This window comes from Streptomyces pinistramenti (assembly GCF_020564935.1).
GTDB classification, from domain to species: domain Bacteria; phylum Actinomycetota; class Actinomycetes; order Streptomycetales; family Streptomycetaceae; genus Streptomyces; species Streptomyces pinistramenti.
The window spans coordinates 1-55,780 of the sequence record NZ_JAJCXB010000049.1; the positions used below are offsets into that span (position 1 = coordinate 1).

Below are 55,780 nucleotides of genomic sequence, written 5' to 3' on the forward strand. Positions count from 1 at the left end.
CGATTCGTGCGGGACTTTCCTTTGACCGTTCCCGCGGTGTGGACACCACTTTTCCCGGGGCCGCTGACGTCCCGGCAACGCCTCACTCACGTCCCGCAAACACACCACACACGAACGGACAAGACCGAGCCGCGGACCGCCACCACCACGGCTCGGACCCCGACTGCGCTCAGATCCTGCAACGTCGGCGCCTTCGCCCCCACCCCATACCGGGCCCGCCCCGACATCCGCGCCGTCGGCACCACCGATGCCCGCATGCCCGCGGTGCGGGCGTCGGCCGCGAGGGCGTTCGGGCCGCGGGCGGGCAGCCGAACCGGGCCAGGTCCGCCGCGCGGTTCTCGACCGGCATGGGCGGCTTCACGCCCATCGCCTGCGCATGCAGCGGCTGCAGCCAGGCGGTGAGCCGGTCTGCTCTCCGGTCGTGACGACGAGTTCGTCGGCGTGGCCCTCAAGGGATATGCCGGCATGCGCTGGGGCGAGATCGTCGGCCTGGAAACCGAGTTCGCCCGACCCGGTTCTGTCCGTGTCGAGTGGCAGCTGTACGAGCTGGACACCGGCGAGCTGGTGCACGTTTCACCCAAGGGCGACAGCTACCGCCCCATCGACTCGATGGACTGGCTGCCCGCCCTGGTCGCCAACTACGTCGCCCGCACGAAGCCGACTCCCTGCCCCTGTCACGGCACGACCTACGTCTTCCGCGGGCAGGGTGCGGCTCGGACGGCGGGCACCAGGCCGCGAAGCTTGTCGACGTCGCGCGCCGTGCCGGAGTCTCCACGGGGACGGTGTCCAACGTCCTCAACCACTCCGACCGTGTCGCCGAGGCCACGCAGGTGCGGGTGGAGCAGGCCATCGCGGACGTGGGGTTCGTGCGGGGTGGCACGGTGTCGGGGCACGCGGCGCACTGGTGCCGAAACGGCTTCGCCACCTGGTTTTTCACCCCTGCGGTCTCTGGCTGGTCCCCGAAGAAGGCTCCGCAGGAGGCGTGGCCGGTCCCAATCCTGGGCGAGCTGTGGACCGGAGTCCCCATGCGGGGCCGTGGCGCAAGCGAGCGAGCCGACGTCTGGCTCCCGATCGCGAAGGGTCTCCCCCGCGGCCTCCGGCACACCCATCGGACGATGGTGGACGGCCTGGGTGCCGAGAAAGTTCTCATGGATGAACGCAAGGGTCATCTCGACGGCTCGGTTTCCACACGCTATGCCCACGTCACCAAAGGCATGCGCAAGCGCCTCATGCTCGGCCTCACCGAGCAGTGGGAGGCGGCCCTCGATGCACTACTTGTCAGGTGTAGGCCGGATCGGGGCCCCGGATGAGAGGGCTCTCGACTGTCGATGAAGCGGGGAGCGCTGGATGGAACCATGAGGAGCGCTCCCTCCGGTGACGTGCTATCCGTTGGAGCGGGGCATCTGGCGCTCGGCGACTCGTGCCCAGTAGCCGATCTGCGAGTGGGCGCCCATCAGGTGATTCAGGAGTTCATTTGGCTTCGCCCATCCTTCCCTATCGAGGAGCGGCCCGCCTAGCGCTTCCTCCACGTTGGCTAGCTCGTCGACATCCAGATTGAGCCGCTCGATGTACTGGGCGATCTGGCTCTTCAGCCGCGTCGCCTTCATCCGAGGAGTCTCGTTGGGCGGTGTGACGGGCCGCGGCAGCGTAGTACCCGTGGCGTAGACCTCGTACCGCAACCATTCGTCCTCGATCGGCATAGGCTTGCCCGAAGGATCTTCGTGCCAGCTCCCGTACTCGTCCCGGATGCCGCGCTGGAAGTCTCCGCTCTTCGTGACGCGACGAGGGTGTGTTCCAGCCCGTCCATCGATGATCGCTTGGGCGAGTAGCCGCAAGCCCTGCTCATTGCGGAGCATTGCGTCCAGGATTTGTTGCGGGCCGCGCTTGTCCGCGCCGGTGTTGCCCATGACTTCACGTCGCAGCCCACCCCAGGCCGTGAGGTGATACTGGGCTACGGCCGCCAACTCCAGGCGGTTAACCCAGTGACTCGGGTCGGGATGTGAGCCGGCAGGGTCACCCCGGAGTTCCTCCAGCGCTGCCTCAAGGAGATCCTCGGGGGACCGGCCGGTGACCTTCCACTCCACGGTCGCGTACCGGGTCAGCCGGGCACAGCGCAAATATGCGGCCCGCATCCGCTCTGCCCGCTGGCGCTCGGCGTCTTTCGCCTCCAGGGTGGTGGCGATGCTCCGGGTGGGCCGGAGAGCCAACTCTGCGATCACGTCCGTTCTCCGACTAGCGCTGACACTCTTCTTGGCGGTTACGTCTCGAACTCCTCGTTCGACGAGGTCGCGATGATGCTCCCGAAGCAGGGCAGCGAGGACGAAGGCGGACTGCTCGTCTCGCTCGACGGGGAGTCCCTCGTCCTCGGCTTGCTCTGGGGTGAGAAGACCTGCGAGGTAGTCGTGGACGGGGTCGTCGAGTACGTCTGCCCCGCGGAGCACGTCCAAGACCGCTTCGGCCATGGCTTCCAGCTTGCCCGTTTGGCTCCACGGCCGCGGAGGATCAACGTGGAGCATGCCGACGAAGGCGTTGACGGCGCGCGCGTAATCGTAGCCCTCCCTGGTCGGGGTGAAGCGCAGAAAGACGCGGGCCGGTGTGATCAACGCGTTGCGCTGTCTAATGAGTCGCCGACGAGCGGCGGGACGCAACGCCTCGGGGTCGGCCTCGCTGATGGAGCCGATGAAGCGTCGGTAGTCGTCGCGGTTCGTGGGGAAGTGGTAGTGCGTCTGTGGGTCGGTGAGCCCCAGGACTTGATGGGCGTTGGTGATGCGACTGGAACCGTCAGCGGTCCCCAGGAGGGGCATGGACGGTTCACTGTCGCGGTGCCGCAGCTGGAAGAAGACGACATTTACCGGCATGGCGATGCCACGCGCTGCGATGGACTCGCGCAGGTTGTTGTTCGCCAGGATGAACTCGCGGGCCCGCTCTGTCTCGTCCTGCACGTGGCTGACGTCCTCGCCCTCGATCCAGAGCGTGGTGGTCTTGCCGGACGCGGAGCGGGGGCCGGTCAATGGTCCGGCATACCCTTCTGCGCCAGCCGCCGGGTACACCCTCCTTTCCATCGTGCGGTTGTTGGTGGGCAGCGGTACTAGGCCGGGCACGTAGAGGTCAAGGTCGATCGCCTCGATCACGCCTCCAGCGATGTTGACCTGTGTCGGACGACGCAGTAGCGACCTGAGTTCGCTGGGGTCGACAGAGGCGTGGGCCAATGCGGTGGCGAAGTCGGGAGGCAGTCCAGCTTCCGTGCCCGCCGTGGCAGCGCGGCTCACGGCCGCCATCTTCGGCAACGTCGGCAGGTCACTGTCGCCGAACCGTGACCAGATCGCCGCGCTGTCCTGTTCCGTCTCCTCCTCTGTCTCGAGTTCGTCGTCCACGGCGTCGGCCTCCCCCACGTCCTCGGTCGTCCCGTCGTACTCGATGTCGTCCTGATCTGGCACGTTGTCCTCCGTGAGTGCGGTGATCGGTCTGAGGGGGTGCACGGGTGGGCCGACAAAGGGCCCCGGGCGGGGCCGCCGACGGTGTGGTTGATCCGCCGGCGGTCGGTCATCTCAGGCGGTGGGGGGCAGGTGCGAGCGGCCCTTCCCGAGCTTGCGCAGGTCGCTGCGGATCGAGCTCTCGCCGCACTGGAGCAGCTGCGCGATGGTGGCTGTCGGCACGTGCAGGGCGTGGAGCTCGGCTACCCGGCGACGCCGCTTGGCGATCTCGCCAGTCTTCCTCCACTTCTTGCGTCGCTCGTCGACGGTCGCCCCGGCCAGGAACGCATGCTCGTCCCGGCTGTCCTGGGCGTAGCGGCGACAGCTCTCCAGCAGGGGACACGTACGGCACATCGCTCGGGCCTGCGGGATGCCCCGCTCCGGCACGGTCGGCTCCCCGTCGAACGCCGCCTGCTGCTCCTGCGGGGTGGGGAATCGCCTGGAATCCCAGGAACTGCACGCGGCCTCACCCAAGGGTGGGCCGAGGGGCTCCATTGCCCAGAGCAGGGCGTCCGGCTGGAGCACGTTTTCGATCTCGTCGTGGGGTTCCACGGCGCTCCTCCTCAGACCACGGCTCGCGTGGTGTATGAGGACGAGGGGGTCACGCCCACGTTCCCTTGATCGTCGGTTGGCTTCATTCGAGTCTCTGGACGTGCGAGACGATCAGTACTGGGCGATTCCCAGTCCTGTCGCGTGCCTGCGCCGTTCGGCGCTCGCACGGCTTGCGGAGTGACCCCCGAAGTGAAGCCATTGCCAGTGTGGCACCCGACTCCGTCGATTCGGGAGAAACGGAGGAGGCGTTCGAGGAGTGCCTGGCGAACTCGCCTTTGCTGGGGCCACGTTCCGTTCGGTATGACGGGCGAGTGGGCCCTCTAGTTCGGGCTTGTGTGACGCCTGCCTGGCCGGACTTTGCCTTTCCAGGCTGTGATGGTCGGCCGGATCAGTCTCCACGCGCCCCGTCCGTCAAGGAGTGGTGGCACCTGTGTCAGCGTTTTGGGAGCCGTGTCCCGAGTCCGGCTCCCCCAATGGCCCCCGGTCGGGGTGACGGGATTTGAACCCTCGACCTCTCGTCCCGAATGAGCTGCGCGGGCGACTGCCGCTCCGTGCGTATGATCCGGCGGCGGGGGGCGTCGCTTTTGGGTAGGTCCGAGCATCGTTGCGGGCCGGGAGATCGGCTTGAGGCCCTGGTCCGGCGCGTACTGGGCGACGAGGCGGCCGAGGCTGTCGACGGGAGCCGGTCCCGCATGATCGGCATGGCCTCCGGCTTCACCCGGAGAAGATCGAGCTGCGACCTGGGTTCACCCGCGACCTGCGCGGGGTGGGCCGTCACGGTGGCAGCAACCTTGAGGTCCGCATCCGCACCGCTGACAACCTCCGAGCCACAGACGGCCTGCTGCGCGTCAGCTTCACGGCCGCGTAGTTACCGTGTGCCGCTGGTCGAGGGACGGCGGTCGAGTTCGTCGCCCTGACTGCCAGATCGGTCGCCATGGAGCGGGGAATGGCTGCTCTTTCGCGGGGCCCTCTGTTGGGGGAGTGGTTTGGCGGCGGTGGAGGTTCCAGTGTGCAGTGGGGGCAGGATTCGGCCAGTCCGGCCGATGGGGGTCGAGGGTCGGACCGCATGCTGTCAGCGCTGCACACCGTGAGCGCACCCTGGCGCCTGATGGCCCTGTGCGGGTAGGCACACGCTTTGCGGCGGAGGGTGATCTCGCTGCAAAGGGCCCGACACACGCCAGTCCTCAACGCCGACGTCCGTTCGCACTGCGTACGGTCGGCGCCGTCAGAGGACGAGGCGAACCGATCGCCAGCGTCGGCCGGCTCGCCGGATCAACCCACACTCTTCCAATTTCCGGAGTTGGTGGGCGACCGGACCCGTGCTGGAGAGCCCTGCCAGCCGCCGGTCAGTGTGCACGCCGCCATTGCCGGCGGCCGGGAGTGCGCCGCTGATCCGCAAGGAGTCCGGCACGTCCCTGCGCGGGTATTCAAAGCCGGGCACGGTGGGCTGGAGGCAGTGGTCGAGCCCGGCGACCGTGATATTGCCGAGGGGATCCTCCGGCAAGACGGTGCTGATGCGTGCGAACACGTCGGCGGCGTACCGCCGCAGCGGCTCGGCGCGGGCAGCCGCCATGGCGTTCACTGCCTTGTTGCGGGCCCGGCCCGCCTCGTCGCTTCCGGGGCGCAGGCGCGAGCCCGAGCGGAGTGGCGTCGACGCTGAGCAGGGTCGGTGGCACCCCCCACGCTGGTGGCCACCGGACGTTCGGCGGTTGGGTGGGCCAGAGTCAGCGTGAGAGCGCCGCGGAGGAGGTTGTCACTCAGGTTCGCCGCGCGGCTGAATCCGATCCGCCACTGCGTGTCCGTAAGGTCACGCCGCCGCACGCCGGAGGGAACGGGCCGCCGGTGGGCCGGTCACCTGGCCCCTCGGACGGTCCCTAGAGGCGCTTGGCGCTGCGGAGCAGGTCGGCGTAGTAGCCGTTGCCGTCCAGGCGGGAGGCGCCGCCCTTGTCGCCGATGGTGGGGCCGTTGACCTCTTCCCGGCTGGAGAGGAAGATCCGGTGTCCGTCGGTGTCGTGGCCCAGGTAGATGCCGACGTGGTCGAGTCGTTCCTTGGTGCGGGTGTCGAGCCAGAAGAACACCAGGTCGCCGGGTTGCAGCACATCGATCGAGGCCGGCCGGTCGTAGCGTGGGGCGGCGCCCTTGAGCGGGATGACGTCGATGCCGGTCTTCGAGCGGGCCATGCCGTTGGCCGTGCGCGGCAGGCCGTTGCCCGCCTTGTCGGTGGCCATCAGCGGGAAGCGGGCGCGGTAGCCGAAGACCGTGCGGACGAATCCGGAGCAGTCCATGGAACGGGCGCGGGCGGCCTCCGGCAGGTGCGGGTGCCGTCGCGGAAGGTGTACGGGATGCCGAGGTAGTCGTAGAAGTCGGACTGCTCCAGGCGCAGGTCGGCACCGGAGCTGCCGTTGGGGTTGAGCGGCCCGAAGTTGGCGTCGCCCGCGTAGGCGATGCCGTTGCCGTCCTTCTTCACCGGCGCTCCGTGGACGTACTGGAACGCGATGGCGAAGATGTCCTCCGCGGTGCTGGAGCGGTTCTCGGCGAACCACTTGGTGAACCACGGCGCGGTCTCGGCCCCGGCCCGCCACTTCTCCGGCATCAGCCGTACCCAGTCCTCGGTGACGACCCGGGACTTGGTGTGCGCGGCCTCGGTGAAGGTGCGGCTGGGGCCGGTCAGGGTGGCCGTACGGGCGCCGTCGGTGAATGTGGCGAGCACCTTGCCGGCGCTGTCGCGCAGTACCCAGCGGGCGGGGTTGGCCAGCCGCTCCCAGCGCTGCTCCCCGGCGGCCGGCTGCTTGCTGTCCGGCTGGATGTCGGTGATCGCCTGTACGGCGGGGACTTTGGCCTGCTGCTCGTCGCGCAGGGCGACGGTCAGTACGGCGCTGCCGGTCAGCAGGGCGATCACCGTGGCGGCGTGCAGCACACGGTTCCTGCGGCGCTTGTTCGTGGTGGTCATGGCGGAGTCGGCTCCGTTCTTGGGATCAGGCGGACGGCAGCGCGCCGAGCAGGATGCCGGCGGTGATCACGACGTAGTTCACGAGGGTGACCGAGCCGGTGGCGAGGAGGGTGGCGCCCTTGGGCTGGCGGACGAGCTGGTAGGCGATCAGGCCGGGGACGATGAAGCCCAGGGTCTGGTTGGAGTACATCAGCGGGAACTCGCGCTGGAGGATGAAGAGCAGGGTCGCCTGGAGGGATACACCGAGCAGGACGACGGCGGCGAACAGCCGCTTGCCGTACAGGATCACGTGCCGCTGCACCAGGAGCGTGGCGAGATACGTCAGGACGGTGACGCCGACGACCATTGAGACCAGTTGGAGGTCCTCCACCAGGGTCAGCGCGAGCCAGCCCGGGGTGATCATGCCGCCCGGCGAGAGATTGGTCGTCAGGTAACAGACCAGCGAGAACAGCAGACCCAGGGCGATACCGATGGCGGCGATCTCGGGGGTGAGGACGGCGGGGATCAACGGGTCTCTCCTGGGCTGTGCCACGGCTCTGCGGGCGACTGCGGGTTGTACGGCGCCGGGGGGCGCTCAGGGTGCCCGTACGGGGCTGGGTGGCGCGGGTGGGCCGTGGGGGTCTCGTGCGGCATGTAGGGCGGCTGGTTCGCGTACGGGGTGTACGGGGTGTACGGGGTCGGCGAGGCGGGGGCGAGGCCCGGGGCGGGAACGGGAGCGGGGGCCGGGGCGTGACCGGGGGCGAGGGCGTCGCCACCATCGCGCCTCGGCTCGTCCAGGGGCGTCTCTCGTGCCTCGTCCGGGGCGAGATCGGCCAGTTGCTCCAGGAGCACCTCGCCCTGGCCGTGGATGTTGCCGATGGCGACCAGTGAGGAGCCGTCGCCGAGGTGTCCCAGCAGCTCGGTCATGAACGCTTCCGGGGCACGGCGTTCGCCGCCGAGGTCCACCGCACGCGGCCGCCACTCGGCGGGCATCGTGTCCAGGGCGCTCTTGGTGGGGTGGCCGATCAGCAGGACCCGCTCCGGCGCGAGGTGCGGGATGATCTGGCCCATCTGGCCGTTGCGCTCGACGCGGTCCGGACGGCAGTTGATGACCACGTTCAACGGCCGCTGGATGGCGCCCAGTTGCAGCAGCTGGTCGATGTTCATCCGGGTGGACTCGGGATCGTTGGCGGCGAAGACGTTGGCGAACCGCAGCCGCTTGCCCTCCGGGGTGCGGTACCGCTCGACGGAGAGCACCCCGGGGTCCGGCGGGGCGTCGTACATCCCGCGCAGCGCGGTCGCCCGGTCGACGCCGAGGAGTTCGGCGACAGTCAGCGCGATGGCGACGTTCTCCTTGAACGTGAACCAGCTGAAGCCGCGCAGTTCCTCGTCGGTGACGGTGTCGGGGTCGGCGTAGACCAGCCGGCAGTCGCGGGCGTCCGCCTCCTCCTGGAGGATCGCGAACCGTTCCCGCTCCGCCGTCACGCAGATGCCGCCCTCCGGCATCGCGCGGGAGAGCGAACGCGCCACATCGTCCAGCGTCGGGCCCATCTCCTCCAGATGGTCCTCGCGGACGTTGCACAGCACGCCGATGGTGGAGCGGATCAGCTTGCTCTGGTTGATCTCCTGGAGCGCCGGCATGACGGCCATGCACTCGATCACCAGGGCGTGGGGGTGGTAGGCGGCGGCGCGCCGCACGATGCCGATCTGCTCGACGACGTTGGCGATGCCGAACTTGCGGTAGACCGGCTCCTCGGTGGCGTCCGGGTGGATGAACCGGGCCGCGGTGCCGGTGGTCTTGGCGACGGTGGTCAGCCCACCGCCGCGCAGCGCGCCCGCGCACAGCCGGGTAATCGAGCTCTTGCCCCGGATGCCGTTGACCAGCACCCGGGTGGGGATACGGGCGAGGTTGTCGAAGTGCCTGCGCTGTTCGACGATGCCGGCGACCAGCAGGACGGCGCCGCACACCACGAGGACGAGGTAGAGGAAGAGCACGGCCGTTCAGTTCCTTGTCTGCGCGGGGGGCGCCGTCGTGCGTGGAGCGGACCGGCAGCTGCTGCCGGATCAGCTCCAGGCTGCGGGTGACGGCGCCGACCTCGTCGTGGTGGCGGGGGTAGAGCACCGTACGGCGGTCGCCGGCGGCGACCGCCCCGGCCTGGCCGGCCAGCGCGCGCAGCGGGCGCACCACGACGATGTGCAGCCAGCCGAGGCAGGCGGCGGCCGCGGCGACCTTCGCACCGTCACCGGCGCGGAAGAGGACGCTGCCGGCCCGCGCGGAGACACCGGCCTTCAGATTGACCGCTTCCACCAGCCGGTCGAGCCGCTCGGCGGGCAGGTCCTGAAAGGCCCGGTAGCCGTTGTTGCCGCCGATGACCCGGTGGTCGGCATCGACCACTCGGACCTGGCCCAGCCCCGGCCGCTTGAGCAGTGCGTTGAGGAACTCGATACGGAACTCGCCGACCACGGTGGCGCCTTCGCGGCCCGGTACGTCCGCAGTCCCGACGATCACCGGCTCCTTGCCGTGGTTGTTGACGACGGCGATCTGCACCTCGGGCCGCGCCTTCTTCCCGTCCTTTCCCTTGGCGTCGGCGCGCGGATCCTCGCCCGTCCGGGCCGGCACTCCGCCGTCGGCGTCCAGCACGTACAGGGACCGGTAGCGCGGGTGCTCGGTCATGGTCCGGTCCAGGAGGGCGCGCATCCGGCCGGACGTGGTGTCGTCGTCGATGAGCGAGGCTACCGAGGAGAGGTCGGCGTGGCCCTCGTTGAGCGCGCGGCGGACCCGGTCGGCGAGCGTATCGGTGCGCTCGCGCTGGTCGTTGACGATCTGCTGCGGGACGGTGGCCGTGCCGTCGGTGCGGTTGAGCAGGAAGCTCAGCGGCACGGACCAGGCCAGCAGGAGGCGGGCGCAGAAGGCCAGCAGGCCGCAGGTGCCGATGCGGCGCAGCAGACGGGCGCCGGGGACGCGGCGCGGGCGGGCCGCCTCGGGCGGTGCGGGCGTCGGGTCGGTGGCCGCACGGCGTGGCTCGTCCGGCCCCGGTCCCGGCCGTTCGCGGAGCAGTTGGCCGCGCAGGCTCTCCAGGGCCCGGCCGATCCGGGCCGCTTCGCCGTACCGGGGGACGCGCACCGGCCGTGCGAGGTCGCCCCGGGTGAGGCCGCGGCTCTCCAGGAAGAGCCGGAGCAGCGGCCGCTGGACGGTGCCCAGCAGCAGCGCGACGGTCAGTACACCGATGAGAATGAGCGCGGCCGCGGCGAGCAGGCCGAACAGCGAGTCGGTGGTGGCCCCGGCCTCCTTGGTCACCGGAACCATCGCGACCACCGTCAGGCCGAGGCCGGTGACGGTGGAGCGCTCCTTGGGGTCCGGGGCGGCGAGGGTGGCGTAGCCGGCGACGGCCTGCTCCCCCGCGTGGGCGTTGCCGGTCAGGCTTCCGCTGACACCGGGGAAGCCGCCCTCGCCGAGATCCTTGGCCGTGACCGGTGGCTGTGCCGCCTTGACCGCGGCAGTGCCGGCGAACGCCTTCAGCTGCCGCTCGGAGCGGTTGACGTTCTTGCGCTGGAGGGCGGTCAGCACCTGCTCGGGCTCCGGGACGCCGTCGCTGCTGAGGACCGTGCCCTTCGCGTCGACGACGGCGATGGCACGGAACGCGCCCAGGCTGATGCCGGGCACCTTCAAGCTGCTGGAGGTGACCAGGAGCTGCTGGGGTCTGCCCTTCCAGGAGAGCAGGGCGAGCGAGAGCAGCCGGGTCTCGCCGTTGCGCAGCCGTACCGTGCGCGGGGCGAGGCCGTCGTGTCCGGTGAGCTTCTTCCGGTCGATCGCCGCCAGCGGCAGCGATTCGCCGCGTGCGGCGCGCAGCTTGCCGGTGGCGATGTCGACGACGGCCATCCCGCGCCACTTGTCGTAGGCGTTGCCGAGCGTGTCCAGGACCTCGTCCGCCTCGGCCGGGGGCCCCGCGGAGGCGAGTGCGGCGGCGCGCTGGACATCGGTGATGCCCTCGTCCAGTGAGGCGCGCAGCGCGATGGCGCCGTCCTCGGCGAAGTGCTGCTGGGAGGTGAACACCGCCTTGGGGACGCTCTCCTGGCCGAAGCCGCCGAGGCCGACGGCGGTGAGGCCGGCCAGGGCGAGCAGCAGCGCCGACAGCACCGCGATGGGCGGGCGGATACCGCCCAGCAACGACATATCGGCCCTGCGGCGGGCCTTTCGCCGTCGCTTCGCACGCGAAGCGACCACCAGGTTTTCCTTTCCGGAAAGGACGACAGGAGGGGAGACAGGAAGAGACGGGGGCGCGGGGCGAGGGGTACGGGAGCCGGTGGCGGGCGCGGGTGAGCCGTCCCGCGGCGGTCCGGGGCCGGCAGCTCAGCCGGACAGGTCGGTGAGTGGCTCCAGGCCGTCCTTGGCGGCGCCCCTGTGAGCAGCGTCCCCTCGGTGCGTTCGAACGCGAGCCGGTAGCGGGAGCGTTGCCGGTCGGTCAGCCGCAGGTCGTCGCGCAGCGCGCCGGCCACGTCGACCAGCCGGTGGTCGCCGGTCTCCCCCGGCTCCCGCCCGGAGGCGTCCGACGGTTCCTCGTCGTCGGACGGGCTCTCTTCCGGCGGGATGTCGACCAGGGTCGGTACGAAGCGGGCCGCGACGTCCCACCCGCCGTCACGGCGGGTGAACTGGAACCAGCCGATGGCACCTTCCTCGGTGAGCCCGGACGGTACGTCGTGCCGGGCGAGCTGATTGCCCAGGCCGTACGCGATCCAGGTGCCGTTCACCTTCTCCATCGGCTGGACGACGTGCGCGTGGTGGCCAATGACCAGGTTGATGCCGGTCTCCTTGGCGATCCGCCGGGCCATCTCCACCTGCGTCGCGCTGGCTTCCGGGTGATGCTCACGGCCCCAGTGGATGCTGAGCACGACGACCTCGGCGCCGGCCTTGCGGGCGGCGCGTTCAGCGGCCGCGATCTTGCTGAAGGAAGTCTGGTTGACCAGCCAGGGCTTGTCCTTGGGGACCTCGCGCCCGTTGAAGCCGAAGGCAAAGGACAGCTGGGCGACCTTGACGCCCTTGACGTCGATGACGAGCGGCTTCTCGGCCTCCGCGCGGCTGCGGGCCGAGCCGGTGTGCCGCAGCCCGGCCGCTTCCAGGGCGTTCAGGGTGCGGCGCACCCCGGCCGGTCCGTGGTCGAGGGTGTGGTTGGAGGCGGTCGAGCAGGAGTCGTAGCCGACACCTTTGATCGCGGTGGTGATCTGCGGCGGGACGAGGAAGTCCGGGTAGCTCTGGAACGGGCCCTTCGGCCGGCCGACGACCGGCTCCATATGGCAGATCGCCAGGTCGGCCTTGCGCAGCACAGGGGCCACACCCGCCATGATCTTGGTGAAGTCTGGTGCCCGCCCGCTGTCTTCGGTGCCGCCCGCATCCCGCTGTGCCTGGTCGGTGAGTTGGGGGTGGAGGAGAATGTCGCCCGCGGCCGCGAGCGTGAAGGCCGGCGACGCCGCGTCGCCCTGCGCCCCTCCCGAAGGAAGCAGCCCACAGCTTGCGGTGGTGCCCACAGCGAGCACGAGTGCGGCGCCGCGAAGGGGGCGAAATCAGGTGGAACGGCTTATCACGCCACTATTCTTATCACCATATGAACAACTTCTTTACAAAATCATTGCCACCTCTGGCAACTCTCCTTAAGGTGGGAGTGGTTGCCGTGACAGTGACGCTGGTCACCTCGGCCTGCGGCGCGCCGCCCCCGCCCCAGCGCGCCGAACCGGACGCGGGCGTCGATCTCGAAGCGCAGATCACCGCATTCACTTCGACGCTCGACCAGCGGCGTCACTACCGCCCGCCCGACAGTCACGAGCGGACCGCGATCGCCGACGGCGTCCGCCTCCTGCTCGACGGCCGCCGCCGCGACGCCGCCCGCCAACTGGACGACTACGGCTACACGTTGACGGAACTCACCGACCGCCCCTCCGGTCGGCGCTTCGCCGAGGTCGCCGAGGTCGCCGAGGTCGCCGAGGTCGCCGAGAAGGACGGTGAGGGGGCGGACCGGGCCCGCGGCTGGGGACGCGTCTACGTCGAGCTGAGCGGCCGGCCGAAGTGGTCGGTCCAGGTGCCGCACCCCGTCGCCGACGCCCGCACCGAAGTGCCGGCGGCCCGGCTCATACGGACCGCACCGGGCGGCGTCCTGGTCCTGGCGGGCGCCCACCGCATGGTGGGGCGCGACGGCACGGAGGACGTCGCCCACCGGCAGGACACCGTCTTCCACGCGGTGGTCAAGACCCTCGGCGGCCGGAAGCTGCCCGGCGTCCAGCTGCACGGTTTCGCAGACGAGTCCGCCCCCGGCTTCGACGTGATCGCCTCCACCGGGGCGGGCGAGTACGGCCGGGCCGACGGCCGAGCGTTCGCCGGCGCACTGCGCAAGGAGGAGCTGCGCGTCTGCCGGGCCTGGGCGCGGCAGTGCAAGCTGGCCGGCCGAACCAACGTGCAGGGCCGGGCCGCAGCCGCCGCCGAAGTGCCCTTCCTGCACGCCGAGTTCAGCCGGTCGGTGCGGGACGACGACAGCCGGATCCAAAAGGCGGTGCGGTCACTGACCGGCCTCGCCAAGCGCTGGCAGTGACAGCACGGCGGGGCGGCCCGCGGTGGGAAGGCGGCGGTCGGCGGTGACCTTGATGCCGGCGATCACTGCCGTCACCCGTGAGGACAGCTTCATCCCGAGGACCGGGATGCCGGCCACCGCCACCACGAGGAGGCAGGCCGGCAGGTCAGAGCCGAATCTCCCGTCGTGGGTGCCAAAGAGTTTCCTGGAGCGTGGCTTGCCCCAGGGGACTTGTGACGGCTTCACGGCTCGGACCTTGTCAACGGTTGGACGGAACCGATGCGGTGGGTACGGGTGTGGGCACCGTGCTGTCCGGGTTCATGATCGGGAAGTTGTCCGCGCGGTGGAAGGTGAAGCGTTCCCAGTCGCCGATCTTGTCGGCACGGGCCCGCAGGAGGCCGTTGTCGGCGCCGGGGTCCTTGGCCTCGGTGGTGACGTACTTGCCGTTCTGCATCGACTTCAGCCCATAGCTGCCACCGGTCTGGGGAACCAACTTCAGCTGAAGCCGCTCCCAGCCGCCTGCCGTGGCGGAGCGGGCGCGGAGCATTCCTTCGTGTGTTCCGCCGTCGTCGACCTCGACGCTGACGTAGAGCTTCTCGTTCACGGACCGGAGGCTGACGGTGTCCGTGCCGTTGGTGTGCAGGGTGAACTGTTCCCACAGACCGGTCGCGTCGCTGCGGGCCCGCAGTTTGCCGCGCTGGTTTCCGGTTTCGTTGAACTCGGCGGTCACGTACTTGTTGTTCGCGGCCGCCTTCAGCGACCATCGTGCGACGCTGGCCTGGACCCATGCGTGGATGTCGTCTAGGCGGGTTTCGGCGGTCTTGCTCTGGGCGTCGTCCGAGCCGAAGCACCCGCCCTCGTTCGTGGCGCTGTGGACGGCGGCGAGTTCGAGCCGGCCGCCGTTCTTGCGGAGGGTGGGGCCGCCGGCATCTCCCTTGCAGACGCTCCCGTCAGAGGGGTTCTCACTGGTAAGTCCGACGGTGCCGTTGTCGGCCGAGGCCACGTTGAGAGACCCGGTGTGGAGCTTGGTGGGAACCCACTCGTCCTTGGTGCGGCCGAATCCGGCGATCTGCAACTTCTCGCCGCTGGTGGGTGCCGTGGTGGTGAGGGCGACGGGGGTGATGTTGGTGACGGGTTGTGAGAGCTTCGCCAGGACCAGGTCACGGCCGGTGTGGGGGACGAGTTCCACGATGTCGCGTACCTGGCCGGATGACGTGGTCAAGTCGGTGCGGCCGATGGTGGCTTTGGTCGCCAGCTTCGGCTTGCCTGCGGGGACGGCGAAGTCGCCTCCTGGCTTGTCGGTGAAGCAGCTGGCGGCCGTGAGCACCCACTGCGATTCGACCAGCGAGCCGGAGCAGGCGCGCTGCCCGTTGCCGATGTCCAGGCGGGCGGTGAACGCGTAGGTCGCGCCGAGTTCGGGTTCGCCGGCAACTGCCTGAGCGGGAGTCGGGGCCACAGCCAGGGGTACGGCAATCAATGCCGTGGACAGGGCCGCCAGCGCGGGAATGAGCGGCGTACGGGGGCGATCCATGTTGGTTTTCCTTAGTCAATACCGGCGTGGCGAGCATGTCGGCACCGGCGGAGCGGCCGAGGACACGCCGTTACCTTGACGTATGCGTCGGGCGGTGCTGAAGCGGCAGCCTGGACGGAGAGATGATGGCAGCGGCGAACCGGACGGCAAATGTGTTGTCCCCGGCAGTGTGTGTGTAGCGTCGTGCAGTTTTCGCCTACTTGCTCGTACGGATCTCGACCAGTACGTGCTCACGGCCCTGCAGATCAGTGGACTCTCCGACTGGCGTCCACACGCCCTTGGAGATCTCGACCTCCTGCGGCTTGGCCTCGGGTGTGGTGAGGGTGACGTCAGCGGCGTGATCGGCTGAGCCCTTGATGACGAACACCGAGGGAATCTCCAGGGTGAGGTAACCGGAGGTGCCGGTGGTGCGGAAGCAGACCTTGTCGTCCTTCCGCGACCACACCTCCAACAGCCCGGTGGCAGAGGAGCAGTCGGCGAGGGTGATATGCCCGTCGCCGCGCTTGAGGGTGATCCCCTTCTCTTCCTTGATTTTGTCGGCACCTGGGTAGCTGAAGTCCTCGACTGCGTGACCGAGCTGACTGCCAGCCACCGATACCGGGGTGCGGGATTCGCTGGCATGGGAGGAGGTGGTGGTGGCGACGACCGCGGCAGCGCAAACTGCGACAGCCGCACCGGTGGCAGTGATCCGCCGTGCGAGCTTCATGCAAGTCCCTCGTGCAAAAGGTGAGTTGAGCCGTTCCACGCGGGCCCTGCCCGGAGTGGGCACAGCTTTGGCGCGCAGTGGGTCCATTTGGTCACGGATGCGCCAAATCCAAACATGTCCACCCATCAGATGCCATCCCGAGAATCGGGCAATTAACCGCAAATGGTTGTGAATATATTTTGTGTTCTTTCTCATTTCTTTACTGTGACCTATCAGTAGTCAACGTGTTCTTTACTTGCATATGGTCATGATGCGCACCTGTCGTGTCCTTCTGAACTTGCATACCGGTCCGGGGATGTGACGGCGACTGGCAACAACGCTCTGCCTGGGGGACGCCGCCACAGGTGCGCCACCGCCAGGCACCGATCCCGAAGGACCACTGTGGACACCACCTTTTGGAGCAGGCGGCGTGTTCTAGGCACCCTGGCGGCCACCACGGCCGTTGCCGCCTCAAGCCTCGTCTTGAACCCTGTAGCCGCCCGAGCTGACACCCCGCCATTCAGCGGTGACGACGGTGACCCCTTCAACCTGCCGGACACCGACCGGGCGAAGGCTGTCAAAGCGTGGTTGCTGGGTGGTAAGGCCGCTCGCGCCGCCGCGGAGGCTGCGCTGGCCGGGTCCGATGCCGACGTCCAGACTTTCCTGACCGTCGAACTTCCCAAGGCCACGGTGGAGGACAATCGCGTTGCCGTCGCCACCTCCCTCGCCGGCGGGGGTAAGGGCACTCGGCGCGACGCCTCCCAAGCACTCGATGATGGCGACGCCGCCATTGCCGACTACCTCAAGGGCGGCTTCAAAGCGGGCATCAGGGAAGATCTGCAGGTGGCCACCGCGACGGTGATGGCGACCGGTGCCAAGGCCGTACGCCGCGAGGGCAGTGCTGCTCTGGACGCGGACACCCAGCCTGCGTTGGAGAAGTTCCTCACCGAAGGCCAGTACACCGCCCGCCTGGAAGACATGCGTGTCGATGTGTCCAAGCTCCTGGTGGAGGCAGGACCGGAGGTGAAGAAGTACGCCTCGCGAGCCCTGGATGGCACCGGTAGCGACGTCGCATGGTTCCTCGACACCGGTCAGCACATCGCCCGCGCCCGTGATCAGGAAGCTGCGACGATCGGGGAACTTGTCGCGGTCGTCGAACACGAAGGCAAGCAGGCCGAGGCGAAGACGAAGCTGGCCGAGGAGGCCGCTGCCCGCGCCAAGTCGGCTGCCGCGGAGGCCAAGAAGGCCGCCGATGCCGCTGCGGCGGAGGCCAAGGCAGCCCAGGACGACGTGAGGCTGTCCGGCAAGGCGGCGCGGAAGGCTGCGGGGGCTGCGCAAGGGGCGGCCGACGCGGCCCGTGTCGCCATCCGTGCCTCTCACGCCGCTGTCCAAGCTTCCCGTCGCGCCGCCTATGCTGCCACCGCCGCCGGCCAGGCCGCAGCCACTGCTGGGTCCGCCGCCGCCAAGGCCTATGGCGCCGCCATCGCCGCCTCCAAGGATGCCTCCCAGGCATCCGCCGCCAAGGACGCCGCCGTCAAGGCCCGCAACGCCGCTGCCAAGGCTCGCAGCGCGGCAAAGGCCGCAGACCGCGCTGCCTCGGCCTCGGACCAGGCTGCGAATGCCGGGGCCGCTGCCGCCTCGGCAGCCCGCAACGCTGCGGCGGCCGCGAGCGCTTCCGCCACGGCCGCCGCAGCCGCGGGCAAGGCGCAGGCCCAGGCGGCGGAGGCCAAGAGGCAGGCACGGATCGCGAGTGCCAACGCCTCGATCGCCACTAATGCCGCCGGCACGGCCCAAGCTCTGGCGAACACGGCAGCCTCGGCCGCCCGTGATGCACGCAACGCGGCAAACAACGCAGCCGACCACGCGGAGAAGTCTGCGGAGGCCGCCGAGTGGGCTGCCAAGCACGCGGGCCAGGGTGTCGAATACGCGGACAAGTCCACCAAGTTCGCCAACGCAGCTACCAAGGCGGCGAATAGCGCCACTGAAGCCGTCACGCAGGCGATGGAGGTGGAGAAGAAGGCACGCGAGGCTGAATGGCAGCGTCTGGACGAGGACCTGAAGCAGGCGACCGAAGAGACCCGTCTGCTGGCGCAGATCGAAGAGCAGGAGAAGGCGGAGCTCGACGGCAGGCGCACACAGATCGAGCAGGCCGAGCAGGCTACGAGGGACCTCGTCGCCAAGGCTGAGTCGGCGCTGAAGGCCGGCGATGCGGGTAGCGCCGCGGCCCTCGGGCGCAAGGCAGCCATTGCCCTGATGAACTCTCACGGCACTTGGTCACGAGAGGCCGCGCGGTTCGCCTTGTCCGGCGTGGACGCCGACATCCATGCCTGGATCGATACCGATCGGCAGATCGCGCAGCAGCAGGACGACCGGGAGACCGCCCTCTACCTCGCCCAGATCTCGTCTCCGGACGTCGCCGATGCCGCGACGAAGGCATTGGAGAGCGACGCCCCGGACGCCGCGACGACCTTCCTTAAGATTGGTGTCATCGAAGCCGCTGCGATGGACAACCGCGTGGCGATTGCCCGCATCCTGGCCGGCAACCCCGGCCGCGCGGTGAAGAAGGCGGCGAACGATGCTCTGGACTCCGGAACCGCCAAAGCTGTGCACAACTTCCTCAGCAGCACGTTCGAGGCAGCGCAGCGGGAGGACGACGCTGTCGCCACCGCGACCCTTCTCGCCAAGGCGGGCCCCTACACCAAGGCCCATGCCCAGGCTGCGCTGGAAGGCCCGGCATGGATGCGCCGCCACTTCCTCGACTCGGTCCAGTACAAGACCGCCCAGCTCGACTACGACTCCGCTACTCACATCGCTGCCATCCAGGGCGCAATCGCCGGTGCCACAAAGGTCGCGCACAAGGCGCAGGAAACTGCCGCCCGTGCGCAGGAGGCAGCGGCAAAGGCCCGCGACGCCGCCGCTGATGCGGTGAAATGGGCGGATGAGGCGAATAATTCGCACAAGCAGGCTGAAATTTACGCGAAGCAGGCGGATGCGAACGCGGATGCGGCCGAGCAGTCAGCTAAGGACGCACAAGCCTCGGCCAACAAGGCCAAGCAGGCAGCTGCCAATGCCCGTTTGGCTGCACGCTCGGCCAATTACTCTGCCAACCGTGCTGTGGATGCCGCCCGTCACGCAGTGGCCTCTGCCAACTCGGCCCAGTCCTCGGCTGCTTCCGCGCGTGCTTCCGCCCTCCAGGCCGGCAAGGATGCCCAAACTGCTGCCGCAGCGGCAACTAAGGCGCACCAGATCGCCATGGCCAAGCGGAAGGACGAAATCGAGGCGGCAGCCAAGAAAGCGGCTCAGGAAACCCACAAGGCCAAGGAAGTTGGAAAGAACCCTGCCGACACCCCGGAGAACGACAAGGCCAAGGAGCTTCCCTGGTGGAAGCAAACAGCCCGGGATTGGGCAGACACCACCAACCAGATCAGCATCATCACCGGATTCGTCGCTGCCGGTTCTGGCATCTTCGCCGGAATATTCGGGGCGTTCGGAGCTGAGCCCCCTGCAGCTATCTTCGCAGGTATCGCAAAGTTCTCAGGGTACGCCTCTATCGCGGCCGCCGTGCTTAATGTCATGTTCACCGGGTTTGGCTACGGACTGAACAGTAGTGAATTCCGGGAATCCTTCGGGAGCGCCGCGCTGGGCTTGCTGACCTTCGGCCAGTCTAAGTGGATTGGAGCTTTGGCCGACTTTAAGGAGGCCACGAAGGGCGCCAAGATTGGCGCAAGGATCACAGAGTTCGCGCACGATCTTATATCGCCGATCACTGGCTTGCTGGGATCCTAACCCGCTCGGATCGAACGGGTACGCTGTGAAAAAATGCATTCAAGGGCTGGCGAGGAATCCGTCGCCAGCCCTTGCGTACCATCGAAAGGACCGGCGTGCTAGCACGGCTCCCCCTCCCCTACTTGCTGCTTATGGCGGCTTTCGCTACTTTTATCTTCTGCCTCGTCGTGGACAGGTACGTAAAGATGCGTAAGGCGACGGTAGCGTGTTTCATAGTTTCCATCGGATGCTGTATCGGCATGATCGTGATAGGCGGCATGCAATACCAGCATTGGAGCGTCGAGCAGATGCTGGTCCTGTACTCATTCGCATGGACGGGCCTTACGATTGGCCTAGTTCCTTACAGGAAGCCGTATCTCAAATATCTCGATGAACAACACAGAGGGATAAAGTGGGAGAAATATGAATTCCCGAAATGGTGCCCGATGGTAACAGTTGCTTCGGTCATCGCCGCTGGCCTCTTGGGTACCATTCTTGTGAAGTGATCGTGCATCATGCGCTCGGAATGCGCACATCTGCGGAGGCCCCGATGACTGGGGCCTCCGCTGCGGCTGACCGCAGCCTGACGGAGGACGATCACCCTCCCCGTCGGAAACGAGCTCCAAAGCGGCGAATTGCGTCTGATCAGACCCGCCCGTGCCCCCCGTGTTCCCCACCGGTGGCGATGATCCGTTCACCACCGTCCCGGCCGTCCTCTCGCAGACGCTTTTCCTCCCCAACGGCCAGCTGTGACCGGTCGCCTGGTTCGGCCCGGCGAGGCCCAGTGCTGGCGGGCTCTCACGCTGCTCCGCGCCGCGCGATCCAGATGCACATCGAGAAGCACACGCTGCACCAGATGGGCCAGGACAGCATCCCCTCCACCTGCAACCGCCCTGTTGGCTCGACGACGTAGCCGAGCCGGCCCATGCCCTTGATGTTCAGGGCGTCCTTGCGGGAGATGACCGGCAGGATCCGATGCTTGCGAAGTTCGTCGCGGTTCGGGTTGGAGTTGGATCCTTTGCTGCCGAGCAGGGCTTGAGGACGTCGCCAGGTTCGACTGGCGGCGGGCGGATGCCGTTGACCAGGACCGGGGCCTGGGTGCCGTCGTTGGCGTGTCCGCGGTGATGACGACCTTGAGCGGGGTACACATCCGTCGTAGACCACGTGGTGTCTGCTGCCGCCTTGCGCCAGTCGAGAGGTGACGGACCGGTGTCGCCCCTCTTGGCGCGGATGGGGGAACTGTCCACGCAGGCCCGCGACCGGTCGAGCTCGCCGACCGCGTTCCATTCGGCGAGCAGGATGCGGTGCAGCTGGTCGAAGAGCCCTGCCTGCTGCCACCACTGCAGGCTGCGCCGGCAGGTCTGTCTGGGGCCGACCGAACCCCAGCTCCAGTGTCAGGAGTTGCCAGGCCATGTCGTTGTGGAGGACGTAGAGGACGCCCTGCAGACAGAGCCGGTCTGCCACCGACCGTGGCCCCGGTGACCGCTCGGGCCAGGGCACCAGCAACGGTTCGATCCGCGCCCACAAGTCGCCGTCCACGGTATACGGCCGAGTGCTCACACCATCGTGAATGATCGAGTCGTCACACCGGCCACGCCCTACCAGGGAATCTCAACCAGATCGTGTTACGAGCTCTACGCCGCCAGAGCCGCGATCCGCTCGGACGCCTCCCTGACCTTCGCTTCCTGCTGGTGCGGCCGGAAGGCCCGGCGGACCTCTTCGACGCGTTCCACGCCGCGGCGGGAGTGTATGCCTTGGTCGATGAGGTCGGCGGCCTTGTGGGTGGCTTCGAGTGCGCCGTCGAGGTCGCCGGTCGTCACGGACGCACTCGGCATCCTGCTCACCGCCGAGTGGGCGGCCCTGCTCTCCGGCCGCGACGACGAGTTCGTCGCCACGGTCCTCAAGGGCTACACCGGCAAGCGCTGGGGCGAAATCGTCGGCCTGGAAACAGAGTTCGTCCGTACCGCCGCATCCCGTGTCGAGTGGCAGCTGTACGAGCTGGACACCGGCGAGCTGGACCTCTGCCCGCCCAAGGACGACAGCTACCGCACCATCGACTCGATGGGCTGGCTGCCCGCCCTGGTCTTCAATCACATAGCTCGTACGAAGTCGACCCCTTGCCCGTGCCACGGCAGGACGTACGTCTTCCGAGGCCAGGGCGCGGCCCGCACCGGAGGCCACCAGGGCGCGAAGCTCGTCGACGTCGCACGCCGCGCCGAAGTCTCCACGGGCACGGTCTCAAACGTCCTTAACCACCCCGACCGCGTACGGGAGGTCACCCGAGTCCGAGTCGAGCAGGCGAATCGCCGACCTCGGCTTCGTACGAGGCGGCACCACATCCGAGCACGCCGCCCACTGGCGCCGAAACGGCTTCGCCACCTGGTTGTTCACCCAGTGGTCTCCGGCTGGTACCCGAAGAAGGCACCTCAGGAGGCTCGGCTTGTACCGGTCCTCGGCGAGCCGCGGCCCGGCATCCCGGCCCGAGGACGAGGAGCAGCTGCACGGGCGGACGCCTGCTGGCTCCCGATCGCCAAGGGCCTCACACCGCACGGTCTGCGCCACACTCACCGCACGATGATGGAGGACCTCGGCGCCGCGAAGGTCCTCATGGACGAACGAATGCGCCACATCGACGGCTCGGTCTCCGCACGCTACGCCCACGTCACGCCAGGCATGCGCGTGGGCGGTCCCGGCAGAGGCGGATGGGTTCACGTGCGGTTCCTCGACGGCGACGACTCCGGTCTGCAGGAATGGGTCAACCCCGCCTCGTTAGTTGTCCCTTGGGCTAATGTCGAGGCCTTCCGCAAGGATGATGAGGGCGAGCTGACCCTGGTCGAGGCATCGCGTCACGTACGAGGCAGCACCGACTTCGAGGCCGCACGGATGATCCTCGGCTTCGTCCGGCCGAAGAGCGCGGTACGCCTGCGTCGTGGTGTGGCGGACGCGGGGATTCTGGAGCTGAACCGTCTGGACGCGATCGTTCAGCAACTCGGTGTAGAAGGAGGAGAGTTGCGGGAGGACCCCATGGTGTACGTACGGCACGACGGTGCTTGCCTGGCCAGCCGGCCGGTCACCGAACGCATCACCCGGCAGGTCGCCCGCGGCCTCGCTGACGAGATCCTGCCGGAGATCGACCGCAAGCAGCAGGAGCTGGAGCAGGAACGCGCAAAGCCGACCTGGTACGCCTACGGTCGCCGGGACGACCGCAAGCTGGACACGCAGGCGGCGATCCTGCGGACCGTCCGAGCATGGTGCGGTGAGGACAAAGTCGAGCGCTACGACGAGTTGGTAGCCCTGCGTGCCGAGGTTGTCAGGCTGGGTGAGTTGGTCGAAAAGGCGGTCAGGGTCCTACGCGACCGCGGGCGCGGTGTCATCGCCTCCACCATTGAGCGCGACCTTGGCGTCCCCATCGCCACCCTGGATCCTGACGTGCGTAGGTAAGGCCGCGCCAGGGATCCGGATCAGGTTCGGGCGGTGCGTTCGGCGGTGCCGGCTCCACCTTCTCCGGGCGTTTTGGATACCCCCGTCGAGGAAGGGTCGCAACTGCTTTCCGGTCGGCTTCGCATGGAAGTTGCGGATCGCCAGGCCACGTCCGCTCAGCATGGGGTCGAGCCGGTCCGCCTCCGTCTTCCCCCCACGTCGACCATTCCCGCAGCCCCTCGGCCTCGACAGGATCCTCCAACGCAGTGGCGGCCGCATCCAACGCCGCACAGAACTCCCGAATCTCTCCTGCGGCCCGCCACTGCTCCAGAGCTGTGCCGAAGTACTCGGTCCGTACCGCTTGAACTGCCTTGATCGACGCGGCACTGACAGCCCGCTCCCACTCCTTTTTCCAGCTGTGACCGGTGCGATAGCTGTAACCCTGATGCTGCTGGGTGACCTGTAGTTCCAGCTCCTCGGACGGTTCGAGGCGGTGCGACGGCGTGACTCGCTGCCAGTCGTATGTGTGGCGCCCTGCCTGCTTGGGTACGTAGCGGACCGGCTTCTGTCGCTCTCGGAAGATCGCCTCGTATGTTCTGCCGTGAACCGTGAGCAGGGGTTTCACCTGCCTGCGCTTCTTGGGCACCGCGATCTCCCCGTGTCGGGCGAGGGCCTGCTCGGCAAGGAGTCGCAGGAGCGAGAGCACACGAGGGCCTCGTCCGAGATCTCGAAGGCACTGTGATCGGCGACTACCACTGCGATCACGTCCTCGACATCGGTGATCACGCGACTGCGCGCCAGACGGATCCGGTTCCACTCGGTGTCGTCTTCACCGGTGATCCGGAGCAGTCCGAGGAAGAAGTCGCCCTTGGCCCGCCCGCTGTACTTCAGGTGATAGCCCTCAGGGGCGCACTGCCGCGCCGCGTCGAACGCCCAGCGGTAGCGAGCGCGCTTCGCATCGTTCGGGTCGGGGATCCGCAGAAACCGCCCGGCCTGCTGCACTTCCGCGATCAGAGCAGCGCCGATCTCCACGGACGACGGAGGCGTGGGCTTCACCACGCGCGCCGGTTTCGGCTTGGAAGCGGGAGGCGCGGCCGGCGGGGTCGCAGGGGCTTCGGGTGCGGCCGCAGCAGAAGTGACTTCCGACGTGGTGTCGGCTCGGGACGGTTCGGGTGGTGCCCGTGCTCCAGATAGAAGCGCCCCGCATCTGTGATCTCCGCCCGCCGCTTGCCGCTCTGCCTCGGCATGGAGATCAGCCCACGGCTCTTGAGCGCGCGAGCGGTGACGGCGAACTCGGGGCTCTCCGAGGTGACAGGATCCGCTCCCGCCCCGATGCCGGTGAGGAGGTCGAGCTGGCGGTCGTTGAGCGGAGACCAGGGGTGCATGGGGATGGTCGTACCGTCTGCGACCACCCCGGCACAACCTGTACGGGATACCTCCCCTCCCGCTGGGAGCGGCTCCCATGTGGTGGGAGCCGCTCCTCGGCACTTGGCTCCCAGAATGGGACCACAAAGCAAGTCAGGCCCGGCACTGATTCCTCAGTACCGGGCCTGACTTGGTGTTCCTTCAGTCGGGGTGGCGGGATTTGAACCCACGACCTCTTCGTCCCGAACGAAGCGCGCTGCCAAGCTGCGCTACACCCCGAAGCAACGAGCTCTACTTTAGCGGACTGATCCCCGTAGGCGAAATCCGGTTCCGGGGGAGGGGAGGAGAGGGAGGAAACGCGTGCCGGCCCCCCGGCCGCGAGCGGGGATGAGTGTGGGCAGGGACGTCGTGGAACGGAGAGCGCCGGCCTGCCCGGAACACGGGGGGCGGGGGGCCGGCGCTCTGAAGTGGTGCGGATGACGCGGGTGATGCGGATGGTGTGGACGTATGCCGCGGGGGCGGTCAGTCCCGGGCGGTGAGGGTGAGGAGGGTGGCCTCAGGGGGGCAGGCGAAGCGGACGGGGGTGTAGCGGTTGGTGCCGCAGCCTGCGGAGACGTGGAGGAAAGAAGTGTGGGCGCCCGCGGTGTGGGTGGAGAGGCCCTTGACGCGGCCGGTGTCGATGTCGCAGTTGGTGACCAGCGCCCCGTAGAAGGGGATGCAGAGCTGGCCGCCGTGGGTGTGGCCGGCCAGGATCAGCGGGTAGCCGTCGGTGGTGAAGGCGTCCAGGGAGCGCAGGTACGGCGCATGGACGACGGCCAGCGAAAGATCGGCGCCGGACTCCGGGCCGCCGGCCACCTCGGCGTAGCGGTCGCGCTTGATGTGCGGGTCGTCGAGGCCGGTCAGGGCGATCTCGATGCCCTCCAGCTTCAGGCGGCCGCGGGTGTTGGACAGGCCGACCCAGCCGGCCGCGTCGAAGGCGTCGCGCAGGTCCTCCCACGGGTTGTGGACGGCGCCGACCGCGGGGGCGTTGCCGTTGAGGCCGTGCCGGCCCTGCGCCTTCTCGAACAGGTAGCGGGCCGGGTTGCGCAGCTTGGGGCCGTAGTAGTCGTTGGATCCGAAGACGTAGGCGCCGGGGAACTCCATCAGGGGGCCGAGGGCGTCCAGGGCCTCCGGGACGCCCTCGGGGTCGGAGAGGTTGTCCCCGGTGTTGATCACGAAGTCGGGGCGCAGCCCGGCGAGCGACTGCAGCCAGCGCTGCTTCTTGCGCTGGCCGCTGACCATGTGGATGTCGGAGACCTGCAGGACGCGCAACGGCCGCATACCGCGGGGCAGTACGGGCACGGTGACGCGCCGGAGACGGAACGAGCGGACCTCGAAGCCGGCGGCGTAGGCCAGGCCGGCCGCGCCGACTGCGGTCAGGGACAGGGGTACTCCGTATCGCGCGCGCATGCTTCCCATCGTTGCAGAGTGACGGGCGGGAGGCGCACGGGAGGAAGAAGGGAGGGGAACGGGCGCGGGCGGGCGGGAGTGTTCCCCGGTGTTCGGAGGGAAAAGGCGCGGCGGTTGTCGGTGGGGGCGGGCATACTCGACGGCATGACCACGCTCAAGTCCAAGCTGCAGGACGACCTCACCGTCGCGATCAAGGCGCGCGACGAGCTGCGCTCCTCCACCCTCCGGCTCACGCTGACCGCGATCCAGAAGGAAGAGGTCGCGGGCACCGAGGCGCGCGTACTGTCCGACGGCGAGGTCGAGAAGATCATCGCCCGGGAGGCGAAGAAGCGTCGCGAGGCGGCGGAGGCGTTCGACAAGGGCGGCCGCGCCGATTCCGCCGAGCGCGAGCGGGCCGAGGGCGAGGTGCTCGCCGACTACCTTCCCAAGCAGCTGTCCGATGAGGAGCTGGAGAACCTGGTGGCCGCGGCGGTGGCGGAGGCCACGGGCTCCGGCGCCGAGGGGCCGCGCGCCATGGGCGCCGTCATGAAGATCGTGAACCCCAAGGTGGCGGGCCGGGCGGACGGCGGCCGGGTCGCGGCCGTGGTGAAGAAGCTGCTGGCGGAGTGAGCGGCGGCCGGGCAGGAGGCTCGACGCGGGTGATCCGATGCAGGTGATCCGACGCGGGTGAGCCCTGGCCGGTCGGCGGGCCGGATTGCCGCGCCTGTGGCCTGCGCCGCCTCGCCTCGCGCCGTGCTTCCGTACGTCCACCCGTCACACGGAAAGGGCGCCCTCCCCGCGGAGGGCGCCCCTTTGCCGTTGTCACGGCGGTGCGCGGCGTACGTTCCCGGTCGTGGCGGCCGGGCCCGGCGCGGTTACGGCAGCGGCGTCGTCACCAGGCGCCGCCGTTGTGGCCGCCCAGTATGTCGGGGAAGTGCCAGCCGCCGCCGGGCTTGTTGTCGCCCTGGCCGGGCTTCGGCTTGTGCTTGGGCTTCCCCTTGCCCTTGCCGTCGTCGTTGCCGTGGCCCTTGTCCGTGTCGGGGTCGTCTATCGCGACGGTCGGCAGGGCGGGTGCGGGCTTGTTGGCCAGGGCCCCGGACATGGCGTCGCGCCAGATGGGGCCGGGAGTGTCGGCGCCGTAGACCTTGTCGTGGAAGTTGCCGCCGATGCTGATGTTGAACATCTTGCGCTTGTGCATCGGGTCGCCGACCCAGACCGCGCCCGCCGCGTTCGGGGTGTAGCCGACGAACCAGGCGGCGTAGCGGCTGTCGCTGGTGCCGGTCTTGCCGGCGCTGTCCCGGCCGTCCAGTCCGGCCTCCTTGCCGGTGCCGTCCTCGACGACGCCCTTGAGGAGGGTGTTTATCGTCTTCGCGGTCTTGTCCGACATCGCGCGCCGGCAGCTGGTCTTCGGGACCGGCAGCGGCTTGCCCGTGGGGTCGGTGATCGACGCGATGGCGATCGGGGTGCAGTAGTTACCGCCGTTGGCGAAGGCGGCGTAGGCGCCGGCCATGGTCAGCGGCGACATCTCCTGGACGCCGAGTGTCATCGACGGCACCTCCTGGAGCTGCGTGCCGTCCGCCCGCTGGATGCCCATCTTCTCCGCCATCTTGACCGCGGGGCAGACACCCATGTCGCTGATCAGCTGCACGAAGTAGGTGTTGACCGACTTCGCGGTCGCCTCCTTCATGGCGTACGGGCCGACCTCCGACTTGTTCTCGTTCTGCGTCTTGTCGTGGCCTTGCCATTCGCCGTTGCAGGTCTGGACCGGGCTCGGATACTGCATCCGGTACGGCGACGAGTACTCCTGGTACGGGCTGATGCCCTGGTCCAGTGCGGCCGCGGCCACCACCGGCTTGAACGTCGAACCGGGCTGGTAGCCGGCGCCGCCGCCCATGTCGTGGTTGACGGAGAGGTTCATCACCGTCTCGTTCTTGCCGAACCCGTAGGGGCGGGACTGGCCCATGCCGAGGATCTTGCCGCTGCCCGGCTCGACGATGGTCGCGGCGCTGGCCACCGGGTCGTCGTCGTAGACGTGCTTCTTCATCGACGCCTGGACCGACTGCTGGGTCTGCGGGTCGAGCGTCGTGCGGATCGTCATGCCGCCCTGGTTCCAGCGCTTGAGCCGGGCCTTGTGGCTCTTCCCGAAGGTCTTGTCGTTCAGGAAGACCTCGCGGACGTAGTCACAGAAGAAGCCGGCGCCGTTCGCGGCGGTGATGCAGCCGTTCTTGGGCCGGCTGACGGCCAGCTTGATCGGCCGCTTGGCCGCGGCGTCGGCCTGTGCCTGGGTGACGTCCTTCAGGTCGGCCATCCGCTGCAGCACGGTGTTCCGCCGCCGGGTGGCTTCCGCGGGGTCGTTGACCGGGTCGTAGCGGGTCGGCGACTGGACGATGCCGGCCAGCAGCGCGGACTCTTCGAGGCTCAGGTCCTTGGCGTGCTTGCTGAAGTAGCGCTGGCTGGCGGCCTCGACGCCGTACGCCTGCTGTCCGAAGAAGGTGATGTTGAGGTAGTTCTGCAAGATCCGTCGCTTGCCGAGCTCCTCCTCCACCTGGATCGCGTACTTGAGTTCCTTGACCTTGCGGCCGATCGTCTGCTGGGTGGCCTGGGCGACCTTGTCCGGGTCGTTGCCCGCCTCCTCGATGAAGACGTTCTTCACGTACTGCTGGGTCAGCGTCGATGCGCCCTCGGAGACGCCGCCGGACTGGGCGTTCTTGTTGACCGCGCGCAGAATGCCCTTCATGTCGATCGCGCCGTGCTGGTAGAAGCGCGCGTCCTCGATCGCGACGATCGCCTTCTGGATGTACGGCGACATGTCCTTGAGGTCGACCACCGTGCGGTCGCGGCTGTAGACCTTGGCGATCTCGCCGCCGTTCGCGTCCTGGATGACCGTCCGCTGGCTGAGCGGTGGTGCCTTGAGGTCCGAGGGGATGTCGTCGAACCCCTCGACGGACCCCTTGGCCGCGAGGCCGAGCGCTCCGGCGGCGGGAAGGGCGATACCCGCCAGGACGGCGCCGGCCAGCACGCTGACACCCAGGAACTTAGCGGCCTGCTGGGCCTTGGTCAGACCCCCGCCGTCGCGCTTCTTACCCATGAGGGCACCCTACGTTCTCAATCGCCGGACAGGGGCGCAACTGTTCGCCTACGCTGTTTCCCGTCTGCCACAGCGGAACCGTTCCGCCCCCGGTGCGCCCCTCTCCTCTCCCGATCGGCCGGCGCGCGGGCCGTGGCCCGAACATCCGCTCGTGTCACGGGAATTCCGGTTTGCCTGCGGTGAACTGTCCTGGATTGCGAGAAAAGCGACGTATGCCGTCCGCTCACTCCGTTGGGTGATCTGCCGCGTACGCATAGTCCGTTCGGGCCATTCAAGATTGGGCCCGAAGGGGGTGTTGCGCCCTGCCCACCTTCCGTAACGTCCTCAACTGGCAACGGTGAATATGCCGATTGCCGCCGTGGGGGAGCCTCGATTCGGGAGAGGACGGCGCCAGCATGGGCTGGGTAACCGACTGGAACGCACAGGCAGCATGCCGCACGACCGATCCGGATGAACTGTTCGTCCAAGGAGCGGCGCAGAACCGCGCCAAGGCTGTGTGCACCGGGTGTCCGGTGCGTACGGAGTGCTTGGCCGATGCGCTGGACAACCGCGTGGAGTTCGGCGTGTGGGGCGGAATGACCGAGCGCGAACGCCGGGCGCTGCTGCGCCGCCGGCCGACCGTGACGTCGTGGCGCCGTCTGTTGGAGACGGCGCGTACGGAATACGAGCGCAGCACGGGGATTCTGCCCATGGGCTGCGAGGGCGAGGACTTCGACGAGTATGCGGCGGTCGGCTAGCCGGCCGACAGCGGATTTTCACGCACCCTCAACGCGCCGCATACGGAGCGGGGTTGATCACTCCGGATGCAGCCGATCGCGTCGGCGCAGTGGTGCATGCCCTTGGGCCGGGACCTGGGTCCTGGGCATGTCTCATCTGTCTGGACGGGCGCGTGTCCGTGGTGTGCAGGAGTACGCGCGGTGCGGGCGCAGGGCCGGGTGACCTGTTGCACAGCACGTGCGGCCTTCAGGGGCAGGGTGTATCCCCGGGCCGGTGCGGTGTTCTTCGGGTGGTCAGGGCTGCGGCGGAGCCATGTCGCCGTCGGCGGGGTCGAGCGCGAGGCGTGCGCCGATCGCGCGCAGACCTGTGAGGTCGTGGACGTCGCCGGGCAGCGCGGCGACCTCCGTCACGGGGACTTCGGGGTGCAACGCGGTGAAACGGTCTCGTGTCCGCCGTTCGCGCGCGAGGACCTGCATGCGCTCCGCGTGCAACCGCAGCAGCCCGGTGGCGAGTTGAGCTGCCGAGGCCGTGGGTGGTGCTGGGTGTGCCGCCGGGGCAGCGGGGGAGAGGCCGCCGACGGTACGTGATCCATTCTTCCCGCCGTCGTGATCCATAATGCCGTTCCGCTCAAGATTTTCGGCGGCTTCCGCAACGGGCCCCGCGGCGGGTGAAGGAGCAGGGTCCGGCCTGGTGCCCGCTTCCGATTCCTGGGCCGCCGCGCGCTCCTCGGCCGCCGTCTCGGCCTCTTCCGCCGCGTGCTCGGTCAGCGTCTCCGCCGCGGCGAGCGCCCGCTCGGCGCTCAGTTGGGAAGCGCCGCTTCCGTGCACCCTGTTCAGGACGAGGCCCGCCAGCGGCATCTGTTCGGCCGCCAGTCGCTCGACGAAGTACGCCGCCTCGCGCAGCGCGTCCCGCTCCGGCGCGGCCACCACGAGGAAGGCCGTGCCGGGCGCCTGGAGCAGCCGGTACGTGGCGTCGGCGCGGGTGCGGAAGCCGCCGAACATGGTGTCCATCGCGGCCACGAACATCTGGACATCGCGCAGCAGTTGGCCGCCCATCAGCTTGCTGAGCGTGCCGGTCATCATCGACATGCCGACATTGAGGAACTTCATTCCGGCCCGCCCGCCGACCTTCGCCGGTGCCATCAGCACCCGGATGAACTTGCCGTCCAGGAAGGACCCGAGGCGCTTGGGCGCGTCCAGGAAGTCGAGCGCGGAGCGGCTGGGCGGGGTGTCGACGATGATCAGATCCCACTCGTCGCGGGCGCGGAGCTGGCCGAGCTTCTCCATGGCCATGTACTCCTGCGTGCCCGCGAAACCGGCCGACAGGGATTGGTAGAAGGGGTTCTCCAGGATGGCGCGGGCCCGCTCCGCGTCCGCGTGCCCCTCGACGATCTCGTCGAAGGTGCGCTTCATGTCCAGCATCATCGCGTGCAGTTCGCCGCCTGCCGCGTCGTCGACACCCTTGACCTGGCGGGGGACGTTGTCCAGTTCGGAGATGCCCATCGACTGCGCGAGCCGCCTGGCCGGGTCGATGGTCAGGACGACGGCCTTGCGGCCACGCTCGGCCGCCCGTACGCCCAGGGCGGCAGCCGTCGTGGTCTTGCCGACGCCCCCGGAACCGCAGCACACCACGATGCGGGTGCGCGGATCGTCGATCAGCGCGTCGACCTCAAGCCACGGGGCCGAGGCGTTCAGCGTCGTGTCGTCGGCGGTCATATGGGCCCCTGTTTCCGCAGGTCCCTCGCCAGGCGGTAGAGGCCGGCGAGGTCCACTCCCTCGGGGAGCAGCTCCAACTCGTAGGTGGGCAGGCCGATCGCGGTCAGCTCGGCGTGCTGGGCGCGTTCCAGATCGACCCGCTCGGCGTGCTCGCGGGCCTGCTCCAGGAGCGGGTCGATCAGCCGCTCGGCCAGGCCGCCGCGGCGGGCGCCGCCCAGACCTGCCTGGGAGAGCGCCCTGGCCACGCCCGTCCGGGCGCTCCTGGCGGCGATGTCGAGGTCTTCGGTGTCCAGTACGGCGGGGCGGGTCATGTTGATGACGATGCCGCCCACGGGGAGGCCGGCGGCCCGCAGTTCGGCGACGCCGTCCGCGGTCTCCTGGACCGGCATCTCCTCCAGGAGGGTCACCAGGTGCACCGCGGTCTCGGGGGACTTGAGCACCCGCATCACGGCCTGCGCCTGATTGTGGATCGGACCCATCTTCGCCAGTCCCGCGACCTCGTCGTTGACGTTCAGGAAGCGGGTGATGCGGCCCGTGGGCGGCGCGTCCATCACGACGGCGTCGTAGACGTACGCGCCGTGCTTGTCCTTGCGGCGTACCGCTTCACAGGCTTTGCCGGTCAGCAGGACGTCCCGCAGGCCAGGCGCGATGGTGGTGGCGAAGTCGATCGCGCCGAGCTTCTTGAGGGCGCGGCCCGCGCTGCCGAGTTTGTAGAACATCTGGAGGTAGTCCAGGAGGGCGCGCTCGGCGTCGATCGCGAGGGCATGCACCTCGCCCGCCCGTCTTCCGCCACCGCCCCGGGCGGAATCGCCGGCCGACGCACCGTCCGGGCCCGGCGCCACGGCGATTTTGCGCTCCTCGTAGGGGAGCGCTTCGGTCTCGAACACCTGGGCAATGCCCTGTCTGCCCTCGACCTCGACCAGGAGGGTACGGCGTCCCTCGGTGGCCAGGGCGAGGGCGAGGGCAGCGGCGACCGTGGTCTTGCCGGTGCCGCCCTTGCCGCTGACGACATGGAGCCTGCTCACGTCAAGGAGCCTAACCAGTCCGCACGGGGGCTACGCACGGGACGGTCCCTGGTCTGCGTCGGGGATCTGCCCTACGGGTCGACGGCGGCCTGTCCCGCAGGGACGGTGCAGGGGCGGGCGGGCGCCGTCCGCTGCGGGTGCGGGCAGGCATTACGCTCGCCCCATGACCAAGTGGGAATACGCGACCGTGCCGCTTCTTGTACACGCGACGAAGCAGATTCTGGACACCTGGGGCGAGGACGGCTGGGAGCTCGTCCAGGTCGTGCCGGGCCCGAACAACCCCGACCAGCTGGTGGCCTACCTGAAGCGGGAGAAGGCGTGAGCGCCGTAGAGGACAAGATCGCGGAGCTGGGCCTGAAGCTGCCGCAGGTCGTGCCCCCGCTGGCCACGTACCAGCCCGCGGTGCGCTCGGGCCGTTACGTCTTCACCTCCGGCCAGCTGCCCATGGTGGACGGCGCGCTGCCGGCCACCGGCAAGGTCGGCGCCGAGGTCACTCCGGAGGCCGCCGCGGAACTGGCCGCCACCTGTGCGCTCAACGCACTGGCCGCAGTGAAGTCCGTGATCGGTGATCTGGACCGGATCGAGCGCGTCGTCAAGGTCGTCGGGTTCGTCGCGTCCGCGCCGGACTTCACCGGGCAGCCGGGCGTCGTGAACGGCGCCAGCGAGCTGCTGGGCGCGATCCTCGGCGACAAGGGCGTGCACGCCCGGTCCGCGGTCGGCGTGGCGGTCCTTCCCGTCGACGCCCCGGTCGAGGTCGAGATCCAGGTCGAGATCGCGGAGTAGCAACCGGCCGGGGCGGCTCGACGGCCGTCCCGGAGTACGGCCGGGCGGGGGCGCCGGAAACAGGCCCTCGAACATCCGCGCGTGAGCGCATAGCATCCGGCCATGTCGTCGACGACCAATGGCCAGTGGTATCCGCCGGAATGGCCGGACCTCATCCGGGCGTTCGCGAACGGCGAGCTGACCCCTGCCGAGCCCCGGCGGGCCGCGACCGTCCTGCTGCTGCGGGACTCCGGCACCGGCGGCCCCACCGTGCACATGCTGCGCAGACGCGCCTCCATGGCCTTCGCCGGAGGCGCGTACGCCTATCCGGGCGGCTCCGTGGACCCGCGCGATGAACGCCCCGTCTCCTGGGCCGGCCCCTCGCGCGCCGAATGGGCCGTACGGATGGGGGTCGACCCGGCCGCGGCGCAGGCCATCGTCTGCGCCGCGGTGCGTGAGACGTTCGAAGAGGCCGGGGTGCTGCTCGCCGGACCGTCGGCCGGGACGGTCGTCGCGGACACCACCGGGGACGACTGGGAGGCCGACCGGGCGGCCCTGGTCGCCCACGAACTGTCCTTCGCCGACTTCCTGGACCGCCGCGGCCTGGTGCTCCGCTCCGACCTCCTGGCGGCCTGGGCCCACTGGGTCACCCCGGAGTTCGAACCGCGGCGCTACGACACCTGGTTCTTCGTCGCCGCGTTGCCCGACGGCCAGCGCACCCGGAACGTGTCCACGGAAGCGGACCGCACGGTGTGGATCCGGCCGGGGGAGGCCGCTGCCGGCTACGACCGCGGCGAGCTGCTGATGATGCCGCCGACCATCTCCACGCTGCGCTCCCTGGAGCCGTACGCCACCGCGGCCGAGGCGCTGGGTGCGGCCGGGCGGCAGAATCTGACGCCGGTGCTGGCCCGCGCCCGCCTGGTGGACGGCGGGATCGAGCTGAGCTGGCCGGGCCACGACGAATTCACCAAACACATCGCGCAGCCGGAGAGCGGCGGTGCCGCAGGCCCGGGGGAACGGGGGGCCACGGAGGACGGCGCCGCCTCCGGAGACTCCGACGGCTCCGAAGGACCCGCAGGCAACCGCCGCCCCTCAGGAGGAACCACCGCATGACCAATGCAGCAGCCCTCCCCGGACAGCCCCGCGGCGGCGTCATCGCGGGCCCGGCCACCGCCCGTGCCCGGTGCGTCCTGGCGCCCAACCCGTCGGCGATGACCCTGGACGGCACCAACACCTGGATCGTCGCCGAACCGGACTCCCACCTGGCCGTCGTCATCGACCCCGGCCCGCTCGACGACGGGCACCTCAGGGCCGTCATCGACACCGTCGAACAGGCCGGCAAGCGGGTCGCGCTGACTCTCCTGACCCACGGCCATCACGACCACGCCGAAGGGGCGGCCCGGTTCGCCGAGCTGACCCGTACGCACGTCAGGGCCCTCGACCCGGCGCTGCGCCTCGGGGACGAAGGGCTCGAAGCCGGCGACGTGATCACCACGGGCGGTCTGGAGATGCGCGTCGTGCCCACCCCGGGGCACACCGCCGATTCGCTGTCCTTCCATCTCCCCGCCGATGCCGCCGTCCTCACCGGGGACACGATCCTGGGACGGGGCACCACGGTGGTGGCCCACCCCGACGGGCGGCTCGGCGACTACCTGGACTCGCTGCGCAGGCTGCGCTCCCTGGCCGTCGACGACGGGGTGACCACCGTCCTGCCCGGTCACGGCCCGGTGCTCGACGACGCCCAGGGTGCGGTGGAGTTCTACCTGGCGCACCGCGCCAACCGGCTGGCCCAGGTGGAGACCGCCGTCGAGAGCGGGCACCGCACACCGGCCGAGGTCGTCGCCACCGTCTACGCGGACGTCGACCGCTCCCTGTGGCCGGCGGCCGAGCTGTCGGTGCGGGCGCAGCTGGACTACCTGGGGGAGCACGGGCTGATCTGAGCCGGAGGGCCGCTCCGGGGCGCGGGCCGCCAGGGGGACGCGCCTACGGGCGAGGGCCTACGGGCGGGGCGCCTTCGGGCCGTGGACGGCCAGGTACTCGGCCGCGAGCCAGGGGGCCAGGCCCGCCAGCAGCTCGTCCAGCAGGTGCGGATGGTCGGCGGGCGCACGGGCCGCGCGGGCGGCGGCGCGCATCTCTTGCGCGTGCGCCGGGTAATAGCGTCCGAACACCTCGGCCGACTCGGCGAGGTCGCTCGTCCAGCCGCCCCAGCGCGGCATCACCAGCGTGAACCCGGTGCGTACCAGCTGACGCGTGGCACTCCGGGTCAGCCGCCGGCGCTCGGCACCGCTCCGTGCCTCGGCGGCCTGCTGCCGCAGGCCGGGCAGCAGACGGAAGAAATCGCCGTTGGTCTCCCGCGCGAGAAGCGAAGTGGGGCGGTAACGGGGCAGCCGCGCGGCGAGGTCGGGGCCCGCCAACGGGGTGCACAGGCAGGCGACGAACCAGGCCATGTCGTGCCGCTCCAGCTCACTCAGCAACCGGTCGACGCCGAACAGCAGGATCCCCGCACCGTCGATCTGAGGGAACGCGGCATCCAGCTCCGCCCCCAGGGCATCCGCTTGCGCCCGGTCCTCCGGGGTGGGCTCGGCGTGCAGCGCGAGCAGCAGGTCGACATCGGAGACCCCGGGGACGGCCGTGCCGCGCGGGATGCTGCCGTAGAGGTACACGCTGTGCAGCAGGGCGGGCCCGAAGCGCGCGGTGAGCCCGTCCCGTGCCGCCGCCACGACGGGCGCGAACTCCGGGGCCACCCGCTCCAGTGACCCTTCCCGGAGGAAGCAGCCGTCCCGGTCCAGTCCTGTGCCGTCACTCATGGCGCAACTGTGCCGACGGGCCGGGAGGGCGGCCAGTGCTTTACGGGCGTACGGCGAAGGGCCCCGCCGGAGCGGGGCCCTTCGCCTTGCAGCTGCGGCTCCGTATACGGGCGCTGAGCGGCCGAACGGAACGATGATGGCCCCGGGGTGCCTGTACGCGGCGGCGTACAGGCCGTGGGGCCCTGCGCGGGCGTCAGCGGGAGCGCTTCGCCAGCCGCTCGACGTCCAGCAGGATCACGGCGCGGGCCTCCAGGCGCAGCCAGCCGCGGCCGGCGAAGTCCGCGAGCGCCTTGTTGACCGTCTCGCGGGAGGCGCCCACCAGCTGGGCCAGCTCCTCCTGCGTCAGGTCGTGCACGACGTGGATGCCCTCTTCGGACTGCACGCCGAAGCGGCGCGACAGGTCCAGCAGAGCCCGCGCCACCCGGCCGGGCACGTCGGAAAAGACCAGGTCGGACATCTGGTCGTTGGTCTTGCGCAGGCGGCGCGCGACGGCGCGCAGCAGGGCGGTCGCCACCTCGGGCCGGGCGTTGAGCCAGGGCTGAAGGTCGCCGTGGCCCAGGCCGAGGAGCTTGACCTCGGTCAGGGCGGATGCGGTGGCCGTGCGCGGGCCCGGGTCGAAGAGCGAGAGCTCACCGATCAGTTCTCCGGGGCCCAGGACGGCGAGCATGTTCTCCCGGCCGTCCGGGGAAGTGCGGTGCAGCTTCACCTTGCCCTCGGTGACCACGTACAGGCGGTCGCCGGGATCGCCTTCGTGGAACAGGGCGTCGCCGCGAGCGAGCGTGACCTCTCCCATTGAGGCGCGCAGCTCGGCCGCCTGCTCATCGTCGAGCGCCGCAAAGAGCGGTGCGCGCCGCAGAACGTCGTCCACGAGATCTCTCCTTGTCGACATGCTCTGAGGGACTGTGGTCCCCATCATGCCGGAATGCAAAACAGTGCGATCAATCACAAGTTTGCCGGACCCGTGGCCCAAGCCCTACGGCAGGGGGCCGATTGGGGTGGCGAATCATGGTGATCGGGCCGGATGTCAGTGGGTGGCCTTAGTCTGGCCGAGTGTCCAACACGCCGGTGAGAGCACGGGATGAGGGGGCTGAACGAGTGACAGCAGAACGCGATTCCGCTGTGGGCGAACACTCGTCCCGCTCGCGTCCCGAATGCGAACAAAGGCGCCAAAGCGCCCGCCGGGATGGTGCCCGTCCGGAAGGCGACTTCGCAGGTGTGCGACTCGTCGATGCGGATGGCGGATCCGGCGCGAACGCCGAAGGTGAAGCCGGCGGGAAACCGGTGGCCGGGCCGGCAGGGACATCGGCAGCGAACTCGGTACGGAAGAAGGCCGTCGTGAAGCAAACCCCCGCAATGGTGACGAAGGAGGCGGCCGAGGCGACGGCCGCCCAGGAGTCAGCCCCGCAGCAGAGCACCGCGAAGAAGTCCGCGGCCAAGAAGACGACGGCAAAGACAGCGGCGAAGAAGACGACGGCAAAGGCGGCCGTTCCGAAGAAGACCGCGGCGAAGGCGCCCGCGAAGAAGGCTCCCGCGCGCAAGCCGGAATCGCGGACGGCCATGGTCCGCAGGGCCCGACGGATAAACCGTGAGCTGGCCGAGCTGTATCCGTACGCCCACCCGGAGTTGGACTTCACCAACCCCTTCGAGCTGTTGGTCGCGACGGTGCTGTCCGCGCAGACCACCGACCTGAGGGTCAACCAGACCACCCCCGGTCTGTTCGCCGTCTGCCCCACGCCCGAGGACATGGCGGCGATGGATCCGGAGCGGCTGGAGGAGCTGATCCGGCCGACGGGCTTCTTCCGCGCCAAGGCCAAGTCGCTCATCGGCCTGTCGACCGCGCTGCGGGACCGCTTCGGGGGCGAGGTGCCCGGCCGCCTTGAAGACCTCGTCACGCTGCCCGGTGTCGGCCGCAAGACCGCCAACGTGGTGCTCGGCAACGCCTTCGGCGTCCCCGGCATCACCGTGGACACCCACTTCGGCCGTCTGGTGCGCCGTTTCGGCTGGACCACCCAGGAAGACCCCGTGAAGGTCGAGGCGGAGATCGCCGAGATCTTCCCCAAGAGCGAGTGGACGATGCTCTCGCACCGCGTCGTCTTCCACGGCCGCCGCGTCTGCCATTCCCGCAAGCCCGCCTGCGGCGCCTGCGGCATCGCCCCGCTGTGCCCGTCGTACGGCGAGGGTGAGACGGACCCGGAGAAGGCGAAGAAGCTGCTCAAGTACGAACTGGGCGGCCAGCCGGGCCAGCGCCTGAGCCCGCCGGCCGACTATCCGGGCCGGCCCGCGCCCCCGCTGGCGGCCTCATGACGCCGACCGCCACGACCGCACGAGCGGCAGCAGCGGCAACCGCACCGGGGGCCGACCACCGAAGCCAGGGCCTGAGGGGGCGCGTATGACGAGTGCACGGGAGCAGTATGGCGAGAAGACGGATGGCAGGGACGCGGCGGCGCCCGGCGCGGAGGTGCACGGTGCCGTGGACGGCTCGGCGGGTGTGGTGAGCGCCGAGCGGCTGCCGGAGTGGCTCGCCCCGGTCGCCCGCGCGGCCGGCACGATCGAACCGCGCCAGCTCAGCCGCTTCCTGCCGCCGGAGAGCGGCGGCCGGCAGTCCGCCGTGCTGATTCTCTTCGGCCACGGCGCACGCGGTCCCGAGCTGCTGCTCATGGAGCGTGCGGGCACCCTCCGTTCACACGCCGGACAGCCTTCCTTCCCCGGTGGCGCGCTGGATCCCCAGGACGGCGATCCGGAGGGCCGCGGTCCGGTGCGTGCCGCGCTGCGCGAGGCCCAGGAGGAGACCGGGCTCGACCCATCGGGTGTCCAGGTGTTCGGCGTACTGCCGCGGCTCTACATCCCGGTCAGCGGGTTCGTCGTGACGCCGGTCCTCGGCTGGTGGCGCCGTCCCACCCCGGTCGGCGCGGTCGACCAGGCGGAGACCGCACGGGTGTTCACGGTTCCCGTGGCGGATCTCACGGATCCTGCGCACCGCGTGACGACCCGCCACCCCAGCGGCCACATCGGCCCGGCTTTCCTCGTCGAGGGCGCCCTGGTCTGGGGTTTCACGGCCGGAGTCATCGACCGGATCCTGCATTATTCGGGCTGGGAGATTCCGTGGGACTCTGACAAGCAGGTCCCACTCGACTGGCGCGCGTGAGACGGTGTCCGGCGTGAACGTCCTGGACATCCTGTTGCTGGTCGCCGCCGTGTGGTTCGCGATCGTCGGCTATCGGCAAGGCTTTGTCGTCGGCATCCTGTCCGTGCTCGGCTTCATCGGGGGCGGCCTGATCGCGGTCTATCTGCTGCCCGTGATCTGGAACGAGATCACGGGGGACGCGACACCCGGCACCTTCGCGGCCATCGCGGCGGTCGCCATCGTGATCGTGTGCGCGTCGGTGGGCCAGGCGCTCACCACCCATCTGGGCAACAAGCTGCGCCGCCACATCACCTGGTCACCCGCGCGGGCGCTGGACGCGACCGGCGGCGCGCTGGTCAACGTCCTGGCGATGCTGCTGGTGGCCTGGCTGATCGGTTCCGCGCTGGCCGGCACGTCCCTGCCGACGCTCGGCAAGGAGGTCCGTAACTCCAAGGTGCTGCTCGGGGTGTCGCGGGTGATGCCGCAACAGGCCGGCACCTGGTTCGCCGACTTCTCCTCGGTCCTCGCGCAGAACGGCTTCCCGCAGGTCTTCACCCCGTTCTCCAACGAGCCGATCACGTCCGTGCCCGCCCCCGACCCGCAGCTGGCCGACAGCCCCGTCGCCGCGGAGGCCAGGCACAGCATCGTCAAGGTCGTCGGCACGGCGCCCAGCTGCGGCAAGGTCCTCGAAGGCAGCGGCTTCGTCTTCTCCTCGCACCGCGTGATGACCAACGCCCACGTCGTCGGCGGCGTACGCGAGCCGACCGTCCAGGTGGGCGGCGAGGGGCGCACGTACGACGCCAAGGTCGTGCTCTACGACTGGAAGCGGGACATCGCGGTGCTCGACGTGCCCGCGCTGGACGCGCCCCCGCTGCGCTTCGCCGGCAAGGACGCGAGCAGCGGCAAGAGCGCCATCGTCGCGGGCTTCCCGGAGAACGGCGGCTACGACGTCCGCGCGGCCCGTATCCGCGGCCGCATCCAGGCCAACGGCCCGGACATCTACCACCGGGGCACGGTCGGCCGCGATGTGTACTCCCTGTACGCGACGGTGCGGCAGGGCAACTCCGGAGGCCCGCTGCTCACGCCGAACGGCGAGGTCTACGGAGTGGTGTTCGCCAAGTCCCTCGACGACGCCCAGACCGGTTACGCCCTGACCGCGGACGAGGTCCGTGAGGACGTCGTCCAGGGCCGGGCGGCCGGGCATCGGCAGGTCGACAGCCAGGGCTGCGCGATCTGAGACGCCAGGGGCGGCGGGTGCGGAGTACGCGCCTGCCGCCCCGCGCGGCTCAGCTGCGGGTATGGCGGAGGCGCGCGCTCATCCAGCGCGCTCTGCGCCGCAGGATGCGCGGAATCCCCATCGGGTGCGCGGGGTCGGAGGGATCACCGGGCCTGAGGTCCGGAGTGCCCTTGTCCCGAGTGCCCACCGCAGCGGCACTGCTGCGGTGGTTGCTTGCCACGTCACGGTAGTCGTGCGTCCAGCCCATACCCTCGACTCTGCCCCTGCCCCAAGGTCCGTAACCTCCGGGAGACCCGCCAATTGGCCTATGCGCCAGGCAAGTGGCTGTTCGTCAGACGTGTGTTCGCCCGCGGTTCGCCGGGCGTTCCGGGATCCCTGAGAGGCGGCCGACCGGCCGCCGGGAGGTCACCGGTCCGGTTCGGGGTCCTGCAGCCAGTTGATCAGCTCCGAGGAGAACGCCACCGGGTCCTCCTCGTGCGGGAAGTGGCCGAGCCCGTCGAAGAGCCGCCAGCGGTAGGGGGCCTCGACGTACGCGCCGGAGCCGGCCGCGCTGCGGGTGCGCATCACCGGGTCGAGTGAGCCGTGCAGATGCAGCGTCGGCACTCGTACCGGCATCTTCATGCGGCGGTTGAACTGCAAGCCGTCCGGGCGGGCCATCGAGCGCACCATCCAGCGGTACGGCTCGATCGCGCAGTGCGCCGTGGAGGGGATGCTCATCGCGCGCTGGTAGACCGCCACCGCGTCCTCCGGCGGGGGCTGCGGGCCCGACCAGTCCCGGATCATCCGTCCCACCAGCGCGGCATCGTCGGCGAGCAGTGCCCGCTCGGGCAGCCAGGGGCGCTGGAAGTTCCAGATGTGCGAACTGCGCCTGCTCTGTTTGACGTCGGCGAGCATCGCCGAGCGCCAGCGGCGCGGGTGCGGCATGGACGATACGGCGAGCCGGCGCACCAGCTTGGGCCGCATCACGGCCGCCGTCCACGCCAGATAGCCGCCCAGGTCGTGGCCGACCAGGGCGGCGTCCGGCTCGCCCAGGGACCGGATGACGCCCGTGACGTCGAGTGCGAGGTTGGCCGGGTCGTAGCCGCGCGGGGTGCGGTCGCTGCCGCCGACGCCGCGCAGGTCCATCGCGACGGCCCGGTACCCCGCGTCGGCGAGCGCCGGCAGCTGGTGCCGCCACGTCCACCAGAACTGCGGGAAGCCGTGCAGCAGCAGTACCAGCGGTCCTTCGCCCATCTCCGCGATGTGGAAACGGGCGCCGTTCGCCGCGACGTCCCGGTGCGACCAGGGCCCGTCGGGCTGTACGACCGAAGTGGTGCTGTCGGCGGCTGTCATACCGACGAGCGTGTCACAGACTCCAGGACCGGGTGATCCGCCGGCACCGCGCGCGGGTGCGGCTTGGCCTTCTGAAGGACGGCCGCCGTCTCCTTGGCCGCCGCGATGGACTTCTCCGGCTTCTTGATCTTCTTGACCTTCGCGAGCGCGATGAGGATCAGCAGTGCCGCGACGATCAGGAAGGCACCGCCGACGATCAGGAACGACCAGGCCAGCCCGAGGCCGAGGTTGTGGACGCCGTAGGCGGCGGCGAAGCTCAGTACCGGGAGCGCGAAGAGCGCCAGGACGCCCGCCACGACGAACGCGGCTCCGCCGATGCCCGCCCGCTTGGCGTCCTGTCGCAACTCGGCCTTTGCCAGCGCGATCTCGTCGTGCACGAGTGCGGACATCTCGGCGGTGGCCGCTGCCACCAACTGCCCGAGGCTGCGGTCTGCGCCGTCATCGGCTGAACTCATCGCCGTCTCCCTCTTGTCTGCTGCCGGATGCAAAGCCTCTCAGATCATGCCGGACCATCGTCTCCGCGGTCTGCGCCGGAGGCCACTTCGGCAAGCCGCCGGTGCTCGGCGGCCTTTGCCTCAAGGATCACTGCCATCCTCAGGTGGTACTCCGGCTTGTCCATTTCGTAGATGTCGGGGATGCCGTCCTGGTCCTCGTCGCGCTCCTCGTCCTCGCACAGCTTCTTGTACTTGGCGTTGCGGAGTTTGAGGAGGACGCCGGCGAAGACGGCGGCGATCAGCGAGCCGATCAGGACGGACGCCTTGATCTCGTCGGCCAGCGCGAGGTCCGTGGAGAAGGCCAGTTCGCCGATCAGCAGGGAGACCGTGAAGCCGATACCGGCGAGCGCGGCGACGGCGAAGACGTCCGGCCATCTGAGGTCGGGGTTGAGTTCGGCCTTGGTGAAGCGGGCGGTGACCCACGTGCCGCCGAAGATGCCGAGCGCCTTGCCGACGACCAGGCCGAGGACCACACCCAGCGTTTCGGGCCGGGTGAAGACCTCGTGGACCGCGCCGCCGGAGACGGACACACCCGCGGAGAACAGGGCGAAGAGCGGTACGGCGAGGCCGGCCGACAGGGGGCGCACCAGGTGCTCGATGTGCTCACCGGGGGAGTGCGCCTCGCCCTCGTGCCGGGTGCAGCGCAGCATCAGGCCCATCGCGACACCGGCGATGGTGGCGTGCACCCCGCTGTTCTCCATCAGTGCCCAGATGACCAGGGCGAGCGGCAGGTAGATGTACCAGCCGCGGACGCCCCTGCGCAGCAGGAAGTAGAAGGCCACAAGGCCGGCGACGGCGAGGCCGAGCGCCAGAAAGTTGATCTTCGAGGTGAAGAAGATCGCGATGATCAGGATGGCGAAGAGGTCGTCGACGACGGCCAGGGTGAGCAGAAAGGCGCGCAGCGCGGACGGCAGGGACGTGCCGATCACGGCGAGTACGGCCAGCGCGAACGCGATGTCGGTGGCGGTGGGGACCGCCCAGCCGCTCAGGTCACCGCCGCCGACGGAGTTGACGACGGCGTAGACGACGGCGGGCATCGCCATGCCGCAGATCGCGGCGATCACCGGGAGGGCGGCGGCCTTGGGGTCGCGCAGTTCGCCGGCGACCAGTTCGCGTTTCAGCTCGATGCCGGCGACGAAGAAGAAGACGGCGAGCAGGCCGTTCGCGGCCCAGTGCTGGATGGAGAGGTCCAGGCCGAGGGCGGCGGGGCCGAGGTGGAAGCCGCGGATCGCTTCGTAGCTGCCGCCGGCGGTGTTGGCCCAGATGAGAGCCGCGACGGCGGCGACGAGGAGGAGCACGCCGCCCACGGTTTCGGCGCGCAGGGCGTCGGTGACGAAGTTCCGCTCGGGCAGCGGTATCCGCCCGAGGAAGGGGGAACGACGGTTGCGGGGGGTGTTCACGCGGGCGACCTCCGGGCATTTCGGCAGCTGAGTACGGCTGTTGCAGTTGCCGACCAGACTTCCCGGCGCACCCTGAGTTTCTTTGCGTGTCGTTGACGCGTCTGCCACTTTACCTGGCGCGCACAAAGGGCTAGCGGGTGATTCTCACTTTAAGGGCATACCGGGCGTATGGCTGGCGGGCCGGGTGCCCGGCACCCGCCTCCGGAGACGCCGCAGGGGCACCGGCCGTCAGCCGGTGCCCCTGGTGTTGCGCGTGCATGGTCCCTGGCGGGACCGGTGCTCAGTCCTCGCTCGCCGCCCCCGGCAGCTTCGCCTGGATCAGGTCCATGACGGAGGAGTCGGTGAGGGTGCTGACGTCGCCGAGGTCGCGGTTCTCCGCGACGTCCCGCAGCAGTCGGCGCATGATCTTGCCGGAGCGTGTCTTGGGCAGCTCGGCGACCGGCATGATCCGCTTGGGCTTGGCGATCGGGCCGAGTTGCTGGGCGACGTGTGCGCGCAGCTCGGCGACCAGGCCCTCGTCGTCGGCGCTGGCGGTGCCGCGCAGGATCACGAAGGCGCAGATGGCCTGGGTGGTCTGCGGGTCGGTGGCGCCGACGACCGCGGCCTCGGCGACCTTCGGGTGCGAGACCAGCGCCGATTCCACCTCCGTGGTGGAGATGTTGTGGCCGGACACCAGCATCACGTCGTCCACCCGGCCGAGCAGCCAGATGTCGCCGTCCTCGTCCTTCTTGGCACCGTCGCCCGCGAAGTACTTGCCTTCGAAGCGCGACCAGTACGTATCGAGGTAGCGCTGGTCGTCGCCCCAGATCGTGCGGAGCATGGACGGCCACGGCTCGGTCAGCACGAGGTAGCCGCCGGCGCCGTCGGGCACCTCGTGGGCGTCGTCGTCGACGACGGTCGCCGCGATACCGGGCAGCGGCACCTGCGCCGAACCGGGCTTGGTCGTCGTGACACCCGGCAGCGGGCTGAGCATCATCGCGCCGGTCTCGGTCTGCCACCAGGTGTCGACGATCGGCGCCGCGTCGGCACCGATGTGCTTGCGGTACCACATCCACGCCTCGGGATTGATCGGCTCACCGACCGACCCCAGGACGCGCAGCGACGACAGATCGAACTTCGCCGGGATGTCGTCGCCCCACTTCATGCAGGCGCGGATCGCGGTCGGCGCGGTGTAGAGGATCGTTACGCCGTACTTCTGCACGATTTCCCACCAGCGGCCCTGGTGCGGGGTGTCGGGCGTGCCCTCGTAGAGCACTTCGGTGGCGCCGTTGGCGAGCGGGCCGTACGCGATGTACGAGTGGCCCGTCACCCAGCCGACGTCGGCGGTGCACCAGAAGACGTCGGTCTCCGGCTTGAGGTCGAAGACGGCGTGGTGGGTGTAGGCCACCTGCGTGAGGTAGCCGCCGGTGGTGTGCAGGATGCCCTTGGGCTTCCCCGTCGTGCCGGAGGTGTAGAGGATGAACAGCGGGTGCTCGGCGTCGAACGCCTCCGGGGTGTGCCGGTCGCTCTGCCGCTCGACGACCTCGTGCCACCACACGTCGCGGCCCTCGGTCCAGGCGACATCCTCCTGGCCGGTGCGCCGTACGACCAGGACGTTGCGGACGTTCTCCGTACCGGGCTTGGTCAGCGCCTCGTCGACGGCAGGCTTGAGCGCGGAGGGCTTGCCACGGCGGTAGCCGCCGTCGGCGGTGATCACGACGCGGGCGTCGGCGTCCTGGATGCGGGTGGCCAGCGCGTCGGCGGAGAAGCCGCCGAAGACCACGGAGTGCGGGGCGCCCAGACGGGCACAGGCCAGCATGGCGATGACCGTCTCCGGGATCATCGGCATGTAGACGGCGACGCGGTCGCCGGTCCGCACCCCCAGCTCGATCAGCGCGTTCGCGGCCTTGGACACCTCGCGCTGCAGGTCGGCGTAGGTGAGCGAACGGCTGTCGCCGGTCTCGCCCTCGAAGTGGATGGCGACCCGGTCACCCAGGCCGTTCTCCACATGCCGGTCCACGCAGTTGTACGCGACGTTGAGCTTGCCGTCGGCGAACCACTTCGCGAAGGGCGCGTTGGACCAGTCGAGCGTCTCGGTGGGCGCGGTCTCCCAGGACAGACGTTTCGCCTGCTCGGCCCAGAAGCCCAGCCGGTCCGCCGCGGCCTGTTCGTAGGCCGCTGCCGTGACGTTGGCGTTCGCGGCCAGTTCGGCGGGCGGCGCGAACCGCCGGTCCTCCTTGAGCAGGTTGGCCAAGCTCTCGTTGCTCACGACATCTCCCATTCCCAGGGCGTGCGGTGTGTCCCGGGTCTTAGCTCATCAGCCCTTGGCACACCTGACAAGAGTTCGCCGGAAAAATTGGTGTAGACCTGTAGCGTCCGCAGGTCAGACCGTCGCCGGCGCGGCCTCGGCGCGTACGGCGGAGAACCGGCCCGACGCCTCGTCCAGCACGTACGCCTGGGCCTCGCCGACATGGAAATACATGCCGTGCAGAGTGAGCGTGCCTTCGGCCACACGGCGGGCCACGCAGGGGTGCGCCCTCAGGTGGTCGAGCTGCTGGAGGACGTTGACCAGCGCGAGCCGTTCGTGAGCATCCGCCACCGGGCGCTCGGCCAGGCCGACTTCGCCCTCGCCCGGCCGTCCGGCGGCGGCCGTCATGCGTTCCAGGCTCGGTCTGCCGTGACGCAGCCAGCGGGCGAGCGCGGTGGGGGCGGCCGCCGGTGCGTCAGGCGCCGGGGGCCCCTCGTCCGACGTGGTGAGCAGCGCCTTCATCGCGCCGCACCCCGAATGCCCGCACACCGTGATCGAGCCGACCTCCAGGATCTCCACCGCGTATTCGACGGCTGCGCCCACGGAGTCGCAGGTGCCGTCGGTGCCGGGCGGCGGCATCAGATTGCCGACATTGCGGACGGCGAACAGGTCGCCCGGACCACTGGACGTGATCATGCTCGTGACCAGCCGGGAGTCGGAGCAGGCGAGGAAGAGCTGGGTGGGCCGCTGCCCCTCGCGGGCCAGCCGGGCCAACTCCTCGCGGACCAGCGGGGCGGTGTGCCGCTGAAAGGCGCTCACGCCGCCCATCAGCCGGCTGCCGCTGGAGTCGGGAGCGGACTCACGGGCCGGTGCGGGCCGGGTGCAGTGGTGGTTGCGCCACGGGGTCCACGGGCGGCAGAGGTGCGCACCGGCCGGCTCGGCGACGGGCCGCCCGCTGCGGCCGCCGAGGGTGACCCGGCCGCCCTGCGCGCAATGCCGCGCGGACCAGGACTGGAGCGCTTCGTAGGCGGCGTGGTCCATGAAGGATCCGCACAGTTCGACGACCACGTCCGAACGCGCCGGGACCAGCGCCAGGGCCCGGGTCAGCCGGGGCACGGCGAGAAACGTCAACTGGCCGCTGACGCACACCCGGTGGCGGCCGTCCTCCGTCAGGACCGTGACGCGGGTGTGGGTCAGCCGGTGCAGCGCCAGGAAGGCGGCGACCGCGACGCCCGCCAGTACGCCCTGGAGCACGCCGAGCGCCACGACTCCGCCCAAAGTAGCGGCGTACACCGGGAATTCGCGGTGTCGCTGCACATGCCGGATGTGCGCAAAGCTCACCATCCGTACGCCGACCAGCATCACCAGCGCGGCGAGCGCGGCCAGCGGGATCAGTTCCAGCAGGGCGGCCGAGAGCCCCGCGCACAGCAGGACCCAGAGGCCGTGCAGCACGGTGGCGCGGCGGCCGGTGGCCCCGGCCCGGACGTTCGCCGAGCCGCGGATCGCGCCACCGGAAACCGGCAGGCCGCCCAGCAGGCCGGTCACGACGTTGGCGACGCCCTGCCCGGCCAGTTCGCGGTTGAGGTCCGACGGGCGGGACGGGGTACCGGGGTGCTCGACCGCGAGCCGGTCCACCGCCACCGCGGACAGCAGCGACTCCATGGCGGCGACGAGGGTCACGGTCAGCACCGCAGCGGCGAGCGAAGGGGCCGTGGCATCCGGGAGCGCGGGCAGCGAAGGCGCCTGCCAGGAGGGCAGTTCGACGCGCGGCACGGCCGCACCGGCGCTGACGGCCGTCGCCGCGAGGACGGCTACCAAGGCGCCCGGAATATAGGCCAGCCGCCGCCCGAGCCGTCCGGGCAGCCGGCCCCAGCCGATCAGGATGGTGGCGGTGAGGGCCCCGATCAGCAGGGCCGCGGTATGCGGGTGCGTCAACTGGCCGGGTAGCGCCGCAATGTTGGCGAGGGCGGAGCTTTCCGCGCTGCCGCCGAGGACCACGTGGAGCTGGCCGATGGCGATGGTGGCGCCGATGCCGGCGAGCATGCCGTGCACGATCGCCGGGCTGACGGCCAGCGCGGCACGGGCCACGCGCAGCACACCCAGGGCGAGTTGGGCGAGTCCGGCCAGCACGGTGATCGCGCAGGTGGCACGCCATCCGAAGCGCTGGACGAGGTCGGCCGTGACCACCAGGAGTCCGGTGGCGGCGCCGCTCACCTGGAGGGGGGCGCCGCCGAGCAGTCCGGCGACGATGCCGCCGACGACCGCGGCGACCAGGCCGGCCTGCGGTGGTGCGCCGGTGGCGAGGGCGATGCCCAGCGAGAGCGGCACGGCGAGAAGGAAGAGAACGATCGAGGCGGAGAAATCTCTGCGGAGGGCGGCGTGCCCGCAGACCTCCGGCGGGTCGTGCGGCTGGTGCGTGCGTGGTGGCTGTGGCGTCTTCGTGAGCTGCGACATTCCCGTCTCCTCCGGGGCGACGCGGTCGCGCGGGGCGCGATCGTGGGGCGGCGGTGTACTGCGGCGGGACGCGAGCCGACCGGTCGGTGTGGCGGTGAGTGACGGCTCAGTAACTCTCAAGCATCAGTAAATGAATCGTAATGCCAGGTAAAGAGCGGGAGAAGCTTCTTCCGGCGGATGAGTCACGTATTCCACCCATCGGGTGAATGTGATGATTATCGGCTTGTCCTTTACCTCACTCTTCTTGGCGTATGAAAGCTTGCGGGCAGTTTTTCCGATTAATCCCTCGGAAGGTGCACGCAGCACCAGGAATGAGGTGGCTGATGGCAGCCGCATCAAAGGTCACGTCGGCGGTCGTCACGGCCATGGCGCTGGCGGCGGTCGCCGGCTGCTCCACGGCACCGCACCGCACACCGGGCCGCAGCGCGGCGAAGGGAAGGGCGGCGCCTCCGGTCAAGGCCCAGCAGGTCAGGGTGATCGGCGACGGCTCGACCGCGTACACCGGAGCGCAGCCGAACCAGCCGGTGCCGGTACGCCTCAAGCCGGGCGAGAAGCCCCCGCAGTTCGTGGTGTTCTCCTGGGACGGCGCGGGGGAGGACGGCCAGAAGCTGTTCTCGCATTTCCGTGCGGTCGGCAAGAAGTACGACGCGACGATGACGTACTTCCTCAGCGGCGTGTACATGCTGCCGACGGACGAGAGGGAGCTCTACCGCCCGCCGCAGCACAGCCCCGGGGCGTCGGACATCGGCTTCAACGACGTCAAGGGCATCAGGGCCACCGTGCGGCAGATGCGCGGCGCCTGGCGGGACGGCAACGAGATCGGCACCCACTTCAACGGGCACTTCTGCGGCCCGGACGGCGGGGTCGGTACCTGGTCGACCGAGGAGTGGAAGAGCGAGATCGAGCAGGCCGAATCGTTCGTGCAGCACTGGAGGACCACGTCGGGACTCACGGACGAGAAGCCGCTGCCCTTCGACTACGCCAAGGAACTCGTCGGCGGCCGGGCGCCGTGCCTGGAAGGGCAGAAAAACCTGATCCCCGCCGCCAAGGAGAGCGGCTTCCGCTATGACGCCAGCTCGGCCGGCGGGCTGCAGGTCTGGCCCCGGAAGATCGACGGCGTCTGGGACTTCCCGCTCCAGCAGATCCCGGTGCCCGGCAGGACGTTCGAGACGCTGTCGATGGACTACAACTTCCTCGCCAACCAGTCCGTCACCACTGAGGGCGACCCGGCGATGCGGGCCTCCTGGGGCCGGCAGATGCACGACGGCCTCATCCAGGCGTTCAACCGCGCCTACCAGGGCAACCGCGCCCCGCTGTTCATCGGCGACCACTTCGAGTCCTGGAACGGCGGCGTCTACATGAAGGCCGTCGAGGACACCATCAAGGCCGTCTGCCCCCGGAAGGGCGTGCGGTGCGTCAGCTTCAAGCAGCTGGCGGACTGGCTGGACGCACAGGATCCGGAGGTGCTCGGCAAGCTGCGCGGGCTGGAGGTCGGCCAGGCTCCGCAGGCCGGCTGGGCGTCGTATCTGGCCGGCTCCCCGGCCGCGCCGGCCGGTGCGGCCGTATCCGGAGCGGCGGGGCCGGCGTCGGCCGACGCGGAGGGGCGGGTCAAGCGGGCTGCGGAGTAGCCGCCCCTTCGGAGAGCACGAAGGCGGGGTCGACCTGGGCAGCCAGGTCGGCGCCCGTCTTCGCGTTGCCCCAGCTCTCCGCGTTCTTCAGGTGGAAGTGCACCATCTGGCGCGTGTAGCGCTCCCAGTCACGGTCCCCGTAGGCGCTGTCGGCTGTGGCGTGCAAGATGTCGAGGGCGCGGCGGTTGGCCTCTTCGAGCTGCGCGAAGGGGGCCGGGCGGCCCTTCTCCATGGCCCGCACCCAGTCCGAGTGGCCGACCGTCACCAACAGGTCGTCGCCCACCTCGGCGCGCAGGAAGGCGAGGTCGTCCGGGCCCTGCACCTTGTTGCCCACCACCTTCAGGCTGACGTCGAAGTCCCGCGCGTACTCCTTGTACTGGCGGTAGACGGCGATGCCCTTACGGGTCGGCTCGGCAACCAGGAAAGTCATGTCGAAGCGGGTGAACATCCCGGACGCGAAGGAGTCCGAGCCCGCCGTCATGTCGACGACGACGTACTCTTCGCGGCCGTCCACGAGGTGGTTCAGGCACAGCTCGACCGCGCCGACCTTGGAGTGGTAGCAGGCGACCCCGAGGTCGGACTCGGTGAACGGGCCGGTGGCCATCAGCCGTACGGAAGCGCCGTCGAGCGGGATCGTGCGCGCGCAGGCGTCATAAACGGGGTTGCCGCCGCCGACGTGCAGGAGCTGTGAGCCGTCCCCGGGCGGGGTGGTCTTGATCATCGTCTCGGCAGAGGAGATCCGCGGGTTGGCGCCGCGCAGATATTCCTTGATCAACGGGAGATGGGCGCCCATCGCGGGAAGCGCGGCGGCGGCCGCGTCGTCGAGGCCGAGTGCGGCCCCCAGGTGCTGGTTGATGTCGGCGTCCACTGCGATCACAGGGACGCGGGAGGCCGCGAGATGGCGGATGAACAGGGAAGACAGGGTGGTCTTGCCGCTGCCGCCCTTTCCTACGAAAGCGATCTTCATGTTCACCAAGAGTAAGCGGCCTCTGGCTGTGAGTGAGAACTCCACGTGAAGAAGACCACTCCTTCGGGGGGTGTGGCCAACCGGTGCGTAGGGTCGGGCCCATGGCTGCACACACCCGGGGTACGACCCCCGAACCTCCGCAGACGAACGCCGATCCGCTCGCGGCCCTGGCGTCGCTCCCGGGGGTCGCCGACGCCGTCGACTCCGTACGCAAAGGCGTCGACCGGGTCTACGGGCACCGGATCATGCGACGCCGCGGCACGGAGGTCACTTCGGAGGCGGCGCTGCGCGGAGCCCGGGGTTCCGCGGTGCTCTCCGGAGCCGACTGGGCGCTCGAAGAGGTGCGGCGGCGCACCGACTTCGGCGTGGACGGCGAACCGCGGACGGTCGGTGCGGCGCTGCGGCTGACGGCCGAGGCGGGGCAACTGCTCAGCGTGTGGCGGCAGTCGCCGCTGCGGGTGCTGGCGCGCCTCCATCTGGTGGCGGCGGGCGGCGGCGCGGCGGACGACACCGTGGGGCGGCCCCGGCTCGCGGGTGAGCCGGTCGACGAGCCGTTGATCGAGCTGCCGCTCCCCGGTGCCGACGAGGTCGCGGGCCGGCTGGACGGGCTGGCGCGGCTGCTGCTCACGGAGAGCGCGGCGCCGGCGCTGGTGACCGCGGCGGTGGTGCACGGCGAACTGCTCGCGCTGCGGCCTTTCGGCTCGCACAACGGCCTGGTCGCACGGGCCGCGGAACGCGTCGTGCTGGTCGGCAGCGGACTGGACCCGAAATCGATCTGCCCGGCGGAGGTCGGGCACGCCGAACAGGGCAGAGCGGCCTACGTGGCGGCCCTGGAGGGCTACGTCTCGGGCACGCCCGACGGCGTCGCGGCGTGGATCGCGCACTGTGGCCGATCGGTCGGGCTGGGTGTGCGCGAGAGCACCGCGGTCTGCGAGGCGATGCAGCGCGGCGCCTGAGCCGATGGCCGGGCTCGGGACGCGTGCGTAACCGGGGGCCTGGAAAACCTGCCCCGCAAAAAAGGGGTGCGGCGGTACGAGATGCTGATCCGTACCGCCGCTGGCATGTCTGCCGCGTGACCATGCGTGCACGAGATATGCCCATCAGGCCGGAAATCTTTTGTCCGTTGCCTGGTGCGGCTGGCCCGTAATCGACGGGTCGGCGTCGCGTGGGTGCCCGGCGTTCATGCATCGGTCCGTGGGGCCGTGATGCGTTTAAAGGTGGTCCTCTCGGACGTCCTTGGTCTCGCGGGCCGCTGACTCCTTTGTACTCCAGAGGCAGGGTAAGCGGAACCCTTCGTCTCAGATCTTTACTTTTGCCTTCAATGACGGGCAATAACCGCAATGCGGATCGTGCAAGGTGGCCGGATAATTCATGTCTTTTTCCGCTATGCGCCGAAGGGGCCGCGCCGTCGGTGCGCGTACCGGACCAGCCCGGCGGTGACGGCGGCCGCGCCCACGGCCGCGACGACGGCGAGCGCGGGGCGGGCGGGCATGGACAGCGCGGGCAGCCGCTGCTTGAGCCGCACCGGGCGGGTGAACGACAGTACCGGCCAGCCCCGGGCGGCGGCCTCGCGGCGCAGCGCCCGGTCGGGGTTGACCGCGCACGGGTAGCCGACCGCTTCGAGCATCGGGACGTCCGTCGCGGAATCGCTGTACGCGAAGCATTGCTCCAGGTCGTAGCCCTCGGACGCGGCGAGATCCCTGACGGCTTCGGCCTTGGTCGGCCCGTAGGCGTAGTACGCGATCTCGCCGGTGAACCGCCCGTCCTCGCCGACGACCATTCTGGTGGCCACCACGCGGTCGGCGCCGAGGAGTTCGCCGATCGGCTCGACGACCTCGGCGCCGGAAGTGGAAACAATCACCACATCGCGGCCTGCCGCCCGGTGCTCTTCGATAAGGGAGGCGGCCTCGTCGTAGATGATCGGGTCGATCCGGTCGTGCAGTGTCTCGGCGACGATCTCGCGGACCTGGGCGACATCCCAGCCACGGCAGAGCGACGAGAGATAGGCACGCATCCGTTCCATCTGGTCGTGGTCAGCGCCGCCGACAAGGAACACGAACTGTGCATATGCGGTGCGCAGTACGGCTCGGCGATTGATCAGGCCACCTCGGTAGAACGACTTACTGAAGGTCAGCGTGCTCGACTTTGCAATCACGGTCTTGTCGAGGTCGAAGAACGCCGCAGTACGGGGAGTCGAGTGGGGTACGGAGTGGTTTTCCACGGGGCGAGCATAGGCTCCCACCATTCGGCGTAAGGTCTGGCGCGTGGGTTTGCCTGAGAAGGCTGTCGGGTACACCATGGAAGTCACGGATCGTTCGCGACCGTGCTAACCCCGTCCGGCTCCTCCCCCCCCCCGAGTCGGCCGTGGGGACGACCCCCGCTCTCCCCCCCGGCGGGGGTCGTCGCATGTCCGGACGCGTTTTCCGGCGTCGGGCAGGGGGCGCAGGTCCCGCATCTCCCCAGTGTCCAGGCGCAGTTGACGCCCATCGCGCGTCACGCACCGTAGTTGTGGCGTCGCTTTGCGGATGCCCCGTTAAGGCCCGGAGAGTCGCTGTCCAGTCACCGGTATAGGTGACGGAGTTATTCACAATGGCGAGTTGTCCACAGTTTTTGACCAAGATCCACACGGATTTCCTGATCGCTGCACGCTAAAAGTCCGCGAGTTCGCGGAGGAACGAGTTGTGTAGCGATAGGGGGACGGAACGTGGCTGGATCCAGGGCATCCGATCAGCCGGTGGATTCGGGTGGCGAGCGCAGCCGCCCGCTGATCATCACCGAGGACGAGCAACTGCTCGACGATCTTGTGCGGCTGTCTGCCGCGGCGCACGTGGTACCCAAAGTGGAGCACGGCCTGCCGGCAGGAAGGGACGGCTGGTCGCAGCCGCCGCTGGTGATCGTCGGCGATGACTGCGCGGCCCGGCTGCGCGGCGCGGAACGTCGGGCGGGCCTCGTGCTCGTCGCCCGGGACACGGACGATACGGACATGTGGCGGCTGGCCGTCGCCCTCGGCGCCGAGCAGGTGGTGACGCTCCCCGGAAGCGAGCGCTGGCTGGTCGACCGGATCGCCGACGCGGTCGAAGGGGTCGGGCCCGCGGCGCTCACCGTCGGGGTGATCGGCGGCTGTGGTGGCGCCGGCGCGAGCACGCTCGCCTGCGCCTTGGCCGTCACCGCGGCGCGTACGGGCCGGCGGACCATGCTCGTGGACGCCGATCCGCTCGGCGGTGGGCTCGATGTGCTGCTCGGCGGCGAGAAGGAGAAGGGGCTGCGCTGGCCGGCGTTCCGGGAGTCGCGCGGTCGGGTCGCTTCCGGGGCGCTGGAGGACTCGCTGCCCTGGCTGCACTCCTTACGGGTGCTCAGCTGGGATCGCGGCGCCGAGGTCGCCATCCCGCCGGACGCCATGCGGGCGGTGCTGGCCGCGGCGCGCAGACGCGGCGGCGTGGTGGTGGTGGATCTGCCGCGCCGGGTCGACGACGCGGTGGCGCAGGCCCTGGAGCAGGTGGACGTGGGGCTGGTGGTGGTGCCTGCGGAACTGCGGGCGGTGGCTGCCGCGGGGCGGGTGGCGGCCGGTGTCGCGGCGGCGCTGCGCGATCTGCGTGCTGTCGTCCGAGGTCTGCCGAGCGGGCTGCCGGGGCTGGATGACGACGAGATCGCCGCCCTCCTGGAACTGCCGCTGGCCGGTGAACTGCCGTGGGATTCGGGCCTGGTGGACGATCCGCCGCACGGGGTGCCGCCCGGCGCCCGGGTCCGCGGGCCGCTCGCCCGCTTCTGTGCCGCCTTCTGGGCGCAGGCGCTGCCGGACGGGAGCGGACCGGAGGCCGAAGACGCGCGGGGTGCGGACGGAGCGGGCGGGTGAGCAGGGGCGGGCAGTCGCTTCCGGGAGGCGTGAGGCCGGGGCGTACGGATGTGGTGGACAGGGGGTGCGGGGATGAGCGAGAACTTGGTGGACGCGGTGCGGCGGCGGCTCGCGGAGGACGCTGCGGAGCCGACGGCGGCACGGGTGGCGGTGGCGCTGCGCGAGGAAGGGCGGCTCCTCGGGGACGCCGAGGTACTGGGTGTGGTGGCCGCCTTGCGGTCCGAGATGGTGGGCAGTGGCCCGCTGGAACCGCTGCTGGCGGCGCCGGAGGTGACGGACGTCCTCGTCACCGCGCCGGACGAGGTATGGGTGGACCGGGGTGGCGGCCTGGAGCGGACGTCCGTGCGCTTCCGGGACGCGGCCGAGGTGCGCAGGCTGGCGCAGCGGCTGGCGGCGGTGGCCGGGCGGCGCCTCGACGACGCCCGGCCGTGGGTGGACGCCCGGCTGCCGGACGGCACGCGCCTGCACGCCGTGCTGCCGCCGGTGGCGGTGGGCGGCACCTGTCTGTCGCTCCGGGTGCTGCGGCCGCGGGCCTTCGGCCTGGCCGAGCTGGTCGCGGCGGGGACGGTACCGCCCGGTGGCGACCGGCTGCTGGAGGCGCTGCTGGCGGCCCGTATCTCGTTCCTGGTCAGCGGTGGCACGGGCTCGGGCAAGACGACTCTCCTGTGCGCGTTGCTGGGGCTGGTCGGCCCGGGGGAGCGGATCGTGCTGGCGGAGGACTCCGCGGAGCTGAGGCCGGACCACCCCCATGTGGTGCGGCTGGAGACCCGGCCCGCCAATCAGGAAGGCGTCGGGCGGGTGACGCTGCGGGACCTCGTCCGCCAGGCGCTGCGGATGCGGCCGGACCGGCTGGTCGTCGGCGAGGTGCGCGGCGCCGAGGTCACCGACCTGCTGGCGGCTCTCAACACCGGGCACGAGGGCGGCTGCGGAACGGTGCATGCCAATGCTGCCTGCGATGTCCCCGCCCGGCTGGAGGCGCTCGGCTCGACGGCCGGGCTGGACCGGGCCGCCCTGCACAGCCAGTTGGCCGCCGCGCTCTCCGTGGTGCTGCATCTCGTGCGCGACCGGGAAGGACGGCGGCGGATCGCCCAGATCCATGTCCTGGAACGGGACCGCAACGGCTTCGTGGTGACCGTGCCGGCCGCGGTCTGGGGGACGGGTGGCTTCGAGGAGGCGGCCGGGTGGGGGCGGCTGATGGAGCTGTGCGAGCGGGGTACGGCGGGCCCGGAGGGGGCGGCTGTGGGC

At 69.8% G+C, this 55,780-nt stretch carries 43 protein-coding genes, 1 tRNA gene and 5 pseudogenes; 19 read left to right on the top strand and 30 right to left on the bottom strand.

Translation table 11 applies throughout. The features are described from left to right. Positions 1-169 precede the first annotated feature (169 nt). Positions 170-391, bottom strand: coding sequence for a hypothetical protein (locus LIU39_RS35695; RefSeq protein WP_372464064.1), 222 nt, complete (start codon positions 389-391; stop codon positions 170-172). 11 nt (positions 392-402) lie between these two features. Between LIU39_RS35695 and LIU39_RS26630 the strand changes: the two are divergent. After that, positions 403-1,310 (top strand): annotated as a pseudogene (locus LIU39_RS26630) (LacI family DNA-binding transcriptional regulator); the annotation flags it as partial. 72 nt (positions 1,311-1,382) lie between these two features. Here LIU39_RS26630 and LIU39_RS26635 read toward each other — a convergent pair. The 7 genes and pseudogenes from LIU39_RS26635 to LIU39_RS35345 all read right to left on the bottom strand — a co-directional run. Further along, complete coding sequence (locus LIU39_RS26635) at positions 1,383-3,437, bottom strand: hypothetical protein (RefSeq protein ID WP_227049457.1); 2,055 nt, start codon at positions 3,435-3,437, stop codon at positions 1,383-1,385. A 111-nt stretch (positions 3,438-3,548) separates the two neighbouring features. Then, a complete protein-coding gene (locus LIU39_RS26640) occupies positions 3,549-4,025 on the bottom strand; it encodes a WhiB family transcriptional regulator (protein WP_227049458.1) in 477 nt (158 codons plus the stop codon). 1,225 nt (positions 4,026-5,250) lie between these two features. Continuing rightward, positions 5,251-5,598: a hypothetical protein gene (locus LIU39_RS26645; protein ID WP_227049459.1), complete on the bottom strand. Its 348-nt coding sequence runs from the start codon at positions 5,596-5,598 to the stop codon at positions 5,251-5,253. A 301-nt stretch (positions 5,599-5,899) separates the two neighbouring features. Further along, positions 5,900-6,975: pseudogene (locus tag LIU39_RS26650) on the bottom strand (C40 family peptidase). Positions 6,976-7,000: 25 nt separating this feature from the next. Continuing rightward, positions 7,001-7,483, bottom strand: a complete 483-nt coding sequence (locus tag LIU39_RS26655) for a poly-gamma-glutamate biosynthesis protein PgsC/CapC (RefSeq protein WP_227049460.1) — start codon at positions 7,481-7,483, stop codon at positions 7,001-7,003. Next, complete coding sequence (gene pgsB, locus LIU39_RS26660; RefSeq protein WP_227049461.1) at positions 7,480-8,949, bottom strand: poly-gamma-glutamate synthase PgsB; 1,470 nt, start codon at positions 8,947-8,949, stop codon at positions 7,480-7,482. Before pgsB ends, LIU39_RS26655 begins: the two co-directional genes overlap by 4 nt. 67 nt (positions 8,950-9,016) lie before the next feature. Then, positions 9,017-9,262: pseudogene (locus LIU39_RS35345) on the bottom strand (HAMP domain-containing protein); the annotation flags it as partial. Here LIU39_RS35345 and LIU39_RS35350 point away from each other — a divergent pair. Continuing rightward, on the top strand, positions 9,149-10,954 hold the full coding sequence (locus LIU39_RS35350) for a hypothetical protein (RefSeq protein WP_227049462.1): 1,806 nt from the start codon (positions 9,149-9,151) through the stop codon (positions 10,952-10,954). The pseudogene LIU39_RS35345 and the gene LIU39_RS35350 overlap by 114 nt on opposite strands. A 767-nt stretch (positions 10,955-11,721) precedes the next feature. Here LIU39_RS35350 and LIU39_RS35355 read toward each other — a convergent pair. After that, positions 11,722-12,486: pseudogene (locus LIU39_RS35355) on the bottom strand (CapA family protein); the annotation flags it as partial. 134 nt (positions 12,487-12,620) lie between these two features. Between LIU39_RS35355 and LIU39_RS26680 the strand changes: the two are divergent. After that, positions 12,621-13,532: a hypothetical protein gene (locus LIU39_RS26680; protein ID WP_227049463.1), complete on the top strand. Its 912-nt coding sequence runs from the start codon at positions 12,621-12,623 to the stop codon at positions 13,530-13,532. Here LIU39_RS26680 and LIU39_RS26685 read toward each other — a convergent pair. The 3 genes from LIU39_RS26685 to LIU39_RS26695 all read right to left on the bottom strand — a co-directional run bounded on the left by LIU39_RS26685 (position 13,500) and on the right by LIU39_RS26695 (position 15,634). Then, positions 13,500-13,757, bottom strand: coding sequence for a hypothetical protein (locus LIU39_RS26685; RefSeq protein ID WP_227049496.1), 258 nt, complete (start codon positions 13,755-13,757; stop codon positions 13,500-13,502). The two genes, LIU39_RS26680 and LIU39_RS26685, sit on opposite strands and share 33 nt — an antisense overlap. A 13-nt stretch (positions 13,758-13,770) precedes the next feature. Beyond that, on the bottom strand, positions 13,771-15,042 hold the full coding sequence (locus LIU39_RS26690; protein WP_227049464.1) for a trypsin-like serine protease: 1,272 nt from the start codon (positions 15,040-15,042) through the stop codon (positions 13,771-13,773). Between the two features lie 196 nt (positions 15,043-15,238). Next, positions 15,239-15,634, bottom strand: coding sequence for a hypothetical protein (locus LIU39_RS26695; protein WP_308409419.1), 396 nt, complete (start codon positions 15,632-15,634; stop codon positions 15,239-15,241). Between the two features lie 495 nt (positions 15,635-16,129). On the opposite strand from LIU39_RS26695, the gene LIU39_RS26700 reads away from it, so the two are divergent. After that, positions 16,130-19,513 (top strand): ALF repeat-containing protein, encoded by a 3,384-nt coding sequence (locus tag LIU39_RS26700; protein WP_227049466.1) that lies wholly within the window; start codon positions 16,130-16,132, stop codon positions 19,511-19,513. Positions 19,514-19,584: 71 nt separating this feature from the next. Next, positions 19,585-19,998 carry a hypothetical protein gene (locus LIU39_RS26705; protein ID WP_227049467.1) on the top strand — a complete coding sequence of 138 codons (414 nt, stop codon included), beginning with the start codon at positions 19,585-19,587 and terminating at the stop codon, positions 19,996-19,998. Positions 19,999-20,290: 292 nt separating this feature from the next. Here LIU39_RS26705 and LIU39_RS35700 read toward each other — a convergent pair whose 3' ends face one another. Next, entirely contained in the window at positions 20,291-21,052 is a 762-nt protein-coding gene (locus tag LIU39_RS35700; protein ID WP_372464063.1) for a transposase, read from the bottom strand. A 74-nt stretch (positions 21,053-21,126) separates the two neighbouring features. Continuing rightward, positions 21,127-21,312 carry a hypothetical protein gene (locus LIU39_RS26715; protein WP_227049469.1) on the bottom strand — a complete coding sequence of 62 codons (186 nt, stop codon included), beginning with the start codon at positions 21,310-21,312 and terminating at the stop codon, positions 21,127-21,129. On the opposite strand from LIU39_RS26715, the pseudogene LIU39_RS26720 reads away from it, so the two are divergent. After that, a pseudogene (locus tag LIU39_RS26720) lies at positions 21,302-22,171 on the top strand (LacI family DNA-binding transcriptional regulator); the annotation flags it as partial. The gene LIU39_RS26715 and the pseudogene LIU39_RS26720 sit on opposite strands and share 11 nt — an antisense overlap. Positions 22,172-23,533: 1,362 nt before the next feature. On the opposite strand, the gene LIU39_RS26725 reads toward LIU39_RS26720, so the two are convergent. The 3 genes from LIU39_RS26725 to LIU39_RS26735 form a co-directional block, all read right to left on the bottom strand. Then, positions 23,534-23,971, bottom strand: coding sequence for a hypothetical protein (locus LIU39_RS26725; protein ID WP_227049470.1), 438 nt, complete (start codon positions 23,969-23,971; stop codon positions 23,534-23,536). A gap of 511 nt (positions 23,972-24,482) precedes the next feature. Beyond that, positions 24,483-24,556: transfer RNA gene (locus LIU39_RS26730), tRNA-Pro, on the bottom strand. A gap of 243 nt (positions 24,557-24,799) precedes the next feature. After that, positions 24,800-25,726 (bottom strand): metallophosphoesterase, encoded by a 927-nt coding sequence (locus LIU39_RS26735; protein ID WP_227049471.1) that lies wholly within the window; start codon positions 25,724-25,726, stop codon positions 24,800-24,802. Positions 25,727-25,870: 144 nt separating this feature from the next. On the opposite strand from LIU39_RS26735, the gene LIU39_RS26740 reads away from it, so the two are divergent. Beyond that, positions 25,871-26,335, top strand: a complete 465-nt coding sequence (locus LIU39_RS26740) for a GatB/YqeY domain-containing protein (protein WP_227049472.1) — start codon at positions 25,871-25,873, stop codon at positions 26,333-26,335. Between the two features lie 262 nt (positions 26,336-26,597). Here the strand turns inward: LIU39_RS26740 and LIU39_RS26745 are convergent, their stop codons facing one another. Continuing rightward, positions 26,598-28,793 carry a transglycosylase domain-containing protein gene (locus LIU39_RS26745; RefSeq protein WP_227049473.1) on the bottom strand — a complete coding sequence of 732 codons (2,196 nt, stop codon included), beginning with the start codon at positions 28,791-28,793 and terminating at the stop codon, positions 26,598-26,600. A gap of 395 nt (positions 28,794-29,188) precedes the next feature. Between LIU39_RS26745 and LIU39_RS26750 the strand changes: the two genes are divergently transcribed. Beyond that, positions 29,189-29,530 (top strand): WhiB family transcriptional regulator, encoded by a 342-nt coding sequence (locus LIU39_RS26750; RefSeq protein WP_227049474.1) that lies wholly within the window; start codon positions 29,189-29,191, stop codon positions 29,528-29,530. 273 nt (positions 29,531-29,803) lie between these two features. Here LIU39_RS26750 and bagB read toward each other — a convergent pair whose 3' ends face one another. Together bagB and bagA are read right to left on the bottom strand one after the other, a co-directional pair. Continuing rightward, the gene (bagB, locus tag LIU39_RS26755) at positions 29,804-31,225 is read right to left on the bottom strand and encodes an ATPase BagB (RefSeq protein WP_227049475.1); all 1,422 of its coding nucleotides are present in this window, start codon (positions 31,223-31,225) and stop codon (positions 29,804-29,806) included. Further along, complete coding sequence (gene bagA / locus LIU39_RS26760) at positions 31,222-32,250, bottom strand: ATPase BagA (RefSeq protein ID WP_227049476.1); 1,029 nt, start codon at positions 32,248-32,250, stop codon at positions 31,222-31,224. Before bagA ends, bagB begins: the two co-directional genes overlap by 4 nt. 163 nt (positions 32,251-32,413) lie before the next feature. On the opposite strand from bagA, the gene sp36 reads away from it, so the two are divergent. The 4 genes from sp36 to LIU39_RS26780 all read left to right on the top strand — a co-directional run bounded on the left by sp36 (position 32,414) and on the right by LIU39_RS26780 (position 34,952). Beyond that, positions 32,414-32,572, top strand: a complete 159-nt coding sequence (sp36, locus tag LIU39_RS26765; RefSeq protein WP_107050307.1) for a Sp36 family protein — start codon at positions 32,414-32,416, stop codon at positions 32,570-32,572. Further along, the gene (locus LIU39_RS26770; protein ID WP_227049477.1) at positions 32,569-33,033 is read left to right on the top strand and encodes a RidA family protein; all 465 of its coding nucleotides are present in this window, start codon (positions 32,569-32,571) and stop codon (positions 33,031-33,033) included. The genes sp36 and LIU39_RS26770 overlap by 4 nt, the downstream gene beginning before the upstream one ends. 102 nt (positions 33,034-33,135) lie before the next feature. Continuing rightward, a complete protein-coding gene (locus LIU39_RS26775; RefSeq protein WP_227049478.1) occupies positions 33,136-34,125 on the top strand; it encodes an NUDIX hydrolase in 990 nt (329 codons plus the stop codon). Further along, a complete protein-coding gene (locus LIU39_RS26780) occupies positions 34,122-34,952 on the top strand; it encodes an MBL fold metallo-hydrolase (protein WP_227049479.1) in 831 nt (276 codons plus the stop codon). The genes LIU39_RS26775 and LIU39_RS26780 overlap by 4 nt, the downstream gene beginning before the upstream one ends. A 57-nt stretch (positions 34,953-35,009) precedes the next feature. Here the strand turns inward: LIU39_RS26780 and LIU39_RS26785 are convergent, their stop codons facing one another. Continuing rightward, entirely contained in the window at positions 35,010-35,819 is an 810-nt protein-coding gene (locus LIU39_RS26785; RefSeq protein WP_227049480.1) for a nucleotidyltransferase domain-containing protein, read from the bottom strand. Positions 35,820-36,012: 193 nt separating this feature from the next. Then, a complete protein-coding gene (locus tag LIU39_RS26790) occupies positions 36,013-36,687 on the bottom strand; it encodes a Crp/Fnr family transcriptional regulator (RefSeq protein WP_006604164.1) in 675 nt (224 codons plus the stop codon). Between the two features lie 485 nt (positions 36,688-37,172). Between LIU39_RS26790 and nth the strand changes: the two genes are divergently transcribed. The 3 genes from nth to LIU39_RS26805 all read left to right on the top strand — a co-directional run bounded on the left by nth (position 37,173) and on the right by LIU39_RS26805 (position 40,180). Further along, entirely contained in the window at positions 37,173-38,123 is a 951-nt protein-coding gene (gene nth, locus LIU39_RS26795) for an endonuclease III (protein ID WP_227049495.1), read from the top strand. A gap of 85 nt (positions 38,124-38,208) precedes the next feature. Next, a complete protein-coding gene (locus tag LIU39_RS26800; RefSeq protein ID WP_227049481.1) occupies positions 38,209-38,964 on the top strand; it encodes an NUDIX hydrolase in 756 nt (251 codons plus the stop codon). A gap of 13 nt (positions 38,965-38,977) precedes the next feature. Then, entirely contained in the window at positions 38,978-40,180 is a 1,203-nt protein-coding gene (locus tag LIU39_RS26805; RefSeq protein ID WP_227049482.1) for a MarP family serine protease, read from the top strand. Positions 40,181-40,229: 49 nt separating this feature from the next. On the opposite strand, the gene LIU39_RS26810 is transcribed toward LIU39_RS26805, so the two are convergent. From LIU39_RS26810 to LIU39_RS26835, 6 genes are all read right to left on the bottom strand, one after another. After that, positions 40,230-40,427 (bottom strand): hypothetical protein, encoded by a 198-nt coding sequence (locus tag LIU39_RS26810; protein WP_227049483.1) that lies wholly within the window; start codon positions 40,425-40,427, stop codon positions 40,230-40,232. 158 nt (positions 40,428-40,585) lie between these two features. Continuing rightward, positions 40,586-41,512 (bottom strand): alpha/beta fold hydrolase, encoded by a 927-nt coding sequence (locus LIU39_RS26815; protein ID WP_227049484.1) that lies wholly within the window; start codon positions 41,510-41,512, stop codon positions 40,586-40,588. Next, complete coding sequence (locus LIU39_RS26820) at positions 41,509-41,967, bottom strand: phage holin family protein (RefSeq protein WP_227049485.1); 459 nt, start codon at positions 41,965-41,967, stop codon at positions 41,509-41,511. Before LIU39_RS26820 ends, LIU39_RS26815 begins: the two co-directional genes overlap by 4 nt. 44 nt (positions 41,968-42,011) lie before the next feature. Beyond that, a complete protein-coding gene (gene nhaA, locus LIU39_RS26825) occupies positions 42,012-43,406 on the bottom strand; it encodes a Na+/H+ antiporter NhaA (protein ID WP_227049486.1) in 1,395 nt (464 codons plus the stop codon). Positions 43,407-43,686: 280 nt separating this feature from the next. Beyond that, a complete protein-coding gene (gene acs / locus LIU39_RS26830) occupies positions 43,687-45,654 on the bottom strand; it encodes an acetate--CoA ligase (protein ID WP_227049487.1) in 1,968 nt (655 codons plus the stop codon). A 114-nt stretch (positions 45,655-45,768) separates the two neighbouring features. Next, complete coding sequence (locus LIU39_RS26835) at positions 45,769-48,087, bottom strand: SulP family inorganic anion transporter (RefSeq protein ID WP_227049488.1); 2,319 nt, start codon at positions 48,085-48,087, stop codon at positions 45,769-45,771. A gap of 323 nt (positions 48,088-48,410) precedes the next feature. On the opposite strand from LIU39_RS26835, the gene LIU39_RS26840 reads away from it, so the two are divergent. After that, the gene (locus tag LIU39_RS26840; RefSeq protein WP_227049489.1) at positions 48,411-49,715 is read left to right on the top strand and encodes a polysaccharide deacetylase family protein; all 1,305 of its coding nucleotides are present in this window, start codon (positions 48,411-48,413) and stop codon (positions 49,713-49,715) included. Here LIU39_RS26840 and LIU39_RS26845 read toward each other — a convergent pair. Then, a complete protein-coding gene (locus LIU39_RS26845) occupies positions 49,696-50,682 on the bottom strand; it encodes an ATP-binding protein (protein WP_227049490.1) in 987 nt (328 codons plus the stop codon). The genes LIU39_RS26840 and LIU39_RS26845 overlap by 20 nt on opposite strands. Positions 50,683-50,783: 101 nt before the next feature. On the opposite strand from LIU39_RS26845, the gene LIU39_RS26850 reads away from it, so the two are divergent. After that, positions 50,784-51,638 carry a Fic family protein gene (locus tag LIU39_RS26850; protein WP_227049491.1) on the top strand — a complete coding sequence of 285 codons (855 nt, stop codon included), beginning with the start codon at positions 50,784-50,786 and terminating at the stop codon, positions 51,636-51,638. 428 nt (positions 51,639-52,066) lie between these two features. Here LIU39_RS26850 and LIU39_RS26855 read toward each other — a convergent pair whose 3' ends face one another. Then, complete coding sequence (locus LIU39_RS26855; protein WP_227049492.1) at positions 52,067-52,927, bottom strand: HAD family hydrolase; 861 nt, start codon at positions 52,925-52,927, stop codon at positions 52,067-52,069. Between the two features lie 459 nt (positions 52,928-53,386). Here LIU39_RS26855 and ssd point away from each other — a divergent pair, with 459 nt between their 5' ends. Both ssd and LIU39_RS26865 read left to right on the top strand, forming a co-directional pair. Beyond that, positions 53,387-54,535: a septum site-determining protein Ssd gene (gene ssd, locus LIU39_RS26860; protein ID WP_227049493.1), complete on the top strand. Its 1,149-nt coding sequence runs from the start codon at positions 53,387-53,389 to the stop codon at positions 54,533-54,535. Positions 54,536-54,607: 72 nt separating this feature from the next. Then, positions 54,608-55,780 (top strand): TadA family conjugal transfer-associated ATPase (locus LIU39_RS26865; RefSeq protein WP_227049494.1); only part of this gene is annotated, 1,173 nt, incomplete at its 3' end.

Coding starts and splice junctions, on each gene's coding strand:
- LIU39_RS26780 (WP_227049479.1), top strand. CDS start 34,122: ATGACCAATGCAGCAGCCCTCCCCGGACAGCCCCGCGGCGGCGTCATC.
- LIU39_RS26745 (WP_227049473.1), bottom strand. CDS start 28,793: ATGGGTAAGAAGCGCGACGGCGGGGGTCTGACCAAGGCCCAGCAGGCC.
- LIU39_RS26835 (WP_227049488.1), bottom strand. CDS start 48,087: ATGTCGCAGCTCACGAAGACGCCACAGCCACCACGCACGCACCAGCCG.
- LIU39_RS26690 (WP_227049464.1), bottom strand. CDS start 15,042: ATGGATCGCCCCCGTACGCCGCTCATTCCCGCGCTGGCGGCCCTGTCC.
- bagB (WP_227049475.1), bottom strand. CDS start 31,225: ATGACCGCCGACGACACGACGCTGAACGCCTCGGCCCCGTGGCTTGAG.
- nth (WP_227049495.1), top strand. CDS start 37,173: ATGGTGACGAAGGAGGCGGCCGAGGCGACGGCCGCCCAGGAGTCAGCC.
- LIU39_RS26840 (WP_227049489.1), top strand. CDS start 48,411: ATGGCAGCCGCATCAAAGGTCACGTCGGCGGTCGTCACGGCCATGGCG.
- LIU39_RS26820 (WP_227049485.1), bottom strand. CDS start 41,967: ATGAGTTCAGCCGATGACGGCGCAGACCGCAGCCTCGGGCAGTTGGTG.
- LIU39_RS26785 (WP_227049480.1), bottom strand. CDS start 35,819: ATGAGTGACGGCACAGGACTGGACCGGGACGGCTGCTTCCTCCGGGAA.
- LIU39_RS26645 (WP_227049459.1), bottom strand. CDS start 5,598: ATGGCGGCTGCCCGCGCCGAGCCGCTGCGGCGGTACGCCGCCGACGTG.
- LIU39_RS26740 (WP_227049472.1), top strand. CDS start 25,871: ATGACCACGCTCAAGTCCAAGCTGCAGGACGACCTCACCGTCGCGATC.
- LIU39_RS26735 (WP_227049471.1), bottom strand. CDS start 25,726: ATGCGCGCGCGATACGGAGTACCCCTGTCCCTGACCGCAGTCGGCGCG.
- LIU39_RS26850 (WP_227049491.1), top strand. CDS start 50,784: ATGGCTGCACACACCCGGGGTACGACCCCCGAACCTCCGCAGACGAAC.
- LIU39_RS26800 (WP_227049481.1), top strand. CDS start 38,209: ATGACGAGTGCACGGGAGCAGTATGGCGAGAAGACGGATGGCAGGGAC.
- sp36 (WP_107050307.1), top strand. CDS start 32,414: ATGACCAAGTGGGAATACGCGACCGTGCCGCTTCTTGTACACGCGACG.
- LIU39_RS26775 (WP_227049478.1), top strand. CDS start 33,136: ATGTCGTCGACGACCAATGGCCAGTGGTATCCGCCGGAATGGCCGGAC.
- LIU39_RS26815 (WP_227049484.1), bottom strand. CDS start 41,512: ATGACAGCCGCCGACAGCACCACTTCGGTCGTACAGCCCGACGGGCCC.
- LIU39_RS26855 (WP_227049492.1), bottom strand. CDS start 52,927: ATGGTGGGAGCCTATGCTCGCCCCGTGGAAAACCACTCCGTACCCCAC.
- LIU39_RS26845 (WP_227049490.1), bottom strand. CDS start 50,682: ATGAAGATCGCTTTCGTAGGAAAGGGCGGCAGCGGCAAGACCACCCTG.
- LIU39_RS26810 (WP_227049483.1), bottom strand. CDS start 40,427: ATGGGCTGGACGCACGACTACCGTGACGTGGCAAGCAACCACCGCAGC.
- LIU39_RS26750 (WP_227049474.1), top strand. CDS start 29,189: ATGGGCTGGGTAACCGACTGGAACGCACAGGCAGCATGCCGCACGACC.